The organism is Paenirhodobacter huangdaonensis (assembly GCF_004022465.1).
In the GTDB taxonomy this organism is placed as follows: Bacteria; Pseudomonadota; Alphaproteobacteria; order Rhodobacterales; family Rhodobacteraceae; genus Rhodobacter; species Rhodobacter huangdaonensis.
This window is the reverse complement of record NZ_SAVA01000008.1, coordinates 1-56,233: the sequence shown is the minus strand read 5'-3', so window position 1 is coordinate 56,233 and position 56,233 is coordinate 1. Positions and strand designations below refer to the sequence as shown.

48 protein-coding genes and 1 tRNA gene (1 of these 49 cut by a window edge) are annotated in these 56,233 nt (G+C 68.9%); 19 read left to right on the top strand and 30 right to left on the bottom strand.

Going from position 1 to position 56,233, the window contains the following annotated elements; translation table 11 throughout:
* Positions 1–229, bottom strand: partial view of a 3,4-dihydroxy-2-butanone-4-phosphate synthase gene (gene ribB, locus EOW66_RS13800; protein WP_128156903.1) — the start only. Its footprint begins 905 nt before the window's first position; 229 of the gene's 1,134 nt are visible here — the first part of the coding sequence; the start codon lies at positions 227–229; its stop codon lies off the left edge, out of view.
* Complete coding sequence (locus EOW66_RS13795) at positions 226–822, bottom strand: riboflavin synthase (protein WP_113898917.1); 597 nt, start codon at positions 820–822, stop codon at positions 226–228. Before EOW66_RS13795 ends, ribB begins: the two co-directional genes overlap by 4 nt.
* 291 nt (positions 823–1,113) lie before the next feature.
* Between EOW66_RS13795 and EOW66_RS13790 the strand changes: the two genes are divergently transcribed.
* From EOW66_RS13790 to EOW66_RS13780, 3 genes are all read left to right on the top strand, one after another.
* Positions 1,114–2,325 carry a capsule biosynthesis protein gene (locus tag EOW66_RS13790; RefSeq protein WP_380710329.1) on the top strand — a complete coding sequence of 404 codons (1,212 nt, stop codon included), beginning with the start codon at positions 1,114–1,116 and terminating at the stop codon, positions 2,323–2,325.
* Between the two features lie 80 nt (positions 2,326–2,405).
* Positions 2,406–3,536, top strand: a complete 1,131-nt coding sequence (locus EOW66_RS13785; protein ID WP_128156901.1) for a polysaccharide biosynthesis/export family protein — start codon at positions 2,406–2,408, stop codon at positions 3,534–3,536.
* Positions 3,536–5,563, top strand: a complete 2,028-nt coding sequence (locus tag EOW66_RS13780; RefSeq protein WP_128156900.1) for a capsular polysaccharide biosynthesis protein — start codon at positions 3,536–3,538, stop codon at positions 5,561–5,563. Before EOW66_RS13785 ends, EOW66_RS13780 begins: the two co-directional genes overlap by 1 nt.
* Here EOW66_RS13780 and ribD read toward each other — a convergent pair.
* From ribD to EOW66_RS13755, 5 genes are all read right to left on the bottom strand, one after another.
* Complete coding sequence (ribD, locus tag EOW66_RS13775; protein ID WP_128156899.1) at positions 5,560–6,648, bottom strand: bifunctional diaminohydroxyphosphoribosylaminopyrimidine deaminase/5-amino-6-(5-phosphoribosylamino)uracil reductase RibD; 1,089 nt, start codon at positions 6,646–6,648, stop codon at positions 5,560–5,562. The two genes, EOW66_RS13780 and ribD, sit on opposite strands and share 4 nt — an antisense overlap.
* Positions 6,645–7,112 carry a transcriptional regulator NrdR gene (nrdR, locus tag EOW66_RS13770; RefSeq protein ID WP_113898914.1) on the bottom strand — a complete coding sequence of 156 codons (468 nt, stop codon included), beginning with the start codon at positions 7,110–7,112 and terminating at the stop codon, positions 6,645–6,647. Before nrdR ends, ribD begins: the two co-directional genes overlap by 4 nt.
* 140 nt (positions 7,113–7,252) lie before the next feature.
* A complete protein-coding gene (locus EOW66_RS13765) occupies positions 7,253–7,669 on the bottom strand; it encodes a secondary thiamine-phosphate synthase enzyme YjbQ (RefSeq protein ID WP_128157052.1) in 417 nt (138 codons plus the stop codon).
* Complete coding sequence (locus EOW66_RS13760) at positions 7,669–7,989, bottom strand: hypothetical protein (protein ID WP_128151101.1); 321 nt, start codon at positions 7,987–7,989, stop codon at positions 7,669–7,671. The genes EOW66_RS13765 and EOW66_RS13760 overlap by 1 nt, the downstream gene beginning before the upstream one ends.
* 57 nt (positions 7,990–8,046) lie before the next feature.
* Positions 8,047–8,412, bottom strand: coding sequence for a winged helix-turn-helix transcriptional regulator (locus EOW66_RS13755; RefSeq protein ID WP_121532633.1), 366 nt, complete (start codon positions 8,410–8,412; stop codon positions 8,047–8,049).
* 105 nt (positions 8,413–8,517) lie between these two features.
* On the opposite strand from EOW66_RS13755, the gene EOW66_RS13750 reads away from it, so the two are divergent.
* Positions 8,518–9,381: an SDR family oxidoreductase gene (locus tag EOW66_RS13750; RefSeq protein WP_128156898.1), complete on the top strand. Its 864-nt coding sequence runs from the start codon at positions 8,518–8,520 to the stop codon at positions 9,379–9,381.
* Position 9,382: 1 nt separating this feature from the next.
* Here the strand turns inward: EOW66_RS13750 and EOW66_RS13745 are convergent, their stop codons facing one another.
* The 4 genes from EOW66_RS13745 to dnaG all read right to left on the bottom strand — a co-directional run bounded on the left by EOW66_RS13745 (position 9,383) and on the right by dnaG (position 14,565).
* Positions 9,383–9,775 carry a hypothetical protein gene (locus tag EOW66_RS13745; protein ID WP_128156897.1) on the bottom strand — a complete coding sequence of 131 codons (393 nt, stop codon included), beginning with the start codon at positions 9,773–9,775 and terminating at the stop codon, positions 9,383–9,385.
* A gap of 114 nt (positions 9,776–9,889) precedes the next feature.
* Positions 9,890–10,402: a mismatch-specific DNA-glycosylase gene (locus EOW66_RS13740; RefSeq protein ID WP_128156896.1), complete on the bottom strand. Its 513-nt coding sequence runs from the start codon at positions 10,400–10,402 to the stop codon at positions 9,890–9,892.
* Between the two features lie 32 nt (positions 10,403–10,434).
* Positions 10,435–12,444 (bottom strand): RNA polymerase sigma factor RpoD, encoded by a 2,010-nt coding sequence (gene rpoD, locus EOW66_RS13735; RefSeq protein ID WP_128156895.1) that lies wholly within the window; start codon positions 12,442–12,444, stop codon positions 10,435–10,437.
* A gap of 135 nt (positions 12,445–12,579) precedes the next feature.
* Positions 12,580–14,565: a DNA primase gene (dnaG, locus tag EOW66_RS13730; protein ID WP_128156894.1), complete on the bottom strand. Its 1,986-nt coding sequence runs from the start codon at positions 14,563–14,565 to the stop codon at positions 12,580–12,582.
* Positions 14,566–14,898: 333 nt separating this feature from the next.
* Between dnaG and EOW66_RS13725 the strand changes: the two genes are divergently transcribed.
* From EOW66_RS13725 to EOW66_RS13715, 3 genes are read left to right on the top strand one after another with little or no spacing between them, the layout of a single operon-like run.
* Positions 14,899–16,620: a TadE/TadG family type IV pilus assembly protein gene (locus tag EOW66_RS13725; protein ID WP_128156893.1), complete on the top strand. Its 1,722-nt coding sequence runs from the start codon at positions 14,899–14,901 to the stop codon at positions 16,618–16,620.
* A gap of 45 nt (positions 16,621–16,665) precedes the next feature.
* Positions 16,666–17,181 carry a TadE/TadG family type IV pilus assembly protein gene (locus EOW66_RS13720; protein ID WP_128156892.1) on the top strand — a complete coding sequence of 172 codons (516 nt, stop codon included), beginning with the start codon at positions 16,666–16,668 and terminating at the stop codon, positions 17,179–17,181.
* A gap of 2 nt (positions 17,182–17,183) precedes the next feature.
* A complete protein-coding gene (locus EOW66_RS13715; protein ID WP_128156891.1) occupies positions 17,184–17,837 on the top strand; it encodes a TadE/TadG family type IV pilus assembly protein in 654 nt (217 codons plus the stop codon).
* 67 nt (positions 17,838–17,904) lie between these two features.
* Here EOW66_RS13715 and glpX read toward each other — a convergent pair whose 3' ends face one another.
* The 3 genes from glpX to EOW66_RS13700 all read right to left on the bottom strand — a co-directional run bounded on the left by glpX (position 17,905) and on the right by EOW66_RS13700 (position 20,574).
* On the bottom strand, positions 17,905–18,870 hold the full coding sequence (gene glpX / locus EOW66_RS13710; RefSeq protein ID WP_128156890.1) for a class II fructose-bisphosphatase: 966 nt from the start codon (positions 18,868–18,870) through the stop codon (positions 17,905–17,907).
* A gap of 131 nt (positions 18,871–19,001) precedes the next feature.
* On the bottom strand, positions 19,002–20,300 hold the full coding sequence (locus tag EOW66_RS13705) for a homoserine dehydrogenase (protein ID WP_128156889.1): 1,299 nt from the start codon (positions 20,298–20,300) through the stop codon (positions 19,002–19,004).
* A 76-nt stretch (positions 20,301–20,376) separates the two neighbouring features.
* Positions 20,377–20,574: a hypothetical protein gene (locus tag EOW66_RS13700; protein WP_113898900.1), complete on the bottom strand. Its 198-nt coding sequence runs from the start codon at positions 20,572–20,574 to the stop codon at positions 20,377–20,379.
* Between the two features lie 117 nt (positions 20,575–20,691).
* On the opposite strand from EOW66_RS13700, the gene EOW66_RS13695 reads away from it, so the two are divergent.
* From EOW66_RS13695 to EOW66_RS13685, 3 genes are all read left to right on the top strand, one after another.
* Positions 20,692–21,279: a TetR family transcriptional regulator gene (locus EOW66_RS13695; protein ID WP_128156888.1), complete on the top strand. Its 588-nt coding sequence runs from the start codon at positions 20,692–20,694 to the stop codon at positions 21,277–21,279.
* Between the two features lie 43 nt (positions 21,280–21,322).
* The gene (gene recJ / locus EOW66_RS13690; RefSeq protein WP_128156887.1) at positions 21,323–23,065 is read left to right on the top strand and encodes a single-stranded-DNA-specific exonuclease RecJ; all 1,743 of its coding nucleotides are present in this window, start codon (positions 21,323–21,325) and stop codon (positions 23,063–23,065) included.
* A 155-nt stretch (positions 23,066–23,220) separates the two neighbouring features.
* A tRNA-Glu gene (locus EOW66_RS13685) sits at positions 23,221–23,295 on the top strand.
* Positions 23,296–23,454: 159 nt separating this feature from the next.
* Here EOW66_RS13685 and hisG read toward each other — a convergent pair.
* From hisG to hisS, 3 genes are read right to left on the bottom strand one after another with little or no spacing between them, the layout of a single operon-like run.
* Entirely contained in the window at positions 23,455–24,156 is a 702-nt protein-coding gene (gene hisG / locus EOW66_RS13680) for an ATP phosphoribosyltransferase (protein ID WP_128156886.1), read from the bottom strand.
* A complete protein-coding gene (locus tag EOW66_RS13675) occupies positions 24,153–25,226 on the bottom strand; it encodes an ATP phosphoribosyltransferase regulatory subunit (RefSeq protein WP_128156885.1) in 1,074 nt (357 codons plus the stop codon). Before EOW66_RS13675 ends, hisG begins: the two co-directional genes overlap by 4 nt.
* Positions 25,226–26,719, bottom strand: coding sequence for a histidine--tRNA ligase (gene hisS, locus EOW66_RS13670; protein ID WP_128156884.1), 1,494 nt, complete (start codon positions 26,717–26,719; stop codon positions 25,226–25,228). The genes EOW66_RS13675 and hisS overlap by 1 nt, the downstream gene beginning before the upstream one ends.
* 73 nt (positions 26,720–26,792) lie before the next feature.
* Between hisS and EOW66_RS13665 the strand changes: the two genes are divergently transcribed.
* Entirely contained in the window at positions 26,793–26,999 is a 207-nt protein-coding gene (locus tag EOW66_RS13665; protein WP_128156883.1) for a SlyX family protein, read from the top strand.
* A gap of 15 nt (positions 27,000–27,014) precedes the next feature.
* On the opposite strand, the gene dnaE is transcribed toward EOW66_RS13665, so the two are convergent.
* On the bottom strand, positions 27,015–30,515 hold the full coding sequence (gene dnaE, locus EOW66_RS13660; RefSeq protein ID WP_128156882.1) for a DNA polymerase III subunit alpha: 3,501 nt from the start codon (positions 30,513–30,515) through the stop codon (positions 27,015–27,017).
* Positions 30,516–30,735: 220 nt separating this feature from the next.
* On the opposite strand from dnaE, the gene xdhA reads away from it, so the two are divergent.
* The 8 genes from xdhA to EOW66_RS13620 all read left to right on the top strand — a co-directional run bounded on the left by xdhA (position 30,736) and on the right by EOW66_RS13620 (position 41,525).
* Entirely contained in the window at positions 30,736–32,136 is a 1,401-nt protein-coding gene (gene xdhA, locus EOW66_RS13655; protein WP_128156881.1) for a xanthine dehydrogenase small subunit, read from the top strand.
* Positions 32,133–34,481 (top strand): xanthine dehydrogenase molybdopterin binding subunit, encoded by a 2,349-nt coding sequence (xdhB, locus tag EOW66_RS13650; RefSeq protein WP_128156880.1) that lies wholly within the window; start codon positions 32,133–32,135, stop codon positions 34,479–34,481. Before xdhA ends, xdhB begins: the two co-directional genes overlap by 4 nt.
* Positions 34,478–35,422 carry a xanthine dehydrogenase accessory protein XdhC gene (gene xdhC, locus EOW66_RS13645; protein WP_128156879.1) on the top strand — a complete coding sequence of 315 codons (945 nt, stop codon included), beginning with the start codon at positions 34,478–34,480 and terminating at the stop codon, positions 35,420–35,422. The genes xdhB and xdhC overlap by 4 nt, the downstream gene beginning before the upstream one ends.
* Positions 35,422–36,939: an ABC transporter ATP-binding protein gene (locus tag EOW66_RS13640; protein WP_128156878.1), complete on the top strand. Its 1,518-nt coding sequence runs from the start codon at positions 35,422–35,424 to the stop codon at positions 36,937–36,939. Before xdhC ends, EOW66_RS13640 begins: the two co-directional genes overlap by 1 nt.
* Positions 36,936–38,015: an ABC transporter permease gene (locus EOW66_RS13635; protein WP_128156877.1), complete on the top strand. Its 1,080-nt coding sequence runs from the start codon at positions 36,936–36,938 to the stop codon at positions 38,013–38,015. Before EOW66_RS13640 ends, EOW66_RS13635 begins: the two co-directional genes overlap by 4 nt.
* Complete coding sequence (locus EOW66_RS13630; RefSeq protein ID WP_128156876.1) at positions 38,012–38,944, top strand: ABC transporter permease; 933 nt, start codon at positions 38,012–38,014, stop codon at positions 38,942–38,944. Before EOW66_RS13635 ends, EOW66_RS13630 begins: the two co-directional genes overlap by 4 nt.
* Before the next feature lie 43 nt (positions 38,945–38,987).
* Entirely contained in the window at positions 38,988–40,070 is a 1,083-nt protein-coding gene (locus EOW66_RS13625; RefSeq protein ID WP_128156875.1) for a BMP family ABC transporter substrate-binding protein, read from the top strand.
* Between the two features lie 171 nt (positions 40,071–40,241).
* On the top strand, positions 40,242–41,525 hold the full coding sequence (locus EOW66_RS13620; protein WP_128156874.1) for an NAD(P)/FAD-dependent oxidoreductase: 1,284 nt from the start codon (positions 40,242–40,244) through the stop codon (positions 41,523–41,525).
* Positions 41,526–41,621: 96 nt separating this feature from the next.
* Here the strand turns inward: EOW66_RS13620 and EOW66_RS13615 are convergent, their stop codons facing one another.
* The 12 genes from EOW66_RS13615 to EOW66_RS13560 form a co-directional block, all read right to left on the bottom strand.
* Positions 41,622–43,616, bottom strand: coding sequence for an OmpA family protein (locus tag EOW66_RS13615; protein WP_128156873.1), 1,995 nt, complete (start codon positions 43,614–43,616; stop codon positions 41,622–41,624).
* 127 nt (positions 43,617–43,743) lie between these two features.
* On the bottom strand, positions 43,744–44,307 hold the full coding sequence (locus tag EOW66_RS13610; protein ID WP_239017592.1) for a CHAP domain-containing protein: 564 nt from the start codon (positions 44,305–44,307) through the stop codon (positions 43,744–43,746).
* A 318-nt stretch (positions 44,308–44,625) separates the two neighbouring features.
* Positions 44,626–46,122 carry a sulfatase-like hydrolase/transferase gene (locus EOW66_RS13605; RefSeq protein WP_128156872.1) on the bottom strand — a complete coding sequence of 499 codons (1,497 nt, stop codon included), beginning with the start codon at positions 46,120–46,122 and terminating at the stop codon, positions 44,626–44,628.
* Positions 46,109–46,894 (bottom strand): phosphonoacetaldehyde hydrolase, encoded by a 786-nt coding sequence (phnX, locus tag EOW66_RS13600; RefSeq protein WP_128156871.1) that lies wholly within the window; start codon positions 46,892–46,894, stop codon positions 46,109–46,111. The genes EOW66_RS13605 and phnX overlap by 14 nt, the downstream gene beginning before the upstream one ends.
* Positions 46,891–48,084 (bottom strand): 2-aminoethylphosphonate--pyruvate transaminase, encoded by a 1,194-nt coding sequence (locus EOW66_RS13595; RefSeq protein ID WP_128156870.1) that lies wholly within the window; start codon positions 48,082–48,084, stop codon positions 46,891–46,893. Before EOW66_RS13595 ends, phnX begins: the two co-directional genes overlap by 4 nt.
* Positions 48,085–48,151: 67 nt before the next feature.
* Positions 48,152–49,165 carry an ABC transporter ATP-binding protein gene (locus EOW66_RS13590; protein ID WP_128156869.1) on the bottom strand — a complete coding sequence of 338 codons (1,014 nt, stop codon included), beginning with the start codon at positions 49,163–49,165 and terminating at the stop codon, positions 48,152–48,154.
* Positions 49,162–50,160, bottom strand: a complete 999-nt coding sequence (locus EOW66_RS13585; protein ID WP_128156868.1) for an ABC transporter ATP-binding protein — start codon at positions 50,158–50,160, stop codon at positions 49,162–49,164. Before EOW66_RS13585 ends, EOW66_RS13590 begins: the two co-directional genes overlap by 4 nt.
* Before the next feature lie 3 nt (positions 50,161–50,163).
* Positions 50,164–51,378, bottom strand: a complete 1,215-nt coding sequence (locus tag EOW66_RS13580) for an ABC transporter permease (protein WP_239017591.1) — start codon at positions 51,376–51,378, stop codon at positions 50,164–50,166.
* Position 51,379: 1 nt separating this feature from the next.
* The gene (locus EOW66_RS13575) at positions 51,380–52,372 is read right to left on the bottom strand and encodes an ABC transporter permease (RefSeq protein WP_239017590.1); all 993 of its coding nucleotides are present in this window, start codon (positions 52,370–52,372) and stop codon (positions 51,380–51,382) included.
* A gap of 79 nt (positions 52,373–52,451) precedes the next feature.
* Positions 52,452–54,506, bottom strand: coding sequence for an ABC transporter substrate-binding protein (locus EOW66_RS13570; protein ID WP_128156867.1), 2,055 nt, complete (start codon positions 54,504–54,506; stop codon positions 52,452–52,454).
* A 111-nt stretch (positions 54,507–54,617) separates the two neighbouring features.
* Positions 54,618–55,502, bottom strand: coding sequence for a LysR family transcriptional regulator (locus EOW66_RS13565; RefSeq protein ID WP_128156866.1), 885 nt, complete (start codon positions 55,500–55,502; stop codon positions 54,618–54,620).
* A 295-nt stretch (positions 55,503–55,797) separates the two neighbouring features.
* Positions 55,798–56,233: CoA-transferase (locus tag EOW66_RS13560; protein ID WP_128156865.1), on the bottom strand; the 436-nt coding region annotated here is incomplete at its 5' end.

Genomic DNA, 56,233 nt, shown 5'->3' with positions numbered 1-56,233 from the left:
GCCCGCGGCCGTGCATCGCCATGAAGTTGATCGCATTCGGCGTCGCCATCTGCGCCGGGATCACGAGGTCGCCCTCGTTCTCGCGGTCCTCGTGGTCGACAAGGATGAACATCTTGCCGTTCCGCGCATCCTCGATGATTTCCTCGATCGAGGAAATCACGTCGGAATAGCGCTTTTCCACCGGACCGGGCGTATCGTGAATGCCGGACTTGTCCACCGGTTGGGTCATGCGTTCCACTCCTGCAGCCGCGCGACATAGCGTGCGAGCGTGTCGATTTCGAGATTGACCGGGTCGCCGGGCTGCGCCGCGCCCCAGGTTGTCGCCGCCTTGGTGTGCGGGATGATGTTGACGCCGAAGGTGGTGCCCTCGACCTCGTTCACGGTCAGCGAGGTGCCGTTGAGCGCCACCGAGCCCTTCGGCGCGATGTATTTCGCCAGCGCCTCGGGGGCGCGGAAGGTGAAGCGGGTGCTGTCGCCCTCGTCGTGCATCGCGACGATCTCGGCCACGCCGTCGACATGGCCCGAGACGATGTGCCCGCCAAGCTCGTCGCCGACCTTCAGCGCCCGCTCGAGGTTGAGCCGCCGGCCAATGTGCCACGAGTTCCGCCCGATGCTGGTCTTCGACACGGTTTCGGCCGAGATCTCGACGTCGAACCAGTCCGCGCCCTTGGCGATCACCGTCAGGCAGACGCCGTCGCAGGCGATCGAGGCGCCGATGTCGACGCTCTCCATGTCGTAGTGGCAGCCGATCCGCGCGCGCAGATCGCCCGCCTGATCGAGCGCCCGGACCTCTCCCATATCGGTCACGATTCCGGTGAACATCCCATCCCCCTTGTATGGCTGCCCCTGCCTAGCCCGCACCGCCCCGGCACGCAAGACCTGCGCCCCGGGCCCGCCCCGCACAGCCCCTCTGCAAAAACGCCGGCATTGCCCCGGTCTTGCCGCATTGGCGCCGCGAACCGGCGCGAGACTGCCAAGAATTCCCCGTGACAGCTACGGCTTTTCGGCCCAGAAGAAGAAGAGTTCCGGAACCAGTTCATGCATCGTCACTCCAGTCGCACCTTCCTCTTGCTGCAGGGTCCGCACGGCCCCTTTTTTCATCAGCTGGGGCGGATGCTCGGGGCCGCCGGCGCCGGCGTCTGGCGCGTCGCCTTCAACCGCGGCGACGAGGCGTTCTGGTTCAACAAGGCAACGCTGATCCGCTACACCGGCTCGCCCGGGGACTGGCCCGCCCGCATCCGTGCGCTGCTGACCGAAAAGGGCGTCACCGATCTCGTGCTTTACGGCGATACCCGCCCGATCCACGCCGAGGCGGTGGCGGCAGCCCGCGCCGCCGGGGTGACGGTGCATGTCTTCGAGGAAGGCTATCTGCGCCCCTACTGGGTGACCTACGAGCGCGACGGCGCGAACGGCAATTCGCGGCTGATGACGCTCGGCGTCGCCGAGATGCGCGCCGCGCTTGCGCAAAGCGAAATCGAGTTTCCCGAGGCCCCGCCCCGCTGGGGCGACATGCGCCACCACATCTTCTACGGCGCGCTCTACCATTTCTTCGTCCTGGCGCTGAACCGGCGCTATCGCGACTTCCGCCCGCATCGCGACATCACCGTGATCGAGGAGTTCCACCTGTATCTGCACCGGCTGCTGCTGATGCCCGTCTACCGCATCGAACGGGCGCTCGCTACGCTGCGGGTGCGCCGGGGCGGCTTTCCGGTGCATCTGGTGCTGATGCAGCTCGAACATGATTCCAGCTTCCGCATGCACTCCTCCTTCGCCTCGCAGACCGAGTTCGTCGAACTGGTGATGGAGGGCTTCGCCGCCGGCGCCCCCGCCCATCACCACCTCGTCTTCAAGGCCCACCCGCTCGAGGACGGGCGCGCCCCCATCACCCGCGCGATCCGCGAGGCGACGGCGCGGCTCGGGCTCGGCGGCCGGGTGCATTTCATCCGCGGCGGCAAGCTCGCCGGGCTGCTTGCGCAGGCGCGCAGCGCCGTCACCGTGAACTCGACCGCCGCCCAGCAGGTGCTGTGGCGCGGCCTGCCGCTCAAGGCCTTTGGCCGCGCCGTCTTCGACAAGCCCGAATTCGTCTCGGCCCAGCCGATCGCCGAGTTCTTCGCCAGCCCCCGCCGCCCCGACACCCGCGCCTATCGCGACTATCGCCACTATCTGCTGGAAACCAGCCAGGTGCCGGGCGGGTTCTATTCCACCCGCGGCCGTCGGATCCTGCTGCGCCAGGTCGTCGACATGATGCTGTCACCCGAGGACCCCTATGACGCCCTCACCGCAGGAAACGCGGCGCCCCGGCAACAGTTGCGGGTGGTGCGCTGAACAGACTGGTTTTTTCTTGCGGTTTTCGTTAACTTCAGCCGCAAAAGCATAAAAGCGCCCCCGCGAGAGGAGCACGAGCAGTGAACGTCAATCCGTCCCGCAGGACCCTTCTTCTGGGCCTGTCTGCGGCTCTTCTGGGCACCGCGTCTTGCGGCCTGCCCCGGTCCGGCCCGAACAAGCGCGAGATCTTCGCCGGCTCGGTGATGAAGCAGGGCGACGCCTTCGTCGTCACCGTCAACGACCACGTGGTGCGCGCAACCGCGGTGCAGCCGGCGCTCGGCTTCACCTCCTCCTTCATCAAGGCGGGCGTGCTCGGCTCCGACACGATCAACCCCGGCGACACGCTGACCCTGACGATCTGGGAAAACGTCGACGACGGCGTGATGAGCAAGAAGGGCGTGCCGACCCAGCTGACCGAGGTGCAGGTCGACGGCGCGGGCTACATCTTCATCCCCTACGCCGGGCGCATCAAGGCCGCGGGCAATTCGCCCGACGCGCTGCGCAAGGTCATCACCGAGAAGCTCGATGCGCAAACCCCCGACCCGCAGGTCGCGGTGGCCCGCACCCCGGGCGACGGCTCGACCGTTTCGGTGATGGGGGCGATCGCCGGCCAGGGCGTCTATGCGATCGAACGGCCGACCCGTACCCTCTCGGCGATGATCGCGCGGGCGGGCGGCGTGACCGTGAAGCCCGAGGTCGCGAAGATCACCGTCACCCGCGGCACCAAGACCGGCACGGTCTGGCTCAAGGATCTCTACGAGAACCCGAAGATGGACATCGCCCTGCGCGGCGGCGACGTCATCCTCGTCGAACAGGACACCCGCTCCTTCACCTCGCTCGGCGCGACCGGCTCGCAGGCGCGCGTGCCCTTCGAGACGCAGACGCTCAGCGCGCTCGAGGCGATCGCCACCGTCGGCGGGCTGCAGACCGGTCTGGCCGACCCGACCGGCGTCTTCGTGTTCCGCAACGAGCCGGCCGAGATCGCCTCGGTCGTGCTTGGTCGCAACGACCTCGTGGGCGACCAGCGCATGGTCTACCTGCTCGATCTGACCGGCCCGAACGGCATGTTCCTCGCGCGCGACTTCGTCATCCGCGACGGCGACACCGTCTATGTGACCGAAGCGCCCTACGTGCAGTGGCAGAAATCGCTCTCGGCGATCACCGGCTCGCTCGGCCCGGTCAACTCGGTCAGCAACCTCGCCGGGAACTGATGCCCGGCGTCACGCCCGATCCGGCCGCCGGGGAGCTTTCCCGGCGGCTTTTCTTCTACAACGGCGGCTTCCTGCGCGCACGCCGGCTGCGGCAGATCCTGCGGGCGGCAGGCTGGTCGCTGCATCTGGGCCTGCCCGGCCCCGCCGACCGCGTGGTGGTCTGGGGCCGCTCGCCCTATGCCCGCCGCGGCGAGGCGGTGGCGGCGCGGCGCGGCGTCGGGCTGGTGCGGCTCGAGGACGCCTTCCTGCGCAGCGTGCATCCCGGGCGGGCGGGTGGCGACGGACCGCTCGGCCTGCTGATCGACCCCGAGGGGGTGCATTTCGACAGCGCCCGACCGTCGGCGCTGGAGCGTCTCCTGGCCCGCCACCCGCTCGACGACACAGCCCTTTTGCAACGTGCGCGCGACGGCATCGACCGGCTGAAGGCGCTCGATCTTTCAAAATACAACAATTTCGACGAACGCCTCGAACCGCCGCCACCGGGCTATGTGCTGGTGATCGACCAGACCGCGGGCGATGCCTCGATCGCCCATGGCGGCGCCAGCGCCCGCACCTTCCGCGAGATGCTCGCCGTCGCGCAGATCGAGCATCCGGGCGCGCGGATCCTGATCAAGACCCACCCCGAGACCCGCGCCGGGCTGCGCCCCGGCCATTACGGCCCCGAGCATTGCGATGCCCGCACGCAGCTGTTCACCGATCCGGTCTCGCCCTGGCAGCTGCTCGACGGTGCGATCGCGGTCTATACCGTCTCCTCGCTGATGGGGTTCGAGGCAATCCTCGCCGGCCACCGGCCCCGCGTCTTCGGCCAGCCCTTCTATGCCGGCTGGGGCCTGACGCAGGACGAAACCCCTGTCGCCCGGCGCGAACGCCGCCTGACCCGCGCCCAGCTTTTCGCCGCAAGCCACATCCTCGCCCCGACCTGGTTCGACCCGTGCCGGCAGCGGATCTGCAGCTTCGAGGAGGCGGTCGATCAGCTCGAGGCCGAGGTCCGCGCCCATCGTCAGGACCGCGCCGGCCATGTCGCCGCCGGCATGCGACTGTGGAAGCGCCGCCCGCTGCAACAGGTCTTCGGCCGGGAAACGCCGCTGCGCTTCGTCGATCCGCCCGGCCGCGCCGCGCAGGTGGCACGCGACAGCGGCCGCAGCCTGCTGATCTGGGCCGGCAAGGCGCCGCGCGGGCTGCCCGCGCTGCGCGTCGAGGACGGCTTCCTGCGCTCGCGCGGCCTCGGTGCGGATCTGATCCCGCCGCTCTCGCTCGTCACCGATGCGCAGGGCATCTATTACGACCCGACCCGCCCCTCGGATCTCGAAACACTGATTTCGCACGAACCGCCCCCCGGCGGCCGGCTGCGGGCAGAACGCCTGCTGACCGCGATCCGCAAGGCCGGGGTGTCGAAATACAATCTCGGCGGCGCCCTGCCCCCACTCCCCGAGGGCCACCGCATCCTCGTGCCCGGGCAGGTGGAAGACGATGCCTCGATCCGCCTGGGCGCAGGAGAGGTTTGCACTAATCTGGCATTACTGGCGCGGGTTCGGGCCGAAAACCCCACCGCAATTGTCCTTTTCAAACCTCACCCCGATGTCGAGGCGGGTCTGCGTCCGGGCCGCGTGGACCCGGCCGAGGCGCTGCGCTTTGCCGACCAGATCGTCGAGCAGGCCGATCCCGTCGCGCTGATCGGCGCGGTGCACGAGGTCTGGACGATGACCTCGCTGCTTGGGTTCGAGGCACTGATCCGCGGCGTGCCCGTCACCGTGACCGGCGCGCCCTTCTATGCCGGCTGGGGCCTGACCCGCGACCTTGGCACCATCCCGACGCGCCGCAGCGCGCGGCCTGACCTGCTCGCCCTCGTCCATGCCGTGCTGATCGCCTATCCGCGCTATTACGACCCGGTCTCGCGCCGCCCCTGCCCACCCGAGGTGGTGCTCGACCGGCTGACGAATGGCCCGCTGCCCACGCCCGGACCGCTGAACCGCAGCATCGCGAAACTGCAAGGTGCCTTCGCCGCCTGGGCGTTTCTCTGGCGCTAGCGCCGCCAGCGGTGCAGCACGTCGCCGCCGAGCGTCTCGACCGAGGCAAGGGTGAAGCGCGGCGCCTCGGGCAGATGCGCCAGCCCCAGCGGGCCAAGCGCCGGGCGGGCATCGGCGCCAAGCGCCACGCCCGCAGTAAAGCCGATCAGCTCGTCGACGAGCCCCGCCCGCATCAGCGCCGCGGCGAACTGGCCGCCGCCCTCGCAAAACACCCGCGTCAGGCCGCGCGCGCCAAGCGCCGTGCTCAGCGCCGCGACATCAAGCCCTTGACCAAAAAGCGGAACCTCGATCAGTTCGGCGCCAATCCCGGCCCAGAAGGCGCGCGCCTCGGGGGCCGCATCGGGGCCATGCACCAGCCACAGCGGCGCCTCGGAAACCGACCCCGCCAGCCGGCCGCGCGGCAGGTCGAGCCCGGTTGAGGCCACCACCCGCACCGGCTGCCGCAGCGGGGTGAAGCTGCGCACGGTGAGCAGCGGATCGTCCGCCCGCGCCGTGCCGCCGCCGACCAGCACCGCGTCGAAGCGCGCGCGCAGGGCGTGCACCCGCGCCCGCGCCGGGGCCGAGGTGATCCACTGGCTCTCGCCATTCGCAAGGGCAATGCGGCCGTCGAAACTGGTGGCAAGCTTCAGCGCGAGCCAGGGCCGGCCGCGGGTGATGCGGCTCAGAAACCCCGCCTGCAGCGCCCGCGCCTCGGCCTCCATCAGCCCGACCTCGACCGCGAGCCCCGCCGCGCGCAGCATCGCATGGCCACGGCCGGAAACCCGCGGGTCGGGGTCCTCCTGCGCGCTGACCACCCGGGCCACGCCGGCGGCGATCAGCCCCTCGGAGCAGGGCGGGGTCTTGCCGTGATGGGAGCAGGGTTCGAGCGTGACATAGGCCGTCGCCCCCCGCGCCGCCGCCCCGGCCATGTCGAGGGCGCGGCGTTCGGCATGGGGCCGCCCGCCGGGCTGGGTCCAGCCGCGGCCGACGATGCGCCCCTCGTTCACGATCACGCAGCCCACCGCCGGGTTCGGCCAGACATTGCCCAGCCCCCGCGCGGCAAGGCCAAGCGCAAGCGCCATGAAGCGCCGGTCGGCGTCGGTCACTCGCTCTCGCCCGTCTGCGGCCGCAGCTCGGAGACGAATTTGTCGAAATCGTCAGCGGCCTGGAAGTTCTTGTAGACGCTCGCGAAACGGACATAGGCGACGGTGTCGATCCGGGCCAGCGTCTCCATCACGATCTCGCCGATGGTGCGCGACGGGATGTCGGTATCGCCCAGGCTTTCCAGCCGCCGCACGATGCCCGAGATCATCTGGTCGATGCGATCGGGCTCGATCGGGCGCTTCTGCATGGCGATGCGGATCGAGCGTTCCAGCTTGTCGCGGTCGAAATCCTCGCGCTTGCCCGAGGACTTGATCACCACGAGGTCGCGCAGCTGCACGCGTTCATAGGTGGTGAAGCGCCCGCCACAGGCCGGGCAAAAGCGCCGGCGCCGGATCGCCACATGGTCCTCGGCCGGGCGGCTGTCCTTCACCTGTGTGTCGACATTTCCGCAAAACGGGCAGCGCATGGCTTCTCCCTTTTCCTGTTCCCGCCGCATGTGGGGTCTGGTGCCCCGGTTATCCACAGGACTATAGGGGGGAGGCGAGCTTTTGGGTAGCATAAATGTGAGACTACCAGATCCGGTGGGCCGGGTGTGGCGGCCGGGACTCAGCGCAGCAGCGCCACCACCTCGCGCCGCTGGGGCGCGCACCGATGTTCGAAAAGGTATATTCCCTGCCAGGTCCCAAGCGCCATTCGCCCGGAAATGACGGGAATCTGCAAGCTGGTCGGCAACAGCGCCGCCTTCACATGGGCTGGCATGTCGTCCGGCCCCTCGTAGGTGTGGGTCATCCAGGCGCTTTCCGGCCGGTCCGAGGGCGGCACCAGCCGGTGCAACGCCTCGGTCAGATCGCGGCGCACCTCTGGGTCGGCATTCTCCTGGATCACCAGGCTGGCCGAGGTGTGGCGCACGAAGAGGGTCAGCAACGCCTCCTCGGGCGCCGCCGCCTCGACCCAGGCGCGCAGCGCGCCGGTGAATTCGTAAAGCCCGGGGCCGCGTGTCGCGATCTCGACGCGGCGGTGCATCACGCGCCGGGCTGGGCGGCCTCGCGCCCCTTGGCATAGATCGCCAGACACTCGGGGTTGATGTCCATGATCGCGCGTTCCCTGGCGAAGGCCTTGTCGACCGCCGCGGCATCGAGCCCGGTCTTCGGCACGCCCACCGGCGCTTTCGAGCCATCGGCGATACCGGTCATCAGGGTATAGCTGCCATCCTTCTCGGCCGTGACCAGGGCAAAGCAGGTGCCCGCCTTGTCGAGGCTCGGCGCGGTCGGGTCGGTCGACATCCCCTCGAGCGTGCAGGCACCAAGCAGCATCGGGAAAAGCAGGAACAGGCGCGCGGTCATCGGATCCTCCGGAAGTCTTTTCCCAGAGGTAGCAGGCCCGCGCGCGCGGCGAAAGCCCTAGGCTTGCGCCGCGAAGGCCGCGCGCGCGGTGGCGATCTCGGGGGCGGAGGCCTTGGCCCAGTCGATCAGCGCGCAAAGCGGGCCGAGCAGCGAGCGGCCCAGATCGGTCAGCGCATATTCGACGCTCGGCGGTTTCGTCGGGAAGACCTGCCGCGCGATCAGCCCGTCGCGTTCGAGATCGCGCAGCGATTGCGTCAGCATCCGGCGCGAGATGTCGGGCAGGCTGCGGGCGAGCGCATTGAAGCGGCACGGGCCCGGCTCGAGTTCGAGCAGGATCAGTGTCGTCCATTTCGCCGCGATATGGTCGAGCACGTGGCGCACCGGGCAATTGGCGAGGTCCATCTGGTCCAGCATGTCGCGCATCGGTTCCCTCCAGGTAACCTTGGCAGGAAAACCTGCCTCCTTTCCGCATGATGATGTGGTCTCTAAAAGAGACTTATACACGATTCGCAACCGGAGGAAACGGAGATGAGCGAACAGACCTTCCTGGTGACCGGCGCCAACGGGCAGCTGGGCCAACTGGTGATTGCGGCGCTGCGGGCGCGGGTGGCGCCCGGCCAGATCATCGGCCTGGTGCGGCGCCCCGAGGATGCGGCGGCGCTCGAGGCGCAGGGCCTCGGCGCGCGGCTTGGCGATTACGACGACGTCGACAGCCTGACCGCCGCCTTTGCGGGGGTTGATCGGCTGCTGCTGATCTCGGGCTCGGCCGTGGGCCAGCGCGCGCGTCAGCACGGCAATGTCGTCGCGGCGGCGAAGACGGCGGGCGTGGGCTTCATCGCCTACACCTCGATCCTGAACGCGCAGGGCTCGGCGATGGCGCTGGCGGCCGAGCACAAGGCGACCGAGACGATGATCCTCGAGAGCGGCATCGCGCATACCTTCCTGCGCAACGGCTGGTATTCCGAGAACCTGCTGGCCTCGCTCGAAACCGACCTGGGCCTTGGCAAGCATTTCGGCGCGGCCGGCGAAGGCCGGTTCTCGACCGCACCGCGGCACGACTATGCCGAGGCGGCGGCCGTGGTGCTGGCGGGCGCGGGCCACGCGGGCAAGACCTATGAGCTTGCCGGCGACGCCAGCGTGACGCTCGCCGAATTCGCGGCGCTGCTGTCGCAGGCCGCGGGCAAGACGGTCGCCTATGTCGACATGCCGGAAGCGGATTATGCCGCGGCGCTGATCGGCGCAGGCCTGCCCGAGGGCTTTGCGAAGATCCTTGCCGACAGCGATGCGCAGGCGGCGAAAGGCGCGCTTTACGACGCGAGCCATACCCTCTCGGCGCTGATCGGCCATCCGACCGAGCCGATGGCCGAAACCATCGCCCGCGCGCTGGCCTGACCTAGTTGAAGGGCAACAGCGGCACGAGCGGGCAATAATGCTGCGCGGCGGCCGCGCTCAGCCCCTTGTCCCTGGCGCCGAAGCGGGTGAAGCCGCTGTCGGTCGCCTTGGCATCGCTGAGCGAGAAATCCACCCCCTCGCCCGCATGGCGCGGCGGGGGGGAGGTGCGGTAGATCCGCGTCGAGGACGGCAGGCCGAGCCCGCGCAGGACGAAATCGCCCGCAGCACACCAGAAGTCGTCATTGCCGGTGAGGCCGCCGAAGGCGACGTGGAACTCCTGCCCGCCGGCGGGCGCGACGCGCAACCCGTTCAGCGCGAGGAAATCGCCCGCCGAGGCGGAGCCGGCAGCAAGGGCGAGACCGGCGGCGGCGAGGGTTGAGACAAGGACACGCATGGGAAACTCCCTGAAGCCACCCGGCGCGACCGGGCAGGGGAAGGGTAGACCCGCGGGGGCGGAAGGCCAAGGGGAAGCGAAGGGGGCGCCGCCCCCTCTTCGGCTGCGCCGAATTCACCCCCGAGGTATTTCCGGCAAGGAGAAAGGGATTGCGCGCAGGAAGGTGCCGAAGGCGCGCCAGATCCCCTCGTCCCAGACCCCGTTCGCGGCGCCCGAGGTCGAGGGCAGGACCCAGACCGGAAGGCCGTCGAGCTCGATCGGGCCGAAACCGACGCGGGGCACACCAAGGAAGCGGCGCGCCGCATTCTTGCCGTTGAAGGCGAAGCTGTGCGGGCGGTAGCGCGCGAGAAAGGCCCGCAGCCGCGCGGGGTCATAGGCCTGCACCGGGATCTCGGCGTCGCCGCCCGAGACGCCTTTCGCAAGATCGGTCAGGCCGATGCCGAAGCGCAGAAGCCGCGCCTCGTCGCCGACGGCGAGCGCTTCGGGCACGAGGCCCGCGCGGTGCAGCACCGGCCAGAACTTGTTGCCCGGTCCCGCATAATAGCGCCCGAGCTCGGCCGAGCGGCGACCGGCGGCGGTGCCACAGATGATCGTGCGCAGACCGGGGGCAGCAACGTCGGGCAGCATGGCAAAACGCCCCCTTGCGGGGGCGCCTTTCATCACTGATCGAGGAAGGAGCGCAGCTTGCGCGAGCGCGAGGGGTGCTTCAGTTTCCGGAGCGCCTTCGCCTCGATCTGGCGGATGCGTTCGCGGGTGACCGAGAACTGCTGGCCCACCTCTTCGAGGGTATGGTCGGTGTTCATGCCGATGCCGAAGCGCATGCGCAGCACGCGTTCCTCGCGCGGCGTGAGCGAGGCCAGAACCCGGGTCGTCGTCTCCTTCAGGTTTTCCTGAATGGCGCTGTCGAGCGGCAGGACGGCGTTCTTGTCCTCGATGAAATCGCCAAGCTGGCTGTCTTCCTCGTCGCCGATCGGCGTTTCGAGCGAGATCGGTTCCTTGGCGATCTTCATCACCTTGCGAACCTTCTCGAGCGGCATCTGCAGCTTCTCGGCCAGCTCCTCGGGCGTCGGCTCGCGGCCGATCTCGTGCAGCATCTGCCGGCCGGTGCGCACCAGCTTGTTGATCGTCTCGATCATGTGCACCGGGATGCGGATGGTGCGCGCCTGATCGGCGATCGAGCGGGTGATCGCCTGCCGGATCCACCAGGTCGCATAGGTCGAGAACTTGTAGCCGCGGCGGTATTCGAACTTGTCCACCGCCTTCATCAGGCCGATGTTGCCTTCCTGAATGAGGTCGAGGAACTGCAGGCCGCGGTTGGTGTATTTCTTCGCGATCGAGATCACCAGGCGCAGGTTTGCCTCGACCATTTCCTTCTTGGCCTGACGGGCTTCCTTCTCGCCCTTCTGCACCTGGTTCACGATGCGGCGGAATTCCGAGATGTCGACGCCGACATACTGGCCGACCTGCGCCATCTCGGCGCGCAGCTCGTCGACCTTGTCGCCCGACTTCTCGAACAGCGTGGCCCAGGCCCGGCCGCCCTTCCCCTGCATCCGGTCGACCCAGGTCGGATCAAGCTCGTAGCCGCGGTATTCCTCGATGAACTCGCGCCGGTTGACGCGGGCAGCATCGGCAAGCTTCACCATGCCGCTGTCGATCGACATGATCTTGCGGTTGATGCCGTAGAGCTGATCGATCAGCGCCTCGATGCGGTTGTTGTGCAGATGCAGCTCGTTGACGAGACCGACGATCTCCGAACGCAGCTTCTGATAGGCCGCTTCTTCCGCCACCGAGAAGGTGCCGTCCTCGTTCAGCGTCGCCGACATCCGCAGATCCTGCATCTCGGCCAGCGTCGTGTAGTCGCGCGCGATCACCTCGAGGGTTTCGAGCACCTTCGGTTTCAGCGCCGCTTCCATCGCGGCGAGCGACATGTTCGAGTTTTCGTCGTCTTCCTCGTCCTCGTCCGAGCGCAGGATCGGGTTGCCGTCGGCATCAAGCTCGGGCTCGTTGGCGGCACGACGCGGTGCGGTGCCGGTGCCGGCAGCGGCCTCGCCGACCTCGAGCCCCTCGACCGGCGCCGCCATCTCGTCCTCGTCGCCGTCGAGCGAGCGCCCGAAGGTCGCCTCGAGGTCGATCACGTCGCGCAGCAGGATCTCTTCGTTCAGCAGCTCGTCGCGCCAGATGGTGATCGCCTGGAACGTCAGCGGGCTTTCGCACAGGCCCGCGATCATCGTGTTGCGGCCGGCCTCGATGCGCTTGGCGATGGCGATCTCGCCCTCGCGCGACAAGAGCTCGACCGAGCCCATCTCGCGCAGGTACATCCGCACCGGGTCATCGGTCCGGTCGAGCGTCTCGCTCGTCGAGGTCGCGACGGTGATCTCGCGCGAGCCGGAGCCGGTCTCGGCCACCGCGCCGCCGGCTTCGGGCTCCTCGCTCTCCTCCGCCTCGACGACGTTGATGCCCATCTCCGAGAGCATCGACATCACATCCTCGATCTGGTCGCCCGACACCTGCTCGGGTGGCATCACGGCGTTCAGCTGGTCGTAGGTGATGTAGCCACGTTCCTTCGCCTCGGCGATCATCCGCTTGACCGCGGCTTTGCTCATGTCGAAGGAGGTGTCCTCGTCCGCGGCGGTGTCGGGCTTGTTCTCGTCGATGTCCTTGGCGGCCATGTGCGCTCCTGCTCGGGCTTTCTCGGGCGTCGTCACGCCGGTGGACCGGGGCGCGACGGGATCGAATCGGTTGATCTGTCTTATCGAATCACGGGGTCGAATCACAGGGCCGAATCGGCCCTTTTGCGCAGCGTCTCAGAGACTGCCGCTTCCCCCGCCATGTTTTTCCAGAAGAGACTGCAAAAAGGCAGACATCGCTTCACGGTCCTCGCCCAGATCACTGGTGTCCTCCAGTCTCGATTTGCCGGCCTGATGCAACGCCTGGGTCGCCTGGGTGATTCGCCAGGTGAGCCCCTCGTCGGCCAGACCGGCCAGTTCTTCCATCGCCTCCTCGGTCTCGCTGCGCACGGCACGCGCCGCCTGCAGCTTGGCCAGCTCCTCGGCAAGGCACATGCGCGCGAAGTCGGTGTCATCGCGGCGCAGGACCGGGGGGGCGGTGCGCACATGGGGCTGGGCGAGCAGCTTTTCAAGGTCATCTCCCGCACGCCCAAGCGCCGCGGCGATCGCCTCGGGCGGCTCGGCGCAATGGGCAAGGATCAGCCCGCGCAGCCGCTCATGCGCCGGATCGACAAAGAGGATCCGGTCGAGCCGGGCCTCGAACTCGGCCACCAGCACCGGATGCGCGACGAGAATGGCAAGGATCATCGTCTCGCGCAGCGCCTCGGTCACGCGCTCGTCGGGGGCGGCGGCAAGCAGCGTCGAGCGGGTCGCGGGCAGCGGCAGCGCCGGGGCGGCAGGCCGGCCGAAGCCGGTCCCGCGTGGCCGCCAGGCACCGCCCTCGCGCGGCGCCTCGCGCCCGCCGCCGCCGCCGCTCTCGCGCATCGCGCGGGGCCGGTTCATGCCGAAGAGGTCCTCGCGCAACCGCTTGATTTCATCGCCGTAATGGGCGCGGATCGAGGGGTCCTGGATGCGGCGGATGGCGGCGCGCAGGCTCTTGTCAAGGGCGGCGCGGCGCTCGGGGCTGTCGAAGACCTTGCCCTCGATCTCGCGCGCCCAGAGCAGGTCGACCATCGGCCGTGCCCCTGCAATCACCTGCTCCATCGCCGCGCGCCCGCCCGCCTGGATCAGCTCGTCGGGGTCCTGCCCGCCCGGCAGCATCGCAAAGCGCAGCGCCTTGCCCGCCTCGAGAAGCGGCAGCGCGAGGTCGATCACCCGCAGCGCCGCGCGCATCCCCGCCGTGTCGCCATCAAGCGCGATCACCGGCTCGTCGTGGATGCGCCACATCAGGTGCAGCTGCTCCTCGGTCACCGCGGTGCCAAGCGGCGCGACGGCACCGCCGAAGCCCGCCTCGACCAGCGCGATCACGTCCATGTAGCCTTCGCAGACGATGAGCGGCGCGCCCTTGCCGCAGGCCTCGCGCGCGGGGCCGTGGTTGTAGAGATTGCGGCCCTTGTCGAACAGCACGGTCTCGGGCCCGTTCAGGTATTTCGCCCGCGCGTTCGGGTCCATCGCCCGCCCGCCCAGGCTGATCGCCCGCCCGCGCGCGTCGCGGATCGGATAGATGATGCGGCCGCGGAAGCGGTCATAGGGCGCGCCGCCGTCTTCGGGGCGGGCACAAAGCCCGGCCTCGACGATCAGATCGGGGGCGATGCCCTTCGCCTTCAGCGCGTTGAACAGGCCCTGACGCTGATCCGGGGCGAAACCGATCTCGAAGCGCGCCTGCGCCTCGGCGCCAAGCCGGCGTCGGGCAAGGTAGTCGCGCGCAGCGGCGCCGCCCTGCATCGACAGCTGCAGTCGGTAATGCTTCACCGCCTCTTCCATCACCTGCGCAAGCTCGCTGCGCCGGTCGGCCTTCTGCGCCGCGACCGGGTCGCGCGCCGGCATCTGCATCCCCGCCTCGCGCGCAAGGATCTCGACCGCCTCCATGAAGCTGACGTTCTCGGTCTCGCGCAGGAAGGTCAGCGCGTCGCCCTTCGCCTGACAGCCGAAGCAGTAGTAATAGCCCTTGCGGTCGTCGACGTGGAAGGAGGCGCTCTTTTCCTGGTGGAACGGGCACGGCGCCCAGAAGTCGCCCTTCGCCTGGTTCGACTTGCGCATGTCCCACACGACCTTGCGCCCGACCACCTGCGAGATCGAGACGCGATTGCGCAATTCGTCGAGGAAACCGGGTGGGAGACTCATGCCCCCTAATATGGCCCCTGCATGGCCGCTGTCGAGAGGGCGGCGCCGCGAATCGCGGTCAAGGGCCCGTGTGCGCTCCCCGCGCCGGCACAGTCGCGAAAACGTTAAGAAATCCCGCACCCCGGCGGCGCCCTGCGAAAGAAACATGGCGGATTGGCGCGAGATCGGAAACCGCCTCCCGTGATCGGGCGCATTCCCCGGCGGCCTCCGGACAATCGGGCAGCTTTGCCCGCCGAGCGCCCCAATTCCGCCCCGAAGCGCGCGCATACCCTGCCCTCGGAGCAGAGTCGTCGCCCCCGGCCGCCGCGCCGGGAGAAGCGTGGAGAGAGCAGCATGGTGAGTATCCGGCACAAGAGCAGAACCGCCCGTCGGCTTGCCCGTTTCCTGCGCGACGAGGACGGCGCCCTGATCCCGCTGGCGCTGCAGATCTTTCTGGTGATGATGATCTGCACCGGCATCTCGATCGACTTCGTGCGCCAGGAGGAACGCCGCACGAAGATCCAGAACACGCTCGACCGCGCCGCGCTTGCCGCCGCCTCGCTGTCGCAGGAGCTCGACCCGACCCTGGTCGTCGAGGATTACTTGCAGAAGGCCGGGCTCGACTATCTCGACGCGACCCCCCACGTCGAGGAAGGCAGCCTTGGCGAATGGCGCCGGGTGACGGTGACCGCCACCGACAACATGCACACCATCTTCGGCTCGCTCATCAACATCAACTCGTTGCAGGCGACCGGCGCCAGCACCGCGCAGGAAGAGATCGGCAATGTCGAGATCTCGCTGGTGCTCGATATCTCGGGCTCGATGAACGAGAACATCTATTACCCGACGAACAGCAGCTATGACGGCCGCTACCCGACCCGGATGGACAAGCTGCGCCCGGCCGCCCTCGCCTTCGTGGACAAGATGTTCAAAACGGTGCAACCGGCAAGCGCGCCGGCCGGGCGGCTCTCGATCTCGATCGTGCCCTACAACCAGCAGGTCACCCTCGGCCCGCGGACTTCGGTCGGGTTCAACCTCTCGACCGATCACACGCAAAACACCTGTGCCGACATCGAGACCCTGTCCGACGGCGATTTTGCCATTTCGTCGACCCGAGCATTGCAGCGCACGATGTTCGGCGACAGCTTCGACTATTGGGGGCAGCCCGCGCTTGGCCAGGGCAACTGGTCGCTGGCAACCCGGACCAATATCGCGAACTGCCCGAATGCGAGCGCGGCGGCGGTTCTGGCCTTCGCCAACAACCAGACGACGATCAACACCGCGATCAACGCCCTCACCCCGGGCGGCGACACCGCGATCGACGTCGGCGCCCGCTGGGGGCTTGCGCTGCTCGACCCGGCTGCGCGCGACGCGCTCAATGCGATGAAATCCGCAGGCTACGTGAGCAGCGACCTCGCAGGGCGCCCCTTCGACTACAACGACGGCACGCAGACGACCAACAACAGTTCGATGAAGGTGCTGGTGCTGATGACCGACGGGCAGAACACCCGTTCCTATTCGACCAAGGCCGCCTATCGCACCGGCGCTTCCGGCTTCGTGTCGACCTACAGCGCCACGGCCTTTGCGGATTCGAGCACGAACAGCACCTGGTGGAACAACCTCTATTACTACGTCCCGGGCCGCAGCCAGCCTTACTACAAGCTGTCGACCGGCTCTTGGTACAGCTCGCCCGGCACGAACCGCTATCCGATCAGCTGGGAGACGGTGTGGAGCAAGGGCTACACCCTGCAATATGTGATCAACACCTTCCTCTACAATTCGCTGCGGGCCGCCAACGGCTCTGCCAACAAGACCAGCATCTACAACGACATGGCGGTGCAGTCGGAATTCAGCCAGAAGGACACGGCGCTGCTGAAGCTGTGCGACGTCGCCAAGGACCGCACGCACGGCATCTATGTCTTCACCGTCGCGGTGAACGCCCCGACCGAAGGCAAGGCGATCCTGTCGCAATGCGCGACCTCGGCGGGCTATGCCTATGACGTCAACGCCGAGGATCTGACCGACGCCTTCACCTCGATCGCCTCGGCGATCAACGCGCTGCGGCTGACGAACTGAGGGGGGCGACAGATGCGCAGGACCCACCGCCCCGGACCCCACCTGATGCACCGGCTTCGGCACGAGGACGGCGCCGTCACCATCCCGACGCTCTTCTGGCTGCCGCTGTTCTTCATGATCATGCTGGCCGGGGTCGAGATGATGGTGACGAACCTGCGCCAGATCCTGCTCGAACGCGCCGTCGACGTGGCAACCCGCGAGCTGCGGCTTGGCAACCTGGTCAACCTGACACATGACCAGCTGAAGCAGAAGATCTGCGCGGCCATCCGCTATGTGCCCGACTGCACCGAGAACCTCGCGGTCGAGATCTTCCCGGTCGACACCACGACTTGGCAGCTCTCCAACACCAACGGCACCATGTGCACCGACTCGAGCAGCACCACGGAGCTGAACCCGACACTCGATTACGGCGCCTCGAACCAGCTGATGGTGGTGCGCGCCTGTCTGAAGCTGAAGGCGATGTCCGATATGGACCCGCTTGGCGCCGCGCTGGTGAAGGACGCAAGCGGCCGTTTCGCCCTTGTCGCGATGACCGCCTATGTCAACGAGCCGAGGAATTGATGATGCCGCTGCGTTTCCTGCACCGTTTCCTCAGGCAAAACCGCGGCTCGGTGGCGATCGAGGGGCTGTTCGGCGCCGTGCTGCTGCTCGGCTGGTTCATGGTCGCCTATCAGTTCTACGACGCCTTCCGCATGCGCGCCGTGGTGTCCCGCACCACCTATACCGTGGCCGACCTGATCTCGCGCGTGCGCGACCCGATCGGGCCGGCCTATGTCGACGGGGTCAAGAAGATCTTCGATGCCGCCACCCGTTCGAGCGGCGACGGGCAAAGCTGGATCCGGGTCACGCTGATCTCCTGCGAGGCGACCGAAACGGACACGCGCGTTTGCGACGGCACCAGCAAGCGGGTCAAGCTGCGTGCGTCGGACAGCACGCCCAGCTCGCCCGCCTCCCATGCCACCGGCGGCCACGAGGCCTATACCCAGTCGATGCTCGACGCCATGGCCGGGGCGATCCCGATGATGGCGGCGGGGGATTCCGCGGCGATCGTCGAGGCCTCGTATCTGTACTGGCCGATCTTCGACATCGGCGAAAAGGGCCTGACCCTCGACGGGCGGAACTCCACCACGATCGGGCTGAACGCGCGGCTGCGCTTCAGCGAGTTCGTCGTCACCCGTCCGCGCGGGCCGCGCACGAAATGGTCCGACAACAACTGACCCTGCACGCAAAACGCCGGCCCCGCGGACCCGGCGTTTCGCGTCTTTGGCAGGGCGCAGGGCGCGCTCAGCGAACCGGGTTGCGATAGATCATGCGCCGCACCGAGCCGGTCTTCGAGCGCATCAGGATCGTCTCGGTCTCGATGTAGGTCGGTTCGCGTTTCACGCCGCGCACGATCGAGCCATTGGTGACGCCGGTCGCGGCAAAGATCACGTCCGACTTCACCAGCTCGTCGCGGGTGTAGATCTTGTCGAGATCGGTGATCCCGGCCTTGGCCGCGCGGCCGCGCTCGTCATCGTTGCGGAACAGGAGTTTGCCCCACATCTGCCCGCCCATGCATTTCAGCGCCGAGGCCGCCAGCACGCCTTCCGGCGCGCCGCCCGAGCCCATGTAGATGTCGATGCCGGTGGAATCGGGCTCGGCGCAATGGATCACCCCGGCAACGTCCCCGTCGGTGATCAGACGGATCGCGGCGCCGGTCTCGCGCACTTCGCGGATCAGTTCGACGTGGCGGTCGCGTTCGAGGATGCAACAGGTGATGTCCTCGGGCCGCCTGCCCTGTGCCTTGGCCAGCGCCAGCACCCGCTCGGTCGGCGTCATCTCGAGCGAGACGATGTCGGTCGGATAGCCCGGGCCGATCGCCAGCTTCTCCATATAGACGTCGGGGGCATGCAAGAGCGTGCCGCGCGGTGCCATCGCCACGACGGTCAGCGCGTTCGGCATGTCCTTCGCGGTGAGCGTGGTGCCTTCGAGCGGGTCAAGCGCGATATCGACCGCCGGGCCGGTGCCGGAGCCCACTTTCTCGCCGATATAGAGCATCGGCGCCTCGTCGCGCTCGCCCTCGCCGATCACCACGACGCCCCGGATGTCGAGGCTGTTGAGCTGCTCGCGCATGGCATTCACCGCGGCCTGATCGGCGGCCTTCTCGTCCCCGCGGCCGATCAGCCGGGCCGAGGCATGCGCCGCCGCCTCGGAGACACGGGCAAGGCCCAGCGAAAGCATGCGGTCGTTGAAATCGATGAGGGGGGTCATGGTCTGTCCTGTCTCGAACGCGAAGGGCCAGCAACAGCTAAGCCCGGGCGCACGAGGCTGACAACCCTGAGAACGCTAACGGCCGGCACCTGGGCGGCACCGCGCCGCCCCCTGCCCAGCCGCGGCCGCGCTCAGACCTCTTCGATCCGCATCGCCACCGCGTCGCCCGCGACGACGCCGGTCGCCGGGAAGCCGCCGATGGCGCGGTCGATCGCGTCGCGCGTGGTCTTGTGGGTGACGATCAGCACCGGCGCCGTGGTATCGGCATGGCCGTACTGGCGCATCCGCGAGATCGAGATCCCGGCCTCGCCCAGCACCATCGCCACCTTGGCCAGCGCACCGGGCTTGTCCATCAGCTCGAGCCGCAGATAGTAGGCGGCCGGCGCCGAGGCCACCGCCGGCACCGGGTCTGCGAGCGTCGCCGCAGGCTGGCCGAAGGTCGGCATCCGCAGCCCGCGCGCAAGGTCGACCACATCGCCCATCACCGCCGAGGCGGTCGGCCCCTCGCCCGCACCGGCACCGCGCAGCACGATCTGGCCGACCGAATCGCCCTCGAGCAGCACCATGTTGGTGCCGCCCTGCAGCTGGCCGAAGGGCGAGGACGAGGGCACGAGGCAGGGCATCATCCGCTGCTCGAGCCCGCGCCCGGTGATCTGCGCCACGCCGAGCAGCTTGATCTTGTAGCCCATGTCGTCGGCCCGGCGGATGTCGTCGATCGAGATCTTGCCGATGCCCTCGAGCTGCACCGCGTCGAAGCTGACCTTGGTGCCGAAGGCGATGGCGGCGAGGATCGCCAGCTTGTGGCCCGCGTCGATGCCACCAACGTCGAGGGTCGGATCGGCCTCGAGATAGCCAAGCGCGCGCGCCTCCTCGAACACCGTCTCGTAGGGCAGGCCCGCGCTTTCCATCCGGGTCAGGATGTAGTTGCAGGTGCCGTTCATCACCCCCATCACGCGGCGGATCGCATTGCCGGAAAGCCCCTCGGTCAGCGCCTTGATGACCGGGATGCCACCCGCCACCGCCGCCTCGAAACGGATCACCCGGCCAAGCGCCTCGGCACTCTCGGCAAGCTGCTGACCGTGATGAGCGAGCAGCGCCTTGTTCGCCGTCACCACATCCTTGCCGGAGTTCAGCGCCGCTTCCATCGCATCCTTCGCCGCGCCCTCGTGCCCGCCCATCAGCTCGACGAAGACGTCGATATCGTCGCGCTGCGCCAGCGCCACCGGGTCGCTTTCCCAGGCATAGCCCGACAGATCCGCATCGCGGTTCTTGGTGCGGTCGCGCGCCGAGACGGCAGTGATCACCACCGGCCGGCCCGAGCGCACGGACAGCAGATCGGCATGGCGCTGCACGATCTTGACCACACCGATGCCGACGGTGCCGAGCCCGGCGATGCCGAGGCGGAGCGGGGAAACGTCGGGGGCGGACATGGGAACCTCTTGCGCTGGATTGGTCTTGAGCCCTGTTAGCCTGTCGGGCGCAACCTTGCAACGCGTCGAAGCCGGCTCAGGGTTGCTCGGCGCGGATCGCCGCGGCACGCGCGCGCAACGCATCCGCCCGCGCCTCGAGCGCCGGCGCCGGGTCGGGCGTCAGCGGCGCGTCGGAGAGCAGCGTCTCCATCGGCACCAGCGCGGGATAGTCCGCACCGGGCGCACCGCAACCGGCAAGCGCAAGAAGACCGAGGGCAAGGGCAAGGCGGGTCATGGCGGCTCCTGTCAACGGCCCGACCATAAGCCCGCCCGCCGGCGCTGACCAGAGCCGCCGCGCCGCCCGCAACAGCCGGGGTTTGATACTGAACAAATGTTCAGATAACCTGTGCCGATGGCACGCAAGACAGGCTCCCATTCCGAGATCACCGGCCCGCGCATCCGCGCCGAGGCGCAGCGCCTGTTCGCGCGCCACGGCTTTGCCGCGGTCTCGATGCGGCAGATCGCGGCGGCCGTGGGCGTGCAGGCGGGGGCGCTCTACCTCTATACCCCCGACAAGGAGGCGCTGCTTTTCGATCTGTTGAAAAGCCACATGGAAGAGCTGCTTTCCGCCTGGGCCGAGGTCGCGCCGACGGCCGAGCCGCTTGCCGCGCTGGAAACCTTCGTGCGCTTTCACATCCGCTTCAACCTGACCCGGGCCGAGGCGGTGTTCCTGAGCTACATGGAGCTGCGCAACCTCGGCCCCGAAAACTTCGCGGTGATCGAGGGGCTGCGCCGCGCCTACGAGACCGAACTGGAAAAGATCCTGATCGCCGGCCGCGCGGCGGGGGTCTTTGCACTGCCCGACACCAAGCTTGCAACGCTCGCGATCATCGCCATGCTGACCGGGGTGAACACCTGGTATCGCGAGGGCGGGCGGCTCAGCCTCGACACCGTCGGGACGATCTACTGGGACATGGTGCGCAAGGCCGTCGGCGCCTGAGCCAGCGCTGGCAGGCCGCGCGCCGATCGGTTATGGCAAGGGCATGAGTGCATTCCTCGATGTCGAAGCGTCGCTGACCGGGCGGCGCTGGATCGGCCCCACGGACGAGGCCGACCGCCTTGCCGAGGCGATGGCGCGCGAGACGCGCCTGCCGCTGCCGCTTGCCCGCGTGCTCGTCGCCCGTGGCGTCGCGCCAGAGGAGGCCGCGGGCTTCCTCGAACCCACCCTGCGCGAGCTGCTGCCCGACCCGCGCAGCCTGCGCGACATGGAAAAGGCCGCGGCCCGCTTCCTGCGCGCGCTCGACGGGCGCGAACGCATCGCCGTTTTCGCCGATTACGACGTCGATGGCGGGTCCTCGGCGGCGCTTCTGCTGACCTGGCTGCGCGCGCTCGGCCGCGAGGCGACGCTCTATATCCCCGACCGCATCGACGAGGGCTATGGCCCGAACGTGCCGGCGATGCAGGCGCTTGCCAAGGACCACCCGCTGATCGTCTGCGTCGACTGTGGCACGCTCAGCCACGAGCCGGTCGCCGCGGCGAGGCCCGCCGATGTGGTGATCCTCGACCACCACCTCGGCGCCGAGACCCTGCCCGAGGCGCTCGCCGTGGTGAACCCGAACCGGCTCGACGAGGATGGATCGCTCGGCCATCTCTGCGCCGCCTCGGTGGTCTTCCTGATGCTGGTAGAGGCGAACCGGCAGCTGCGCGAGAAGGGCGTGAAGGGCCCCGACCTGATGGGGCTTCTCGACCTCGTGGCGCTGGCGACCGTCGCCGATGTCGCGCCGCTGATCGGGGTGAACCGGGCGCTGGTGCGGCAGGGGCTGAAGGTGATGGCGCGGCGCGAGCGGCCGGGGCTCGTCGCACTCTCCGACGTCGCGCGGCTCGACCAGGCGCCCTCGGCCTACCATCTCGGCTTCGTCCTTGGCCCGCGGGTGAATGCGGGCGGGCGGATCGGCGCCTCGGACCTTGGCGCGCGGCTTCTGGCCACCGCCGACCGGGCCGAGGCCGAGGCGCTCGCCGCCCGGCTCGACCAGCTGAACGCCGAACGGCGCGAGATCGAGAACCGGGTCCGCGACGCGGCCCTTGCGCAGGCCGAGGAACGCGGTCTCGACGCGCCGCTCGTCTGGGCGGCGGGCGAAGGCTGGCACCCGGGCGTGGTGGGCATCGTCGCGGCCCGGCTGAAGGAGGCGACGAACCGTCCCGCGGTGGTGATCGGGCTGGAGAACGGCATCGGCAAGGGCTCGGCGCGCTCGGTGGCGGGCGTCGATCTCGGCGCCTCGGTGCAGCGCGTCGCGGCCGAGGGGCTGCTGCTGAAGGGCGGCGGGCACCGGATGGCGGCAGGGCTCACCGTCGCGGCCGAGGCGCTGGAACCCGCCATGGCGCGGCTGAGCGAGCTGCTCGCGCGGCAGGGTGCGGGTGCGGGCGGGCCGCGCGATCTGCGCCTCGACGGGTTGTTGATGCCCGGCGCCGCCACCGTGCAGCTGATCGAGGACCTCGAGCGCGCCGGCCCCTTCGGCCAGGGCGCCCCTGCCCCGCGCTTCGCCTTTCCCGACATGGAGGTGACCGGCCCGCGCCGGATCGGCGAAAGCCATCTGCGCTTCTCGCTCGGCGACGGGCTGGGCTCGCGGATCGAGGCCGTGGCCTTTGGCGCCTTCGACGGCCCGCTTGGCCCGGCGCTGAGCGCAGGCGGCGCGGGGCGCTTTCACCTGGCGGGCAAGCTCGAGATCAACACCTGGGGCGGCCGGCGCAAGGTGCAGCTGCGCCTCGACGATGCCGCACGCGCCTGAGCTTGGGCCAACCTCTTGAGGAAAGGCGTTTTTCGGCCCGATCGCGCGGGCGTGAAGAAAGTTGCGAGAAACTGAAAAAACCCTCTTGCGAGTCACGCGAAGCTCGCCTAAACACCGCTCCACGCCGCGCAGCAACGCGCTGAAGCGGAAACGGTGGCCCGTTCGTCTATCGGTTAGGACGTCAGGTTTTCAACCTGAAAAGAGGGGTTCGACTCCCCTACGGGCTGCCACCACATCCCCCCAAAAACAAATTTGGAACCTCCCGCCGGTTGTGCCGCTGTCGCGCCTGCCCCGTCGCCTGCGCCCCGGGGCCAACGCATCCGGTGCACTGCCCGGACGAAAACGGCCGAGACGATGCCCGGCCGCGTCGGCATTCCAGTCTGCATCGCTTAACGCGAGACAAGCCCGAGCTGTGCCATCAGCGCCGCGCGCGAGGCCTCGAGCCCCGCCCAATCGGCCATGCGCGAGGCGAAAAGCGTCGCCTGCGAGCTGTGGATGAGCCCGTCCGAGAGAATCTTCAGGTGGTTCGCCCGCAGCGTCTCGCCCGAAGAGGTGATGTCGGCGATCGCCTCGGCGGTCAGGTTCTTCACCGTGCCCTCGGTCGCGCCCTGGCTGTCGACCAGCTGCCAGTCGGCAATCCCCTCGCGGGTCAGGAACTCGCGCACCAGACGGTGATATTTCGTCGCGATCCGCAGCCGGTGGCCATGCGCTGCGCGGAAGGCATGCGCGGCGGCGTCGAGGTCCTCGAGCGTGTCGACATCGGCCCAGCACGCCGGCACCGCGATGATCAGATCGGCATGGCCAAAGCCCATCGGCGCCAGCTCCTCGACCAGCGTCTGCCAGTCGGCGAGCTTGTCGCGCACGAGGTCCGAGCCGGTGACACCCAGATGGATGCGCCCGGCTGCCAGCTCGCGCGGAATCTCGCCCGCCGAGAGCAGCACCAGTTCGACCTTCTCGGCGCCCTCGACCGCGCCCGCATATTCGCGCTCCGACCCGGTGCGGCGCAGCCGGATGCCGCGCGCAGCGAACCAGTCGAAGGTCTTCTCCATCAGCCGCCCCTTCGAGGGCACGCCCAGCTTGATCGCGCTCATGCCTGCGCCTCCAGATCGGCCACCAGCCCCGGGCGGATCACCCCGCCCACGGCCGGAATCTCGCGCCCCTGCCCGAGGAACCGGGTCAGCGCGTCATAGCGCCCGCCCGAGGCCACCGGCGGCAGCGCCGGGTCTGCGGCGGTGAAGGTGAAGACGAAGCCGTCGTAATATTCCATCGTGGCGCGGCCATGGCTTGCCTCGAAGCGCAGCGCCGAGGTGTCGATGCCGCGCGCGGCCATTGCGGCAAGGCGCCGCTCGAGCCGGGCAATTGCCGGCGGCAGCGAGGCGAGGCCAAGGGCCGACAGACGCGCCGGCGCCTCCTCGGCCGGACAGCTCAGCGCGAAAAGCGCGTCGAGCTGCGCGACGATCTCGGCGGGGATCGGCGCGGCGGCGGCATCGGCGCGCAGCACGGCGATGCGGGCTGCCATCTCCTCGGGGCTGCGCAGCCCGATCCAGGGCGCCCCCTCGGGCGCCCCGGCGGCAAGCAGCGACGCCCGCCCGCCCGGCACCGGGGTGAGCCCGGCATAGCGCTGCAACAGGCTGTGGAAGCGGCGCGGCCGCCAGATGTGGCGGGCAAGCGCCGCCTTGCGCGGCGCGATGGTCTCGATGCCCTCGACCGCGGCGCGCAGGATGCCGATGTCGCCGATCGTGCTGGTCAGCCGCAGATGTGCCAGCAGCCGGGCGAAGAGCGCGAAGACCTCGGCATCGGCGGCCTCGGGGTCCTCGCGGTCGAAGACCTCGTAGCCCGCCTGCAGATATTCGTTCGCCCGCGCCGCGCCGCGGTGATCCTGCCGGCGGAAGACCTCGCCCATGTAGCAATAGCGCGCCGGCTCGGCGCCGCCCGCCATATGCGCCTCGACCACCGGCACGGTGAAGTCGGGACGCAGCATCATCTCGCCGCGCAGCGGGTCCGAGGTGACATAGGCCCGGGCGCGGATATCCTCGCCGTAAAGATCAAGCAGGGTCTCGGCCGGCTGCAGGATGTCGGGCGTGACCTCGGCGGCGCCGGCCCGCAGGAAGGCGCCCAGAAGGCGCTCGCCGATCTCGCGGGAACGGGGTTTCGACGCCATCACAGGCCCAACCCCAGCATGCGTTTCACCGTGGCCACCATCTCCTCGCGCGGCACCTCGACCTGCGCGGGCTGGTTCTTCCACTCCTCAAGGCTGGCCGAGGCGGCGATCTTCGCGCCCAGCACCAGGTCCTTGATCTGCACGACGCCTCGGGCGGCCTCGTCGGTGCCCTGGATGATCGCGACCGGGCTTTCGCGCTTGTCGGCATATTTGAGCTGATTGCCGAAGTTCTTCGGATTGCCCAGATAGACCTCGGCGCGCAGCCCGGCACGGCGCAGCTCCGACGCCATGGCGAGATAGTCGCCCATCCGGTCGCGGTCCATCACCGTCACGACGACGGGGCCCTGTGCCGTGCCACCGATCCGCCCCTTGGCGCGCAGCGCGGCCAGCAGCCGGTCGACGCCGATCGAGACGCCGGTCGCCGGCACGGTCTGGCCGGTGAAGCGCTTGACGAGGTCGTCATAGCGCCCGCCGCCCGCGACCGAGCCGAAGGAGCGCTTGCGCCCCTTCTCGTCGAGGATCTCGAAGGTCAGTTCGGCCTCGAAGACCGGGCCGGTATAATAGCCAAGCCCGCGCACCACCGAGGGGTCGATGACGATGCGGTCCGGGCCATAGCCCTGCCCGTCGAGGAGCGCGGCGATGAGTTCAAGCTCGTCCACCCCCTCGGCACCAAGGGCCGAGCCCGCGACCAGCTCGCGTAGCCGCGCGACGGTGGCGGCGCCGGTGTCGCGCTTCGCCTCCATGAAGCCCATCACCACATCGGCCTGTGCGTCGGTCAGCCCGGCGCCCTTGGTGAAGTCGCCCGACTCGTCAAGCCGCCCCTTGCCGATCAGCGCGCGCACGCCCGTCTCGCCGAACTTGTCGAACTTGTCGATCGCGCGCAGCACGATGCCGCGCTCGGCCGCGAATTTCTCGGGGTCGGTCGGGTCGAGCACGCCCGCGACCTCCATCACCCCGTTCAGCACCTTGCGGTTGTTCACCCGCACCACATAGTCGCCGCGCGGAATGCCGACGGCTTCCAGCGCATCGGCCAGCATGCCGCAGATCTCGGCATCGGCCGCGACCGAGGGTGCGCCCACGGTGTCGGCGTCGCATTGATAGAACTGGCGGAAGCGGCCGGGGCCGGGCTTCTCGTTGCGCCAGACCGGGCCCATCGTATAGCGCCGGTAAGGGCTGGGCAGGTCATTGCGGAACTGCGCCGCGACGCGCGCAAGCGGCGCGGTCATGTCATAGCGCAGCGCCAGCCAGTCGCCGCCCTCGTCCTGCCAGGCGAAAACGCCTTCGTTCGGCCGGTCGACATCGGGCAGGAACTTGCCCAGGGCCTCGACCGTCTCCACCGCCGAGGTTTCGAGCGGATCGAAGCCATGGGCGCGATAGACGTCCGCGATGGTGGCGAGCATTTCGGTCCGCTCGGTCACTTCCGAGCCGAAATAGTCGCGAAACCCCTTCGGCGTTTCCGCGCGCGGACGGCGCGGTTTCTTCTCGCTGGACATGGCCTTGCACCCGATCGTTTCTCGGGCGAGGGTGTAGCGGATGGGCTGCCGCGCGGCAAGCGCCGGAGGGAAAATGACGGACCGGATCGAGCGGCTCGAGGAACAGATGGCGTTCCTCGTGAAGACGGTGGAAGAGCTGAGCGACGTCGTCGCCCGGCAGGAGCGCGAGATTGCGCGTCTGGCGCGCGGCGTCGGGCTGCTGATGGAGCGCGAGGCCGAGCGCGAATTTTCGGACGGCGGGCAGATCCCGCTCGCCGACCAGAAGCCGCCGCATTACTGAGCCGCGAGACGCGGCTCAGACCTCCTCGACGAGGGCAACACCCCGCAACGAGCGGATCGCGCCCTTCACCTTCGGGTTCACCGGAAATTCCTTGCCGGCGCAGAGCTGATAGCGACAATTGCGCTCGCTGTCATAGACGGTGAAATGCACCGGCCCGCGCGAGCGCACCTTGCCCTCGCCGCCGATCCGCTCGAGCAGCGCGGCAATCGAGCCCACCGCCTCGGGTGTCTCGACATGGATCATCAGCCCCAGACTGCCGGCATCGGCAGTGACCTGGTCGATCGGCTGCGCGCCCTGCGCGAGCATCTTCACCGTCTCGCCCTCGACATCGACCTTGACCGTCAGCACCACCGCCTGCCCGGGTTCGAGGTATTGCCGCGTGGCCTCGAGCGTATCGGAAAACACCGTCACCTCGAAGGGCCCGGTCGGGTCCGACATCGAGACGAAGGCGAAGCGGTTGCCCTTCGCGGACTTGCGCTCCTGCCGCACGGCGACCTGACCGGCGATCTTGCCGATGAACGGCCCGCCTTGCGCCTTGGCCGCGATCTCGGCCAGGGTCATCACGTTTTTGCGTTTCAACGCAGGCAGATAGTCGTCAAGCGGGTGACCCGAGAGGTAAAAGCCGATGGCCTTGTGTTCCTCTGCCAGCCGCTCGGACGGCAGCCAGTCGTCGACATCGGCGATCCGCGGCGGCGGCAGGTCGTCGCCCGCATCGCCAAAGAGCGACACCTGCGCCGAGGCCTTGGCCTCGGCCACCGCGGCGGACCAGGCCATCAGCCCCTCGAGGCTTTCGAACACCCGCCGCCGGTTCGGGTCGAGCTGGTCGAAGGCACCCGCGCGCGCCAGCATTTCCAAGGGCCGCTTGCCGATGCGCTTCATGTCGCAGCGCCGGGCGAAGTCGAACAGGTCGCGGAACGGCATATCGTCGCGCGCCTCGACGATCAGCTTCATCGCCTCGACCCCGACGTTCTTCAGCGCGCCGAGCGCATAGACGAGCTGCTGGTTCACCACGTCGAAGGTGGCGAGCGAGCGGTTCACGCAGGGCGGCACCACGGTGATGCCAAGGGCGCGCCGCACCTCGCCCATATAGGTCGAGAGCTTGTCGGTCAGATGGATATCGCAGTTCATCACGCCGGCCATGAACTCGACCGGGTGGTTCGCCTTCAGCCAGGCGGTCTGGTAGGACACCAGCGCATAGGCCGCGGCGTGCGACTTGTTGAAGCCGTAGTTCGCGAATTTCTCGAGCAGGTCGAAGACCTCGCCGGCCTTCTTCGCGTCGATGTTGTGGGTCTTCTTCGCGCCCTCGATGAACTTCGGGCGTTCCTTCGCCATCTCCTCGGCGATCTTCTTGCCCATGGCGCGGCGCAGCAGGTCGGCGCCGCCGAGGCTGTAGCCCCCCATCACCTGGGCGATCTGCATCACCTGTTCCTGATAGACGATGATGCCCTGCGTTTCCTTCAGGATCGGGTCGATCGTCGGATGCAGCGATTCGAGCGGCCGCAGCCCGTGCTTCACCTCGCAATAGACCGGGATGTTCTCCATCGGGCCCGGGCGATAGAGCGCCACGAGCGCGACGATATCCTCGATGCAGGTGGGCTTCATGCGCCTGAGCGCGTCCATCATCCCCGTCGATTCCACCTGGAACACGGCGACGGTATGGGCGCGGGCGTAAAGCTCGTAGGTCTTCGCGTCGTCGATCGGGATCGCGTTGATCTGGTTCTCGGCGCCCTCGGCGGGCTCGTAAAGCGTGTTGCCCGCGGCATCGACATGCAGCGGCCGGCCCGACTTGCGGATCAGGTTCACCGCGTTCTGGATCACCGTCAGCGTCTTCAGCCCGAGGAAGTCGAACTTCACCAGACCGGCCTTTTCCACCCATTTCATGTTGAACTGGCTGGCCGGCATGTCCGAGCGCGGATCCTGGTAAAGCGGCACCAGCTCGTCGAGCGGCCGGTCGCCGATCACCACGCCCGCGGCATGGGTCGAGGCGTTGCGCAACAGCCCCTCGATCTGCTGGGCATAGTTCAGAAGGCGGCCGACGACCTCCTCCTTCGCGGCCTCGCGCAAACGCGGCTCGTCGGCGAGGGCCTTCTCGATCGAAACCGGCTTCACCCCCTCGACCGGGATCATCTTCGACAGCTTGTCGACCTGACCATAGGACATCTGCAGCACGCGGCCGACGTCGCGCACCGCGGCCTTCGACAGCAGCGCCCCGAAGGCGGCGATCTGGCCCACCTTGTTGCGCCCGTATTTCTGCTGCACGTATTTGATCACCTCTTCGCGCCGGTCCATGCAGAAGTCGACGTCGAAGTCGGGCATCGAGACGCGTTCCGGGTTCAGGAAGCGTTCGAACAGCAGCGCATAGCGCATCGGGTCGAGGTCGGTGATGGTGAGCGCATAGGCGACGAGCGAGCCCGCGCCCGAGCCGCGCCCCGGCCCCACCGGGATGTCATGCGCCTTGCCCCATTTGATGAAGTCGGCCACGATCAGGAAGTAGCCCGGGAAGCCCATCTGCTCGATGATGCCCAGCTCGAATTTCAGCCGTGCCTCGTATTCCTCGACCGGGCAGGCATGCGGGATCACCGCAAGCCGGTTCTTCAGCCCTTCCCAGGCCTGGCGGCGCAGCTCCTCGACCTCGTTGTCGGCAAATTTCGGCAGGAGCGGCGGGCGCTTGTAGACGGCGAAGGCACAGCGCTTGGCGATCTCGACGGTGTTCTCCACCGCCTCCGGCAGGTCGGCAAACAGCGCGACCATCTCCGCCTCGGACTTGAAGTAATGCTGCGGCGTCAGGCGCCGGCGCGGCTCGATCTGGTCGACATAGCTGCCCTCGGCGATGCACAGCATCGCGTCATGCGCCTCGAACATCGCGGTCTTCGGAAAGAACACCTCGTTCGTCGCGACGATCGGCAGCCCCATCTCATAGGCCAGCTCGAGGAAGGGCCGCTCGGTCGCGCGCTCGCCCTCCATCAGCCGCCCGCCCTCGCCCGGATGGCGCTGCAGCTCGACATAGAGCCGGTCGGGATAGATCGCGGCGAGCTGCTCGAGAAAATCGCGCGCCTTCGGCAGCTGGCCCGACTGAATGAGCCGGCCCACCGGCCCCTCGGCGCCGCCGGTGAGGCAGATGAGCCCCTCGGAATGGGCCTGCAGATCCTCGAGCGAGACCTGCGGCAGCATCCCGTTCTTGTCGATGTATAGACAGGTCGAGAGCTTCATCAGGTTCATGTAGCCGGCCTCGGTCTGCGCCAGCAGCACGACCGGGGCGGGCATCTTCGGCTTCTCGCCCGGCCGGCTCTCCTCGAAGGTGACCGCGGTCTGACAGCCCATGATCGGCTGCAGCCCGTATTCCTTCGCGGTGGTGCAGAACTCGAGCGCCGAGAACATGACATTGGTGTCGGTGACGGCGACGGCGGGGATATTCGCCGCGTCGCACATCTTGATCAGCTTCTTCACCGGCATCGCGCCCTCGAGCAGCGAATATTCGGTGTGCACACGCAGGTGGATGAATCGGGGATCGGCCATGGCGGCAGGATAAGCGGCGGCGGCGGCGGGCGGAAGGGGGCGCGCGGCCTCCCCGGGCAGCTTAAAATTTAATCAACAGGTCAAAATTCTCGCAGCCCTCCGCTCCCCCACCCTTGCCAAGACCCGGCGCTTGGGCTTTTCTGGGGGGATGGGAGAGCCCTCCGCTCTATGCCGCATCGGGCGCGGGGTCGAAAACATCGGTATCGCGGCGGACATGACCATGGAAATCTCGTTTCTTCTGAACGGAGAAACCCGGGTGGCGCGGTTCGACGACCCCACCCTCAGCGTGCTCGACTGGCTGCGCGCCGAGGGGCTGACCGGCACCAAGGAAGGCTGCAACGAGGGCGATTGCGGCGCCTGCACGGTGATGGTGAGCGACGCCTCGGGCGCACGCGCGGTGAATGCCTGCCTGATGATGATGCCGCAGATCGCCGGCAAGGCGCTGCGCACGGTCGAGGGCATCGCCGCCCCCGACGGCACCCTGCACCCGGTGCAGAAGGCGATGGTCGAGTGCCACGGCAGCCAGTGCGGCTTCTGCACCCCGGGCTTCGTCGTCTCGATGGCGACGGCGCACCTGAACCACCGCACCGATCACGACGACATCCTCGCCGGCAACCTGTGCCGCTGCACCGGCTATGCGCCGATCATCCGCGCCGCCGAAGCGGCAAAGGACGCGCCCGCCGCCGACTGGCTCGCGGCTGACCGCGCCTTCACCTTGCCTGAAACACCCCAAGACATGCGGGCGGGGGTGCCGGGGCAGACAGCCCCCGCCTTCCTGCCCCGCTCCGCCGACGAACTCGCCGCCTGGTATCCGGCCCATCCCGAGGCGGTGCTGATCGCCGGCGCGACCGATGTCGGGCTGTGGGTGACGAAGCAGCTGCGCACCCTGCCCGCGGTTGCCTTCCTCGGCGGCTGCACCGAACTTGCCGAGATCACCGAGACCGGGACCGGTTTCACCATCGGCGCCGGCGTCACCATCGCCGCGCTGCGGGCCTGGGCCGAGGGGCCGCATCCGGCGCTCGCGGGGCTCCTGCGCCGCTTCGCCTCCGAACAGGTGCGCCAGGCCGCGACGATCGGCGGCAATATCGCCAATGGCTCGCCGATCGGCGACGGACCGCCGGCGCTGATCGCGCTTGGCGCCACCCTGACGCTGCGCCTTGGCGACACCCGCCGGAGCCTGCCGCTCGAGGAGTTCTTCCTCGACTACCGCAAGCAGGACCGCCACCCGGGCGAATTCGTCGAAAGCGTGAGCGTGCCGAAATCGGCACCGGGGCTTGCCTGCTACAAACTGTCGAAAAGGTTCGATCAGGACATTTCTGCTGTCTGCGGCTGCCTCAATCTGACCGTAGAAGGTTCGAAAATTGCAAGCGCGCGGATCGCCTTCGGCGGCATGGCCGGGGTGCCGAAACGCGCCTTGGTGCTCGAGGCGGCGCTGACCGGCGCGCCCTTCACCGAAGAGGCCGTCACCGCCGCGCTGCCCAGCTTGGCCGAGGATTTCGCGCCGATGAGCGACATGCGCGCCTCGGCCGCCTACCGGATGCAGGCCGCGCAGGCGATGGCGCTGCGCTACCTGCGCGAGCGGTCGGGCGAGCCCGTCTCGGTGCTGGAGGTGCAGGCATGAGCGTCGGCGCCCCCCTGCCCCATGACTCGGCCGAGCTGCACGTCACCGGCCGCGCGCGCTATGTCGACGATATCCCCTGCCCGGCGGGCACGCTGCATCTGGCCTTCGGTCTTTCGACCGAGGCGAGCGCCATGATCGAGGAGATCGACCTGAGTGCGGTGCGGCAAAGCCCCGGCGTCGTCGCGGTGCTGACCGCGGCGGACATGCCTTTCGCCAATGACGCCTCCCCCGCGCCACTGCCCGAGCCCGTGCTGGCCGAGGGCGAGGTGCATTACATCGGCCAGCCGATGTTCCTTGTCGTCGCCGAAAGCCACCGTGCCGCCCGTGTCGCGGCGCGCAAGGGCCGCATCCGCTATGCCCCCCGCAGGCCGATCCTGACGCTCGACGCGGCGCTGGCCGCCAACAGCCGGTTCGAGGGCGGCCCGGTCGTGTGGTCGCGCGGCGAGGTCGAGCCGGCGCTGGCCAATGCTACCCATCTCGCCGAGGGCACGGTCGAGATCGGCGGGCAGGAGCATTTCTATCTGGAAGGCCAGGCGGCGCTGGCGCTGCCCGAGGATATCGGCGTCACCATCCGCTGCTCGTCACAGCACCCGACCGAGGTGCAGCACAAGGTCGCCGAGGCGCTTGGCCTGCACATGCATGACGTGCGGGTCGAGATGCGGCGGATGGGCGGCGGCTTTGGCGGCAAGGAGAGCCAGGGCAATCACCTCGCCATCGCCTGCGCGGTGGCGGCGCGGCTGACCGGGCGGGCGTGCAAGATGCGCTACGACCGCGACGACGACATGGTGATCACCGGCAAGCGTCACGATTTCCGCATCCACTACCGCATCGGCGCCGATGCCGCGGGCAGGCTTCTCGGCGCCGAGTTCATCCAGCTCGCCCGCTGCGGCTGGTCGCCCGACCTCAGCCTGCCGGTCTGCGACCGCGCGATGCTGCACGCCGACAACGCCTATTTCATCCCGGCGCTGCGGGTCGAAAGCCACCGGCTGCGCACCAATACCCAGTCGAACACCGCCTATCGCGGCTTCGGCGGGCCGCAGGGGATGCTGGGCATCGAGCGCGCGATCGAGCATCTGGCGCATGTGATCGGCATCGAGCCCGCCGAGCTGCGCCGGCGCAACTTCTATGACGAGGCCGTGCCCCTGCCCCCGACGGGGGGGCCGTCTGCCCCCCCGAGCCCCCCCGAGAGTATTTCGGCCAAGAAAAAGCAGACGACCCATTACGGTCAGGAGGTGGAGGATTTCATCCTGCACGGGCTGCTGGCGGACTTGGAGAAATCAAGCGATTACACCGCCCGCAAGGCCGAGATCGCCGTCTGGAACAGCAAAAATCGAACCCTGAAGCGTGGCATCGCGCTGAGCCCGGTGAAATTCGGCATCTCCTTCACGCTGACCCATCTGAACCAGGCCGGCGCGCTGGTGCATGTCTATTCCGACGGCTCGGTCCTGCTCAATCACGGTGGCACCGAGATGGGACAGGGGCTGCACCGCAAGGTCTGTCAGGTCGCGGCGCGGGTCTTCGGCATCGACACCGAGGCGGTGCGGATCACCGCGAGCGATACCGCGAAAGTGCCCAACACCTCGGCCACGGCGGCCTCCTCGGGCGCCGACATGAACGGCATGGCGGTGCAGGCCGCCTGCGAGACCCTGCGCGAGCGGCTGGCCGGGTTCCTGGCGGCACGCGAGGGTTGTGCCCCGGGCGAGGTGGTCTTTGCCGGCGGCCGCGTCGCGGTGCCGGGCAGGGACTGGTCCTTTGCCGAGGTGGCGCTGGCCGCCTATGGCGCGCGGGTGTCGCTGTCCTCGACCGGCTTCTATGCCACGCCGAAGATCAGCTGGGACCGCGTCGCCGGGCGCGGTCGGCCGTTCTATTACTTCGCCTATGGCGCGGCGGTGACCGAGGTGGTGATCGACACGCTGACCGGCGAGAACCGGATCCTGCGCACCGACATCGTGCATGACGCGGGATCCTCGCTGAACCCCGCGCTCGACATCGGGCAGGTCGAGGGCGCCTATGTGCAGGGCGCGGGCTGGCTGACCACCGAGGAGCTGGTGTGGAACGCGAAGGGGCAGCTGACGACCCACGCCCCCTCGACCTACAAGATCCCGGCCTGTTCCGACCGGCCGCGGGTGTTCAACGTGCGGCTCTGGGATGCGCCGAACCGCGAGGAGACGGTGTTCCGCTCGAAGGCCGTGGGCGAGCCGCCCTTCATGCTGGGGATCTCGGCCTTCCTCGCGCTGAATGCGGCCTGTGCGGCCTGTGGCCCGGCCTGGCCCGATCTGCAGGCGCCGGCGACGGCCGAGGCGGTGCTGGCCGCCGTCGCCCGGGCTCGGGGCGCGGCAGCATGAGCCTCGATCCAGACGCGCTGATCCGGGCCGCCGCGCGTGGCCCCTTCGTGCGCATCACCGTCGCCGAGGTGCGCGGTTCCGCCCCGCGCGAGCCGGGCGCGGCGATGCTGGTCTGGCCCGACCGGACCGAGGGCACGATCGGCGGCGGGCGGCTGGAATTCGAGGCGATCGCCCGCGCCCGCGCGACGCTTGCGCCGCATCTCGACCGCATCGCACTTGGCCCGGCGATGGGGCAGTGCTGCGGCGGCGCCGTGGTGCTGGCCTATGAGCCGATGACGGCCGCGACGGTCGCGGCCCTTGCCCCGGGCTGGCACGCCCGTCCGGTGGGCGGGCCGGCCGAGATGCCGCTCGCGCTGCGCCGGGCCCTTGCCCGCGCCCGCGACCGCGGCGAGGCCCCTGCCCTGCTGATCGAGGGCTGGCTGATCGAGGAAGTCGCGCCGCGGGCGACCGAGCTCTGGATCTGGGGCGCGGGCCATGTCGGGCGCGCGCTTGCCGGCGTGCTTGCCCCCCTGCCCGGGCTGCGGCTTCGCTGGGCCGACACCGGGCCCGAGCGCTTTCCCGAGGGCATCCCCGAGGGCGTCGAGACGCTGATCGCCGAGAGCCCGGCCGATCTTGTTTCCCTTGCCCCCACCACCGCGCGCCACCTGATCCTGACCTATTCTCACGCCCTCGACCTCGAGCTGTGCCACCGGCTGCTTGACCACGGCTTTGCCGCCTGCGGGCTGATCGGCTCGGCGACGAAATGGGCAAGGTTCCGGTCGCGGCTGGCAGATCTGGGCCATTCCGAAGCCCAAATTTCCCGCATTGCCTGTCCGATAGGCGATCCGACCTTCGGGAAGGCGCCGCAGGCCATTGCGATTTCGGTCGCCGCCGCGCTACTGAAAGAACTGAGCGCCACAAGAGCCGGAACGGCCAGCACATTGGAAGGACGCGCCGGGTGATGGGGACAGCACTTTTGAAGATCGAGGGCCTGACCAAGGCCTATCCCGGGGTCGTGGCCAATGACGGCGTCGGATTCGAGGTCGGCCGCGGCGAGGTGCACGCGCTTCTGGGCGAGAACGGCGCCGGCAAGTCGACGCTGGTGAAGATGATCTACGGCCTGGTGAAGCCCGATTCGGGCACGATGACCTTCAACGGCGCCCCCTACACCCCGGCCGAGCCGCGCGCGGCGCGGCTGTCGGGCGTGGCGATGGTGTTTCAGCACTTCTCGCTCTTCGAGGCGCTGAACGTCGCCGAGAACGTCGCCCTCGGCATGGAGAACCCGCCCGCGATGCGCGACCTTGCGCGCCGCATCCGCGAGATCTCGGCCGCCTACGGGCTGCCGCTCGACCCCGATCGGCTGGTCGGCGACCTGTCGGCGGGCGAGCGCCAGCGCGTCGAGATCATCCGCTGCCTGCTGCAGGACCCGAAGCTGCTGATCATGGACGAACCGACCTCGGTCTTGACGCCGCAGGAGGTCGACATCCTGTTTCACACCCTGCGCAAACTGTCGTCCGAGGGCACGGCGATCCTCTACATCAGCCACAAGCTCGAGGAGATCCGCTCGCTCTGCGATGGTGCGACGATCCTGCGCGGCGGCAAGGTGGTGGGGTCTTGCGTGCCGCGCGAGAAGACCGCGCGCGAGCTGGCCGAGATGATGGTGGGCGGCGAGTTCACCACCACCGACCGCAGCGGCCGCGCGCTTGGCGCGACGATCTTCGAGGTGAAGGCGCTCTCCCTGCCTGCGATGTCGCAATTCGGCCCGTCGCTGCGCGAGGTGTCGCTGTCGCTGCGCGCGGGCGAGGTGCTGGGCATCGGCGGCGTCGCCGGCAACGGTCAGGAAGAGCTGCTCGCCACGCTCTCGGGCGAGGTGCCCTCGGCCCCCGGCACGGTGAAGCTGCACGGGCAGGACATTTCCGACCTCGGGCCGAACGACCGGCGCCGGCTGGGCCTGCAGGGCGCGCCGGAAGAGCGGCTCGGCCATGCCGCCGTGCCGAACATGAGCCTGACCGACAATGCGCTGCTGACCGGCACCGTGCGCCGGCCGCTGACCCGCAAGGGCTTCCTCGACATGACCGCGGCGCGGCTCTTCGCCGAGGAGATCATCCAGGCCTTCGACGTGCGCACCCCCGGCCCGCAGGTGGCGGCGCGCGCGCTCTCGGGCGGCAACCTGCAGAAATTCGTGATCGGCCGCGAGGTGTTGCAGGCGCCCGAGGTTCTGGTCGTGAACCAGCCCACCTGGGGCGTCGATGCGGCCGCGGCGGCGGCGATCCGGCAGGCGCTGCTTGACCTTGCCGCGAAGGGCGCGGCGGTGATCGTGATCTCGCAAGACCTTGACGAGCTGATGGAAATCGCCGACCGCTTCTGCGCGTTGAACGAGGGACGGCTCAGCGATCCGCGCCCGACCGAGGGGCTGACGATCGACGAGATCGGGCTGATGCTGGGCGGGGCCCACGGAATGGCGGAGGCGGCGCAATGATCCGGCTGGTGAAACGGCCCGTGCCCTCGAAGGCATGGTCCTGGGCGACGCCCCTGATTGCCGTTCTGGCGACGATGATCGCTGGCGGCATCCTGTTCGCGGCGCTTGGCAAGAACCCGGTCGAGGCGATCCGGGTGATCTTCTGGGATCCGCTCTTCGGCCCGAACGCGGGCTATTTCCGCGGCCAGTTGCTGGTGAAGGCGGCGCCCTTGATCCTGATCGCCTCGGGCCTTGCGGTGGGGTTCAAGGCCGGGATCTGGAACATCGGCGCCGAGGGGCAATACATCATCGGCGCGATCTGCGGCGCGGCGCTGGCGCTTGCCGTCTATCCCACCGAAAGTGCGTGGCTGTTTCCGGCGATGGTGATCCTCGGCGCGCTTGGCGGGTTCCTCTGGGGGCTGATCCCGGCACTTCTGAAGGTGATCTTCGGCACGAACGAGATCCTCGTCTCGCTGATGCTCGTCTACGTGGCGCAGAACCTGCTTGCCTACATGGCCTTCGGGCCGCTGAAGAACCCCGAGGGCTATGGCTTTCCGGGCTCGCGCAACCTGCAGCAATACGCCTCGGCGCATAACCCCGAGCTGATCGTGGGCACCGGCGCGCATTGGGGCGTGCTGGCGGCGCTGGTTGCGGTGATCTTCACCTATATCCTGATGCACCGCCACATCGCCGGCTTCCGCATCCGCGTCGCGGGCGAGGCGCCGCGGGCGGCGCGCTTTGCCGGCGTGGTGCCGGCGCGGCTGGTGGTGTTCTGCCTCGGCCTCTCGGGCGCGCTCGCCGGTCTTGCGGGGCTGTTCGAGGTCTCGGGCCCCTCGGGGCAGATCACCGACAGCTTCAATGCGGGCTATGGCTTCACCGCGATCATCGTCGCCTTCCTCGGCCGGCTGCATCCGATCGGCATCTTCCTCGCCGGCCTGCTGATGGCGCTGACCTATATCGGCGGCGACATGGCGCAGCTGATGCTGTCGCTGCCCTCGGCGGCGATCCAGGTGTTCCAGGGGATGCTGCTGTTCTTCCTGCTGGGATTCGACCTGCTCACCAATTACCGTGTCCGCATCGGGAGGGCCCGCGCATGATCCTCGGCGGCATCGACATCGTCACGCTGATCGCCACGCTGATGGCGGCCTCGACCCCGGTGCTGCTGGCGGCGACGGGCGAGCTCGTCGCCGAGAAGTCGGGCGTGCTGAACCTCGGCGTCGAGGGGATGATGATCATCGGCGCCGTCGCGGGCTTTGCCGCGGCCGTCGGCACCGGCAGCCCGGTGCTGGGCTTTCTGGGCGGCGCCCTTGCCGGCGCGCTGCTCGCCACGCTCTTTGCCGTGCTGACCCAGGTGTTCCTGTCGAACCAGACCGCGACCGGGCTTGCCCTCACGCTCTTCGGGCTCGGCCTGTCGGCGCTCTTCGGCAAGGGCTTCGAGGGGGTGCGGCCGCCCGCCACCGGCAAGGTGCCCTTCGGCCCGCTGAGCGAGATCCCGGGACTTGGCCGCATCCTCTTTTCGCATGACTGGGTGGTCTATCTGTCGCTTGCCCTCGTCGTCGCGGTCTGGGCCTTTCTCAGGTTCACCCGTGCCGGGCTGGTCCTGCGCGCCGTGGGCGAGAATGCCGAGGCGGCGCATGCGCTTGGCTACCGGGTCGTCGCGGTGCGTATGGCCGCGCTTGCCTTCGGCGGCGCGCTGGCCGGGCTGGGCGGCGCCTATCTCAGCCTCGTGCGCGTGCCGCAATGGACCGAGGGGATGACCGCCGGCGCCGGCTGGATCGCGCTCGCCATCGTCGTCTTCGCCTCCTGGCGTGCCGGGCGGGTGCTGATCGGCGCCTATCTCTTCGGCGGCATCACCGCGCTGCAGCTGCAGCTGCAGGCCGCGGGCTATGCGATTCCGGTGCACCTGCTGTCGATGGCGCCCTATGTGCTGACCATCGTCGTGCTGGTCGTCCTCTCCGCCATCCACCGCCGCGGGGTGCAGGCCGCGCCTGCTGCCCTCGGCCGGTCGTTCCATGCCTCGACCTGAGGCAGCCATCCGGGCCTTCGGGCCTCAACCACGGGGAGTTCCCATGAACCGCAGAACCTTCCTTCAGACCACCGCCGCGACCGCCGTCGCCGCTGCCGCGGGCCTGCCCGCCCGCGCCGCCGATCCGCTGAAAGTGGGCTTCATCTATGTCGGCCCGATCGGCGACATGGGCTGGTCCTATCAGCACGATCAGGCCCGTCAGGCGATCGCGAAGGAATTCGGCGACAAGATCGTCACCACCTATGTCGAGAACGTGCCCGAGGGCCCGGACGCCGAGCGCGCCCTGACCCAGCTCGCCCTCGAGGGCAACCAGCTGATCTTCGCGACCTCCTTCGGCTTCATGGATGCCACCGTGAACGTGGCGAAGAAGTTCCCGAACGTGAAGTTCGAGCACGCCACCGGCTACAAGCGCGCCGACAACCTTTCGACCTATGACGCGCGCTTCTACGAGGGCCGCGCGATCCAGGGCACCATCGCCGGCCGGATGACGAAGAGCAACAAGATCGGCTACATCGGCTCGTTCCCGATCCCGGAAGTGGTGCAGGGCATCAACTCGGCCTACATCCACGCCAAGAAGGTGAACCCGGATGTCGAGATCAAGGTGGTCTGGGCCTATACCTGGTTCGACCCCGCGAAGGAGGCCGATGCCGCCGCCGCGCTGATCGCCGAGGGCTGCGACGTGATCATGCAGCACACCGACTCGACCGCGCCGCAGGCGAAGGCCCAGGAAGCCGGCAACGTCATCACCTTCGGTCAGGCCTCGGACATGGCGGCCTTCGCGCCGATGCCGCGCGTCACCTCGACGATCGACAACTGGGAGCCCTATTACAAGAAGCGCGTCACGGCGATGCTCGACGGCAGCTGGACCTCGGAATCGACCTGGGGCGGGATCGGCACCGGCATGGTGAAGATCGGCGAGATCAGCTCGGCGGTGCCGGCCGAGGTGAAGACCGAGGTCGAGGCGCTCGAAGCCAAGATCGCCTCGGGCGAGTACCACCCCTTCACCGGCCCGCTGAACAAGCAGGACGGTTCGGCCTGGCTCGCCGCGGGCGAGACCCCGGACGACGGCACCCTCGCCGGGATGAACTTCTTCGTCGAAGGCATCAAGGCCGAACTGCCGAAGTGATCTGCAGCCCCGGTTGCACGGAAGGCGGGCCCCCGGGCCCGCCTTTTTTCATTGGTCCGCGCGGGAATTGACCTGCATCATTGCGCTTGACAGAAGATTTCGTCACATTCAGGTATGCGAATGCATACTGCCGCGCACCGTCGCGGCACTTCAGGGAGAGAGGGAAGAGGAATGGCACATATCGTGGTTCTCGGAGCCGGGCTTGGCGGCGCCATCATGGCCTACGAGCTGCGCGACAACGTCCGCAAGGAAGACAAGATCACGGTCATCACCAAGGACCCGCAATACCATTTCGTGCCCTCGAACCCCTGGGTCGCCGTCGGCTGGCGCGACCGCAAGGACATCTCGATCGACCTGGCGCCGACGATGGCACGCAAGGATATCGACTTCGTCCCCGTCGCCGCGGCCCGCCTGCACCCCGAGGAGAACCGCGTCGAGCTGGTCGACGGCCGTTCGATCTCCTACGACTACATCGTCATCGCCACCGGCCCCGAACTGGCCTTCGACGAGATCGAGGGGCTCGGCCCCGACGGCTTCACCCAGTCGATCTGCCACGTCGATCATGCCGAGAGTGCCCGCACCGCCTTCGAGCGGTTCTGCGAAAAGCCCGGCCCGATCATCATCGGCGCGGTGCAGGGCGCAAGCTGCTATGGCCCGGCCTATGAGTTCTGCTTCATCCTCGACACCGCGCTGCGCAAGATGAAGATCCGCGATCAGGTGCCGATGACCTTCATCACCTCGGAACCCTATGTCGGCCATCTCGGCCTTGACGGGGTGGGCGACACCAAGGGGCTGATGGAATCGAACCTGCGCGACAAGCACATCAAGTGGATGACCTCGTGCAAGGTGCAGAAGGTCGAGGACGGCAAGATGACCGTCGAGGAGATCGCCGACGACGGCACCTCGAAGGGGGTGAAGGAGATGCCCTTCGGCTATGCGATGATGCTGCCCGCCTTCCGCGGCATCCCGGCGCTGATCGGGCTCGAGGGGCTGGTGAACCCGCGCGGCTTCGTGATCGTCGACAAGTATCAGCGCAACCCGAAATACCGCAATGTCTTCGGCGTCGGCGTCTGCGTCGCGATCCCGCCGGTCGGCCCGACCCCGGTGCCGGTCGGCGTGCCGAAGACCGGCTTCATGATCGAGTCGATGGTCAGCGCCACCGCGCATAACATCGGCAACCTCGTGCGCGGCAGCGAGCCCGACGAGGTCGGCACCTGGAACGCCGTCTGCCTGGCCGATTTCGGCGATCAGGGCATCGCCTTCGTGGCGCAGCCGCAGATCCCGCCGCGCAACGTGAACTGGTCGGCGCAGGGCAAATGGGTGCATTGGGCGAAGGAGGGCTTCGAGCGCTATTTCATGCACAAGCTGCGCAAGGGCACCTCGGAAACCTTCTACGAGAAGGCCGCGATGAAGATGCTCGGCATCGACAAGCTGAAGGCGACGAAAAAGGGATAAGCTCCGGAGGAGACGGGCCGGCCACTCGGGCCCGGTTCGGAGCAGGCCCGCCGAGGCGGGCAAGGAAGGCGGGCCGCAAGGCCCGCCTTTTCCGTCTCACTCCTGGGCGACGTCGAGCAGCCCGGTGATCCGGCGCACCACGGTGCGGCGGTTCGCAGCCTCTGCGCCCGAGGTCGGCACCAGCAGCTCTTCCTCGCCATAGCCCTGCACGACCATGTTTTCCGACGGCACGCCGTAATAGTCGCTCAACGCAAGGGCGAGCGATTCCGCCCGCCGGTCGCTCAGCGCGAGGTTATAGGCCGGATCGCCCACCGCATCGGTGTGGCCCTCGACGAGGAAGACCTCTTCGGGGTTCGCGGCGATCATGTCCTGCATCGTGCGGCCCAGCTCGGACAGGGCCGGCGCCTGGTCCGGCCCGATCGCCGCCGAACCCGAGGGGAAGATGACGTTCTGCACCGTCACCGCGGGGGCAAGCGCCCGCACCTGCTCGATCTGGCGGATCTGCGCCAGGCTGAAGGCCCGGTTCGCCGGGTTCTGCGCCGCGAGCGCCTCGCGCAGCGCCGCCTCGTTGTTGCTCGAGGAGTAATAGCCCGTCGGCGCGGGCAGCGTCGCGTAATCGACCGGCGCGAGGTCGCGCGAATCGTCGATCAGCACATAGCGGCGCCCGTCGGGGTCGATCCGCACCCGTTTCACGATCCGCCGCATCGGGTCGTAGAGGGTGACGATCTGCGTGCCGTCGGGCTTCGTCGCCACCGTGCGCAGCGAGCCGTCAGGATAGCTCTCCGAGCTCATCGTCGTGCCGGGCTGGCGCATCAGCACGTCATCGTCCTTGAGCACCGAATAGCTGCCGTCGGGGTTGCGCACCACGACCCGGTCGCCCGAGTTCGCCGCGACCCGGCTGCCGTTGTTCAGCAGCGCCCCCACCGCGAGCGCGCCGAGGCCGAGGATGGCGAGCTTCTCGAGGTCGGACAGACCGCTGTCCTTCTTATGCGCACGCGGCTGGCCATACGGGTTGGTGTGGAAGTCCTGCCCCGGGCGACGGGTGTTTTCGCGGGTGAAGACCTGGCGCTGGATCCGCACGCCGGGCGGCGGCGGCGCCTTCGGGTCGATCCCGGCCGAAAGCGCCTCGTTGCGCGGCGGCTTCACCGGCAGCACCGGCACCGGCCTGGGCGGCAGGCGGTTTTGCGAATCGAGCGCGTCACGCAGGTTCGGCGGCAGGCGCTGCGGCTGCGGCGGCTGCAGCCCGGGCCGGGCCTGCTGCTGCCCGGGGAGCAGCGGAACGATCTGCGGCGGGGGCGGATTGCCCGGCTGCTGTCCCGGCACAGGCCGGACCCCCGGCTGCGGTTTGGCGGGTTTCGGCTGCATCTGCGCCGGAAGCTGTCCGCCCGGCTGCGGCTTTGCCGGCTTCGGCTGCCGTGGCACCGGCGGATTGTCCGACGGCTGAGCGACGACAGGCGGCAGCCCCCCCGCTTGCGGCTTCGCCGGCTTCGGAGTGCCCGGCTGCGGCGTGCGGGGCGACGGCGCCTCTCCCGGAGGCTTTTGCCAGAACGGCGTGGTCGGAACCGGAGTGCGTTCGGGGCGGGCCTGCTGGCCCGGCAACTGCACGCGGTTCTGGTTTTGATTCTGGTTCCGGTTCTGGTTCCGGTTCGGCCACACCGCATCCGCACCTTGCGAGGGCTGCGGCTTCGCAGGTTTCGGCTGCAACGGCTGCGGCGTTGCGGGCTGCGGCTTTGCCGGCTTCGGCTGCAACGGCGTGGGCTGCGCCGTCTTCGGCGGCCTGGCCGGTTGCGCCGGGCGCAGCCCGGGCATCGCCGGGGGCGTCGCCGGTGTGGCCGGAACCGCGCGGCGCTGCTGCTGCAGCGGCGTGTCAAAGGGCTCGTGCGTCTTCTTCTGCGGTTTCGGCGGTTTCACCGCATTGCCACCGCCACCGCCCTGCCCCGCGCAGATCCTGCGCGCCTCGTTCGCGGACTTGCCATCGGCGATCTGCGCCGCAACACAGCTCGACCCCGCGTTACCCTGCGCCTCGATCACCGTCGGCTGCAGGATCGAAAGACCGGCGACCAACGCCGTGGTCATCCTGAGGATCTTCATGTCTCAACTCCCGTCACGACGGACACAGCCGTCGATCCCGGTCATATAAGCATGCTTGCGGAAGAAAGTTCCGGCGCGGCCCGATCTGCGGCAAAAATACCCGTGATCGGCTCGAGATCGGCTGAACTCAGCCGTTCGCCGCGACCTTGTAGATGAAACCGTAGGTCGGATAGACGCTGCCCGGGGTGTTCGGCAGCGTTTCCACCCGCACCCGCGACCAGTCGTTCGCCGGCGAGACATCCACCACCGCCATGTCGAGCGACACCTTGTTGCGGTGCCAGTTCGCGTGATCGACGAGGATCCGGCGTTCAGAGACGATGCGCGAGACGACCGCGACATGGCCCATCGGCATGCCGCGGGTGGCGCGGAAGTTCAGCACCGCGCCGACGATCGGGCGCTGCCCCTTCGGGTAAAGGTTCGTCGCCTTCTGCCACCAGGTCTTGGCATTGCCCTGGATGTTGATGCCGCTCACCTCGCGGGCGAAGGGCACGCACCAGATCCGGCCGCGCCGGGTCTGCATCGCCGAGGATTGCGCAACGGCCTGCTTCAGCTCTTCGGGCGCCACCGAGGCGACGCGCACCACCTGTTCCTCCTGCCGCTGGTGTCGGGATTCCGCCTGCACCGGCATCCCGCCGGAGAGGAACATCGCACAGCCCAGAACGGCGGTCGCAACAAGCGTCTTCAAAGCCATCAGTTCGCCTTCGCAGATCGGTCGACAGGAACGGTCTGCTGCATCGCGGCGAAACCGTGCGCACAGCAATTCCAGATCGGGGTCCGCAAGCAAAGCCAAGAAGCCCTGCCGGCCGGAAAGCGGGCGGGAAACGGCCGAAACCGTTTTCAACGATGCGCGGTTTCCCGCTCACGCCGGCCTCGGATAACGGATTGTTGACCTCCCGCGCCCGGTTTGCCCCGCCAGCGCCAGAATCTCCCGCCCCCAGCCCCGGCGGGCCGGGGGAAAAGAGATTCGGACCGGCGCCCGGCAGAGAATCGGGGCAATCGCCGCAGCCGCTCAGCCGGCTGCACCGAGTCCGGTCAGGCGCCGGTCGGCGCGCTCCATCCGCAGATCGAGCATTGCGGTGCGCAGCCGCGCGACATGGGCGCGGCCCTCGACCGTCTGCGCAAGGTCTCGGGTCTCGGCCGGGTCGGCCTGGCGGTCGAACAGCAGCGGCGGCAGCCCGCCGTTGAAATGCACGAGCGTATGCGTCGCATCGCGCAGGATCGCGGCGTTGCAGCGGGTCTCGGGCAGGCCGAAGGCACGCTGGAACCGGGTCGGAACGCCGGGCTCGGCGAGGTCGATCTCGGTCAGTGCAACCCCGCGCCAAGCGTCCGGCCGTTCGCCGCGCAGGAAGGGCGTCAGCGGCGCCCCGTCCATCGCCGCGGGCGGCACGCCCCCCAGCAGGTCGAGCAGCGTCGGCGTGACATCGACGGTCGAGACCACATCCGCGACCACCCGCCCGGCCTGCGCCCCGGGCGCGCGGATCACGAGCGGCACCTGATGCGCCGCGGCCAGAATGTTGTCCTTGCCCCAATAGCCCTGATCGCCCAGCATCTCGCCGTGATCGGCCATCAGCACGAGCACGGTGCGCCCGGCCTGCCCGGTCGTGTCGAGCCAGTCGAGAATGCGGCCAAGATGCGCGTCGAGCTCGGCCACGAGGCCAAGATAGATGGCGCGCAGATCGGCCACCGCCGCGGGGCCAAGCGCCTCGCAGCGGCCGTCAAAGCCCCAGTAGAGCCCGACTTGCGACGGCGCCGAGAACCAGGCATCGCGGAACGGATGCGCGGCGCCCCCCGGCACCGGCGCCGGGATGCGCGCGGTCTCGGCGAGCCGGTTCCAGGGCGCCGGCGCGACCAGCGGCGGGTGCGGGCGGATATAGGTCAGATGCGCGCTCCACACCCCGTCGCGCCGTGCCTCGAGCGCCTCGAGCGTGCGGTCGGTCAGAAAGGCGGTGTCGCTGTCCTCGGCGCGGTAGAGCGCGGGGGCGCGCAGCCCCGCGCCCGCCGGGCGATAAAGGTCGAACCAGCGCGCCGGCAGCGGCTCGGGCAGAGCATAGCCGCGCCGGCGCAGATGCCCGATCCAGGCCAGCGGCGCCTCGAAGCGCATCTCGACGATTTCGCGAAAGCCGCGGGCGGGCAGCTCGTAGGTGGCAAGGTCCGGGTCGCGCGGATCGCGCTCGGCCGGGTCGGCCGCCATGTCGCAATAGCCAAACAGCAGCGGTTCGCGGCCAAGGCGGCGCAGCTCGGTCGCCAGCGTGGCGTGATGGCGCGCGACCGGCGCGCCGTTGCGGATGCCGCGGTGGTTGAAGGCGTAAAGCCCGGTCAGCAGCGAGGCGCGCGACGGCCCGCAGGGCACCGCGGCGGTGAAGCAATTGGCAAAGCTCACCCCCTCGGCCCGCAGCCGGTCGAGCGCCGGCGTCGGCACGATCCCCGCCAGCGCGCCCGACAGAACATCGGCGCGCAGCTGATCGAGGGTGACAAGCAGCAGGTTCAGGGCCTCAGGCTTCGGCATCGAGACGCTCCAGAAGGGCGGGCAGATCCGCCACCGTGTCGATCACGTGATCGGCGCCCGCCGCCGTCAGCAGCGCCGTGGCCCCGGCGCGCAGCCGCGCGCGCTCGGCCGCAGACGTGGCGGCAAGCGCCTCGGGCGTCAGCCCGACGGCATTGCCCGAAAGCGCTACCCCCACCGTCAGGCAGCCCGCCGCCACCCCCTCGGCAATGCCGGGCGCGGTGTCGTCGACCTTGACCACCGCGGCCGGCGGATAGACCTGCAGGTCGATGAAGCAGCGATACATGCCAAGCGGGCCGGGCCGGCCCTCGGGCAGATCGTCGGCGCAGACGAGGCAGTCGGGGGCATAGCCCTGCGCCGCCGCCACCGGCAGCACCCGCTCCATGATCGAGCGCACATAGCCGGTGGTGGAGCCGATCTTCAGCCCCGCCGCGCGCAGCTGCGCCACCGCCTCGCGGCAGCCCGGCACTAATGTCGCATAGCGCGCGACCACTTCCTCGTTCATCGGCACGAAGACCTCGTAAACCCTGTCGACATCGGCATCTTCGGGCAGCCGGCGGTGAATGTCACGCCATTGCGCCGCGATCTCCGGCAGGTCCATCATCGCCCGGATATGATCCCATTTCGGCTTGCCCATCGGGCCGCGCGCCTGCGCCACGCTCACCGTGATGCCGAAGCGCGCGAAGGCCTCGACGAAAACCCCCATCGGCGCGAAGGAGCCGAAGTCGATCGTCGTGCCGGCCCAGTCGAAGACCACCGCCTTGAACCGGTTCATGCCGCCACCTCCGCCAGGAACCGCGCCCGTTCCCCGAGCGCCGCGCCGCAGGGTGCGGCGTCGCGCACCCCGGCCTCGGCCAGGGTGTCGTGCACGGCGGCAAGGACCGCGTCGATCACCCCGGTGTCGAGCCGTCCGATCGTGCCGATGCGGAAACTGTCGACCTCGGTCAGCTTGCCCGGATAGAGGATGAACCCCTTCGCCTTCATCCGGTCGTAGAAATCGGCAAAGACGAAGGCCGGATCGGCGGGGCAGAAGAAGGTGGTGATGACCGGGCTGAGCCAGGCATCGCTCAGCAGCGTCTCGAAGCCCATCTGCCGCATCCCCGCCACCAGCCGGTCGCGGTTGGCCGCATAGCGCGCGCCGCGCGCGGCAACACCGCCCTCTGCCTCGTGCTCGCGCAGCGCCTGCAGGAAGGCCGCGACGGCATGGGTGGGCGGGGTGAAGCGCCATTGCCCCGAGCGCTCGAACTCGGCCGATTGCGCGGCGATGTCGAGGCAAAGCGCATGGGCGTTGCCCGCGGCCCCGGCGAGCGCAGCGCGCCGCACCAGCACGAAGCCGAAGCCCGGCACCCCCTCGATGCATTTGTTGGCCGAGCTGACCAGCGCGTCGAAGGCGATCTCGGCGGGCAGCACCGGCACCGCGCCGAAGGCGGACATGCTGTCGATCAGCAGCCGGCGCCCGGCCGCGGCCACCGCCGCGGCGATCTCGGCAAGCGGGTTGAGGATGCCCGAGGAGGTCTCGCAATGGATCGCCACGACATGGCTGATCGCCGGGTCCTGCGCCAGGATCGCCGCCACCTCGGCACCGCGCGGCGGCAGGTAGTCGCCCTTGTCGAGCACCACCACCGCGCGCCCCATCACCCGCAGCATCTGCGCCGCGCGCGCGCCATAGGCGCCGTTCGCCAGCACCAGCGCCCGCCCGGCGCGCGGCACCAGCGTGCCGAGCATCGCCTCGACGCAATAGCTGCCCGAGCCCTGCATCGGCACGCAGGTATAGGCCTCTCCCCCCGGACCGAGCAGCGCGACGAGGCGGGCGCGGACCTCGGCGGTCATGGCGCGGAAGTCGCTGTCCCAGCTGCCGAGATCGGTCAGCATCGCGGCCTTGACCGCAAAGGAGGTGGACAGCGGTCCGGGGGTCAGAAGCCAGGGCTCGCCCCTGCGCGGCGGTTCGATGAGGAGGTCGGTCACGTCTGTCTCCGAAAGAGGGAAGAAAAGGCGGCCACAGAGCGCGGCCGCCGGGGAAAGGGGGTGCGGCTCAGGGTCTGGCGCGCGCCAGGTCGAGCTCTTCGGCGAAATGGCAGGCGACGAAATGCTCGGGGGCGATCTCGCGCCAGGCCGGCACCGCGTCGCGGCAGGCGGCGCGCGCGAAGCGGCAGCGCGAGTGGAAGCGGCAGCCCGTGGATGGCTCGGACGGGTCCGGGATCTCGCCCTCGAGCCGGTCCGGGTGGAAGCCCAGATCGGGGTCGGGCTGCGGCACGGCCGACAGCAGCGCATGGGTGTAGGGATGGCGCGGCGCGAAGAACAGCGCCTCGGTCGGCGCATATTCGACGAAACGGCCGACATACATCACCGCAACCCGCCGGCTGATCTGCGCCACCACCGAAAGGTCATGCGCGATGAACAGGAAGCTGACCCCGGTCTCCTGTTGCAGCGTGTGCAGCAGGTTGACGATCTCGGCCTGGATCGAGACGTCGAGCGCCGAGACGCTCTCGTCGCAGACGACGAAATCGGGGCGCGCGACGAGGGCGCGGGCGATGCAGATGCGCTGCCGCTGGCCGCCGGAGAAGGCATGGGGAAAGCGGCGCAGATGCTCGAGGTCGAGCTTGCAGCGCGCCGCGATCTCGCGCACCCGCGCGTCGATTTCGGCGCGCTCCCGCAGCAGCCCGGTCGCGACCAGCGGCTCGGCGATGATGTCGCGCACCGTCATCCGCGGATTCAGACTGGAATAAGGGTCCTGAAAGACCAGGCTCATCCGCGGCCGGACCGCGCGCAACGCCGCCCCCGCAAGCGCGGAAAGCTCGATCGCGCCCTCGGGCCCGTGCAGCAGCACCTGCCCCGCCGTCGGGTCGAGCGCGCGCAGGATCGCGCGGCCGACCGTGGTCTTGCCCGAGCCGCTTTCGCCGACAAGCCCGACGGTCTCGCCGCGGCGGATGTCGAAGCTGACCCCGTCGACCGCACGCAGCGGCGCGCGACGGCGGCCGAAAAGCCCCCGGCCTCCGGTCTCGAAAGTGACCTCGAGATCCCTCACCTCGATCAGCGGGCCGTTCATGCGACACTCCTTTCGCCGGCGTGCAGATGGCAGCGCACCACGCGCCCGCCGCCAAGATCGACCGGCTCCGGCGCCCGCGTGGCGCAGATCCCGGCAAGCGCCTCGGCGCAGCGCGGATGGAACGGGCAGCCCGCGGGCCGCGCCGAGGGGCTCGGGATCTCGCCCGGCACCGGATGCAGGCGCCCCTCGAGCCGGTCGAGCCGCGGGATCGCCGCGATCAGCCCGCGGGTGTAGGGATGCGCGGGCGCCTGCAACAGCGCGCGCACCGGGCCGCGCTCGACGATCGTGCCGAGATACATCACCGCCACCTCCTGCGCGACCCGGGCGATCACCCCGAGGTCATGGCTGATGAAGATCATCGCCATGCCGAGATCACGCTGCAGGCCCCGCATCAGATCGAGCACCTGCGCCTGGATCGTCACGTCAAGTGCGGTCGTCGGCTCGTCGGCGATCAGCAGCCGCGGCCCGGCCGAAAGCGCGAGCGCGATCATCGCACGCTGCCGCATCCCCCCGGACAGCGTATGCGGATACTGGTCGATGCGCCGCTCCGGGCTGGCGATGCCGACCTTCGCCAGCATCTCGATCGCCAGCGCCCGCGCCGCGCGCCCCTTCAGCCCGCGGTGCAGCCCGATCGCCTCGGTGATCTGGTTGCCGATCGTGTAGACCGGGCTGAACGAGGCCATCGGCTCCTGAAAGATCATCCCGATCTCGCCGCCGCGCAGCCGGCGCAGCGCCCGCGCGCGCGGCGACAGCCGCTCGATCGCGATCGCCTGCCCGGCCGTGTCGACATAGCGCATCCGGCTTTGCGCGCCGAGCGTGGCGGTGCCCGGCAGCAGCCGCATCAGCGCCTTCGCGGTGACCGACTTGCCCGAGCCGCTCTCGCCGACAAGGCCGAGAGTGCGGCCCTCGGCCAGAGCGAAGGAGACGTCCGCGACCGGGGTCACGATGCCCTCGTCGGTGCGGAAGGTGACGGAAAGATTCTCGACGGAAAGCATGGATCACCCGTTCTGGCCATAAGGGTCGGCAGCGTCGCGCAGCCCGTCGCCCAACAGCGTGAAGGCAAGCACGGCAAGCACCACGAAACCGGCAGGAATGAAAAGCCACGGCGCCTGTTCGATCACCTGCACCGACTGCGCCTGTTGCAGCATCACCCCCCAGGACACCGCGGGCGGCCGCAGCCCGAGGCCGACGAAGCTCAGCGCCGTTTCCGACAGGATCATGTAGGGGAAGGAGATCACCAGATCGACGATGATGAAGCTGGTGAAGGAGGGCAGCATGTGGCCGGCGATGATCCGCGCCGGGCGCGCGCCCGCCAGCCGGGCCGCAAGCACATAATCCTCGCCCCTGATCGACAGCAGCTGCGAGCGGATGCGCCGCGCAAGCGTCGGCCAGCCGAACAGGCCGAGGATCAGCGTCATCGCGAAATAGACCTGCGTCGAGGACCATTCCTTCGGCATCGCCGCGGCAAGCCCCATGTAGAGCGGGATCACCGGGATCACCCGCACCACCTCGGTCACGCGCTGGATCGCAGCGTCGACAAGCCCGCCCGCATAGCCCGCGATGCCGCCGATCGCCAGCGCCAGACTGAACGAGATCAGCACCCCGAGCACGCCGATCGACAGCGAGGTGCGGGTGGCGTGAAGGGTGCGCGAGAACACGTCGCGGCCAAGCGGATCGGTGCCCCACAGGTGCAGCGGCGCGCCGCTTGCGCGCCCGAAAAGCCGCACCGACAACGGGATCACGCCCAGCAGCCGCACCGCCGGACCCGGCACGAAGAAGGCGACCGGGTCGCGTTGGTCCGGATCGGGCACCGCCCGCAGGCGCAGCGTCACCGGATCGCGCTCGGTGCGGGCGCCGTGCACGAAGGGGCGCAGCGAACAGCCCTTCGCATCGCAGAAGGCGGGGAGTTGCGGCGGCCCGGCCAGATAGGCGCGGTCGCGCTCGGTCGGCGCGCAGGGGGCGATGACATCGGCGAGCAGGCCGGCAAGCACCATCGCCCCGAGCAGCAGCGCCGCCAGCAGCGCGCCGCGGTGGCACCGGAAGCGCCACCAGACAAGCCGCCACTGGCCGGCGGAATAATACCGCTCGCGGCGTGCGCGTGCGCGGCGTTCGGCCGGGGTCTCGGTCCGGGGCGCGGTCCGGGTCTCGGGCGGGGTGGCCGGCGGGGTCGCGGGCAGCGCCCGGGCCTCGGACAGGTGGCGCATGTCGTTCATCTCAGCCCCCCAGCCGGATCCGCGGATCGAGCCAGGCAAGCAGCAGATCCGAGACGAAGTTCAGCGCGACGATGACCACGGTCAGCAGCAGCAGGATTGCGCCGGCGACGTTCATGTCGAGATCGAGGAAGGATTTCAGCAGCAGGTCGCCCAGCTCGGTCAGCCCCAGCACCGCGGCGACGATCGGCAGCTCGGAAAAGATCCGGTTCACGTCGAAGCCGATGGTCGAGACCACGGGATTGAGCGCCAGCCGCGCCGGGTATTTCAGCAACAGCCGCATCTCGGGCAGGCCGCGCGCCCGCGCCGCGATGACCGAGAGCTTGCCAAGCTCGTCCGACATCGTCGCCCGCACCGTCTGGATCTGGTAGGCCATCGCCGACCAGGCCAGCACCAGCGCCGGCAGCCACAGGTGCTTGACCAGATCCCACAGCTTGGCCGCCGACCAGGGCGCCTTCTCATAGGCCTGGCCGAACAGCCCGCCCACCGAGGCGCCGAACCAGCGGTTGGCGAAATAGAGCAGCACCAGCGCCAGCAGGAAGTTCGGCAGCGCAAGGCCGAGATAGGACAGAACCGTCAGCCCGTAATCGGTGGCGGTGCCGCGCCGCACGGCGGCATAGATCCCGATCGGGATCGAGACCGCATAGGTGAGCGCCAGCGTAACGAACAGCAACCCGAGCGTCAGCCAGACCTTCTGCCCGATGATCGCATTGACCGAGGTCTCGAAGGCATAGGCCTTGCCGAAGTCGCCGCGCAGCACGATCCCGCCGACCCAGTCGAGGTAGCGCAGCGGTGCCGGCCGGTCGAGACCGAGCGTGTGCCGGATCGCCGCCACATCCGCCTCGGTGATGGTAACGCCGGTGCCGGAGTATTTCCGGAACGCATAGCGATCGGCATAATCGCCCGGCGGCAGCTCCATGATCGCGAAGACCATGACCGACACCAGGACCAGCGTCACCGCCATGCCGACGGCCCGCCCGGCCAAGAACCGCAGCATCGCGGCCTCCCCTTTTTCGTGACAAGTTCAGGATCGCCGCCCCGGAAGCATCCCCGGGGGCGCACGGTCTTTGCGCGCCTCAGTCGCGGAAGAACCACTGCTGCGGACGATAGGAATAGGTCCAGTAGAAGTCGTAGGTCTTCGCCGTCTGCGGCCGGAAGTTGGCCAGACGCGCATCATAGACATAGGGCGAGGGGATATCGGCCACGACGCCGATCTTCAGCAGGTTGTCGAGATGGATCCGGATGATCTCGGCGCCGATCTCGTTGCTGCGCGCGCTGCCAAGCGGCTCGGTGACGAACTCTGCCCCGAGCGGCCACAGCCGGGCGATGTCGGCGGGCGGCGCGCTGCCCTCGGCACCGTTCTTCTCGTGCCACTTCACCCAGTCGAACCCGCCGCCCGGGTTGAAGAAATCGCCGAAGGGCGGCATCAGCATCGTCGCGTCCTGGCTGATGAACGGGCCGGTGATGCCGTCGTTCTTCCAGATGAAGACATCGACGTCGTTGTTGTTGGCGCTGGCGCGGTATTCGTCGGTGGTGACCTCGCGGATATCGACCTGCAGCCCGAGCTTCGCCCATTGGCCGCGCACCAGCTCGTGCAGCTGCACCGGCGAGCCCTGCGAGGCGAAGACGAGGCGCAGCGTCAGCGGCGCTCCGTCCGGGCGCAGGCGCAGCCCGTCGGGCCCCGCCTTCAGGCCGATCTCGTCAAGCAGCCGGTTCGCCGTCTCGGGATCGAAGGCGGTGAAGGCGGTCTTGTCGGCCTCGGTGATGAAATCGACGGTGCGCGGCTCGGCCGGCAGGGCCTGTTGCGTGCGGCCCTGGCCGAGATAGACGATCTCGCGGATCTCCTCGCGGTCCATGCCAAGCGACAGCGCCCGGCTGAAGCGGGGGTCGCTGAAGATCGCGCGCAGCACCGGGTCCTTGTCGTTGCGGTTGAAGCTGTAGAAGACGTTCTCGCCGAAGGTCGGCGCCAGCACCGCCCTGTAATGGCCCTTCGCCTCGTTCTCCTTGAGCAGCGGGAAGTCGTTCAGCTCGAGCGCCTGCTCCTTCCAGGTGACATCGCCGTTCAGGATGCGCAGGTTGACCACCTCGCGCTCGGGCACGAAGGCCTCGTGGATCTCGGGGATGTAGGGCAGCTGGTTGCCGGCGGTGTCGACCATGTGGAAATAGGGGTTGGCGACCAGCCTGCGGCCCTCGGCACTCTCCTCGACGACGATGTGCGACTCGAGCGTCGGCACCGCATTCTTGCCGATCCGGGCGGCAAGGGCCGGGTCCTTCATCATCGCCGAGGGCACATCCTTCCAGTCGGAATTGCCATAGTAGAAGTTCACCGCATCGCCCTCGGTCGCAAAGCCATACTCGGCGCGCAGCGCGGCGGCATCGGGATTGAACTTGTCCATGAACCGCGCCAGCCAGTGCCGCGGCTGGAAGGTCTGGCCATAGTCGACCGCCCAGCGGTTGAGCAGGTTCGGCTGCGGCGTCGGGAAGGTGAAGCGGACATGCTCGGCGTCGAGCGCCTCGACCGTCGCCGGCTTGCCGTCGAACAGCCAGCGGTCGGGCACCTTCGCCGTCACCGCCGGGTTCAGCAGCAGGTCGTTATACCAGAAGACGATGTCATCGGCGGTGAAGGGCACGCCATCCGACCACTTGTGCCCCTTGCGCAGGGTGAAGGTCAGCTGGGTGAAATCGGCGTTCCAGTCCCAGGATTTCGCGACATTGGGCACGATCGTCTTCAGGTCGTCGGCATAGCGCACCAGGTTCACATGCCGCACCGACAGCATGTCCGAGGTGCCCGACTCGGTCGCGCGCGAGACGCCGTTGATGACCCCGCCATAGCTGCCGATCGCCTCGTAGGGCGCAACCACCAGCGGCTCGGCCGGCAGCCGCGCGGCGAGCGGCGGCAGCGCCGGATTGCCGAGGATGCGCGCGTTCAGCGCCGCGCTCGCGGGGTTCGCGGCAAAGCCCAGCGTGCACCCTGCCGCCGCCTGGAAGGCGTCGAGCTCGAACTGCTCGGGATAGGCCGGCTCGAGGCCCTGCATGTCGGCGACGGTCACGGCGGGACAGCCCGCGGCAAGCGCAGCGGTGCCGGACAGGCCGAGGACGGTGCTGCAGGCCAGAACGGCAAGACGGTTCATTCGCATCGGTTTCCCTCCAGGATGAGCGATGCGCCGTGCCTAGGCCGTCCATGTGACATTCAAATGACTGATAAAAAAGTATAGTTTAAGCAAATGATCCTTTCGGAAGCCCTATGCCGCGGGCTCTGCCGCAAGGGCGTACAGCGCCGAGACCTGCGCGGTCTGGCGCAGCTCCGGCAGCGCCACCAGATAATGGCCAAGCTCGAGCTGCGGCGGGCCGATCCGCACCGCCGCGACGCGGGTGTCATCGGGCTCGATCTCGCCACGCATCGCGATGCCGAGGCCAAGCCCCTGCGCCACCGCCTCGCGCATCGATTCCCATGAGCCGAGATCGAGCCCGCGCGCCGGCGCCACGCCGAGCCGCGTCACCATCGCGTCGAAGGCCCGGCGCGTGCCCGATCCCTCCTCGCGCCGGATCAGCGTCAGCGCGCCGATCTCCTCCCAGCCGATGCTGCCGCGCCGGGCCAGATCCGAACCGCGCCGGGCCATCAGCACCACTTCCTCGCGCCGCATCTCGAGCGCGTCGAGCCCCGGCTCGGGCGTGCCGAGGGTGATGAAGGCGGCCTCGATGTCGCCCCGGCGCAGCGAGGCGAGCAGTTCGTAGGACCCCGCCGAGCGGGCCTCGATCCGCACCGCAGGGTGGCGGGCGATGAACCGGCCGAGCACCCCCATCACGAACTGATGGGTGGAATAGCCGATCCGCAGGAAGCCCCCGGTCAGCTCCTCGTGGCCGCGCAGATGGGCGTCGACCTCGTCCGAGAGCGCCAGGAGCGCCTGGATCTTCGGCAGCAGCACCGCAAGCCGCGCATTCGCGACGAAGCGGTTGCCCTGGCGGTCGAACAGACGGGTGCGCAGCCGCCCCTCGATCTGCGAGACATGGTTCGACACCGACGGCTGCGACAGGCCGATCGCCTGCGCCGCCGTGCCGATGCCGCCGTGCCGGGCCACCGCCTCGAGCACGGCGAGCTGAACAAGGGAGAGTTCCGGTTTGCGCATCGCATCCTCGGTTGTCGCGGGTCCTGCCCCCGTTCAAGCATCGCGGGGCCCGCGGCGCAATCCCGCACAGCGGGCGCGGACCGCCAGCGCATTGCGCCCCCGGGGAGGCCCTCTGTCCGACCGGCGCGGGGGGCGCTGCCCCCTCGGCCTTCGGCCTCACCCCCGGGATATTTCGGGCGATTGGAAGCCGGGGAGGGACAGGAGGGGGCGGGGGCCGGAACGGGGCCGGGGGCCGGAACGGGCGAAGGCCCCGCGGGGGCGCGGGGCCTTGCGGGTGTGGGTGCGGCGGGGCGCGTCAGTCGACGATCGTCGCCTCGGTCGCGGCGCGCAGCTGCGCCTCGCTCACGCCGTCGGCGAGCTCGACGATGTGCAGCCCCTTGTGCGTCACGTCGAGCACGCCGAGATTGGTGATGATCCGGTCGACCACGCCCTGGCCGGTCAGCGGCAGCGTGCAGGCCTTCAGCACCTTCGACTCGCCGTGCTTGTTGGTGTGGTCCATCACCACGACGACGCGCTTGACGCCGGCGACGAGATCCATCGCGCCGCCCATGCCCTTGACCAGCTTGCCCGGGATCATCCAGTTCGCCAGATCGCCCTTTTCCGACACTTCCATCGCGCCGAGGATCGCCATCGCGATCTTGCCGCCGCGGATCATCCCGAAGGAGGTGGCGCTGTCGAAATAGGCGGTCTGCGGCAGCTCGGTGATCGTCTGCTTGCCGGCGTTGATCAGA

What these genes read in the sequence shown, in the direction of transcription:
- EOW66_RS13795 (WP_113898917.1), bottom strand. Translation starts at nt 822, where the DNA reads ATGTTCACCGGAATCGTGACCGATATGGGAGAGGTCCGGGCGCTCGAT.
- EOW66_RS13790 (WP_380710329.1), top strand. Translation starts at nt 1,114, where the DNA reads ATGCTCGGGGCCGCCGGCGCCGGCGTCTGGCGCGTCGCCTTCAACCGC.
- EOW66_RS13780 (WP_128156900.1), top strand. Translation starts at nt 3,536, where the DNA reads ATGCCCGGCGTCACGCCCGATCCGGCCGCCGGGGAGCTTTCCCGGCGG.
- nrdR (WP_113898914.1), bottom strand. Translation starts at nt 7,112, where the DNA reads ATGCGCTGCCCGTTTTGCGGAAATGTCGACACACAGGTGAAGGACAGC.
- EOW66_RS13765 (WP_128157052.1), bottom strand. Translation starts at nt 7,669, where the DNA reads ATGCACCGCCGCGTCGAGATCGCGACACGCGGCCCCGGGCTTTACGAA.
- EOW66_RS13760 (WP_128151101.1), bottom strand. Translation starts at nt 7,989, where the DNA reads ATGACCGCGCGCCTGTTCCTGCTTTTCCCGATGCTGCTTGGTGCCTGC.
- EOW66_RS13755 (WP_121532633.1), bottom strand. Translation starts at nt 8,412, where the DNA reads ATGCGCGACATGCTGGACCAGATGGACCTCGCCAATTGCCCGGTGCGC.
- EOW66_RS13750 (WP_128156898.1), top strand. Translation starts at nt 8,518, where the DNA reads ATGAGCGAACAGACCTTCCTGGTGACCGGCGCCAACGGGCAGCTGGGC.
- EOW66_RS13745 (WP_128156897.1), bottom strand. Translation starts at nt 9,775, where the DNA reads ATGCGTGTCCTTGTCTCAACCCTCGCCGCCGCCGGTCTCGCCCTTGCT.
- EOW66_RS13740 (WP_128156896.1), bottom strand. Translation starts at nt 10,402, where the DNA reads ATGCTGCCCGACGTTGCTGCCCCCGGTCTGCGCACGATCATCTGTGGC.
- rpoD (WP_128156895.1), bottom strand. Translation starts at nt 12,444, where the DNA reads ATGGCCGCCAAGGACATCGACGAGAACAAGCCCGACACCGCCGCGGAC.
- dnaG (WP_128156894.1), bottom strand. Translation starts at nt 14,565, where the DNA reads ATGAGTCTCCCACCCGGTTTCCTCGACGAATTGCGCAATCGCGTCTCG.
- EOW66_RS13725 (WP_128156893.1), top strand. Translation starts at nt 14,899, where the DNA reads ATGGTGAGTATCCGGCACAAGAGCAGAACCGCCCGTCGGCTTGCCCGT.
- EOW66_RS13720 (WP_128156892.1), top strand. Translation starts at nt 16,666, where the DNA reads ATGCACCGGCTTCGGCACGAGGACGGCGCCGTCACCATCCCGACGCTC.
- EOW66_RS13715 (WP_128156891.1), top strand. Translation starts at nt 17,184, where the DNA reads ATGCCGCTGCGTTTCCTGCACCGTTTCCTCAGGCAAAACCGCGGCTCG.
- glpX (WP_128156890.1), bottom strand. Translation starts at nt 18,870, where the DNA reads ATGACCCCCCTCATCGATTTCAACGACCGCATGCTTTCGCTGGGCCTT.
- EOW66_RS13705 (WP_128156889.1), bottom strand. Translation starts at nt 20,300, where the DNA reads ATGTCCGCCCCCGACGTTTCCCCGCTCCGCCTCGGCATCGCCGGGCTC.
- EOW66_RS13700 (WP_113898900.1), bottom strand. Translation starts at nt 20,574, where the DNA reads ATGACCCGCCTTGCCCTTGCCCTCGGTCTTCTTGCGCTTGCCGGTTGC.
- EOW66_RS13695 (WP_128156888.1), top strand. Translation starts at nt 20,692, where the DNA reads ATGGCACGCAAGACAGGCTCCCATTCCGAGATCACCGGCCCGCGCATC.
- recJ (WP_128156887.1), top strand. Translation starts at nt 21,323, where the DNA reads ATGAGTGCATTCCTCGATGTCGAAGCGTCGCTGACCGGGCGGCGCTGG.
- hisG (WP_128156886.1), bottom strand. Translation starts at nt 24,156, where the DNA reads ATGAGCGCGATCAAGCTGGGCGTGCCCTCGAAGGGGCGGCTGATGGAG.
- EOW66_RS13675 (WP_128156885.1), bottom strand. Translation starts at nt 25,226, where the DNA reads ATGGCGTCGAAACCCCGTTCCCGCGAGATCGGCGAGCGCCTTCTGGGC.
- hisS (WP_128156884.1), bottom strand. Translation starts at nt 26,719, where the DNA reads ATGTCCAGCGAGAAGAAACCGCGCCGTCCGCGCGCGGAAACGCCGAAG.
- EOW66_RS13665 (WP_128156883.1), top strand. Translation starts at nt 26,793, where the DNA reads ATGACGGACCGGATCGAGCGGCTCGAGGAACAGATGGCGTTCCTCGTG.
- dnaE (WP_128156882.1), bottom strand. Translation starts at nt 30,515, where the DNA reads ATGGCCGATCCCCGATTCATCCACCTGCGTGTGCACACCGAATATTCG.
- xdhA (WP_128156881.1), top strand. Translation starts at nt 30,736, where the DNA reads ATGGAAATCTCGTTTCTTCTGAACGGAGAAACCCGGGTGGCGCGGTTC.
- xdhB (WP_128156880.1), top strand. Translation starts at nt 32,133, where the DNA reads ATGAGCGTCGGCGCCCCCCTGCCCCATGACTCGGCCGAGCTGCACGTC.
- xdhC (WP_128156879.1), top strand. Translation starts at nt 34,478, where the DNA reads ATGAGCCTCGATCCAGACGCGCTGATCCGGGCCGCCGCGCGTGGCCCC.
- EOW66_RS13640 (WP_128156878.1), top strand. Translation starts at nt 35,422, where the DNA reads ATGGGGACAGCACTTTTGAAGATCGAGGGCCTGACCAAGGCCTATCCC.
- EOW66_RS13635 (WP_128156877.1), top strand. Translation starts at nt 36,936, where the DNA reads ATGATCCGGCTGGTGAAACGGCCCGTGCCCTCGAAGGCATGGTCCTGG.
- EOW66_RS13630 (WP_128156876.1), top strand. Translation starts at nt 38,012, where the DNA reads ATGATCCTCGGCGGCATCGACATCGTCACGCTGATCGCCACGCTGATG.
- EOW66_RS13625 (WP_128156875.1), top strand. Translation starts at nt 38,988, where the DNA reads ATGAACCGCAGAACCTTCCTTCAGACCACCGCCGCGACCGCCGTCGCC.
- EOW66_RS13620 (WP_128156874.1), top strand. Translation starts at nt 40,242, where the DNA reads ATGGCACATATCGTGGTTCTCGGAGCCGGGCTTGGCGGCGCCATCATG.
- EOW66_RS13615 (WP_128156873.1), bottom strand. Translation starts at nt 43,616, where the DNA reads ATGAAGATCCTCAGGATGACCACGGCGTTGGTCGCCGGTCTTTCGATC.
- EOW66_RS13610 (WP_239017592.1), bottom strand. Translation starts at nt 44,307, where the DNA reads ATGGCTTTGAAGACGCTTGTTGCGACCGCCGTTCTGGGCTGTGCGATG.
- EOW66_RS13605 (WP_128156872.1), bottom strand. Translation starts at nt 46,122, where the DNA reads ATGCCGAAGCCTGAGGCCCTGAACCTGCTGCTTGTCACCCTCGATCAG.
- phnX (WP_128156871.1), bottom strand. Translation starts at nt 46,894, where the DNA reads ATGAACCGGTTCAAGGCGGTGGTCTTCGACTGGGCCGGCACGACGATC.
- EOW66_RS13590 (WP_128156869.1), bottom strand. Translation starts at nt 49,165, where the DNA reads ATGAACGGCCCGCTGATCGAGGTGAGGGATCTCGAGGTCACTTTCGAG.
- EOW66_RS13585 (WP_128156868.1), bottom strand. Translation starts at nt 50,160, where the DNA reads ATGCTTTCCGTCGAGAATCTTTCCGTCACCTTCCGCACCGACGAGGGC.
- EOW66_RS13580 (WP_239017591.1), bottom strand. Translation starts at nt 51,378, where the DNA reads ATGAACGACATGCGCCACCTGTCCGAGGCCCGGGCGCTGCCCGCGACC.
- EOW66_RS13575 (WP_239017590.1), bottom strand. Translation starts at nt 52,372, where the DNA reads ATGCTGCGGTTCTTGGCCGGGCGGGCCGTCGGCATGGCGGTGACGCTG.
- EOW66_RS13570 (WP_128156867.1), bottom strand. Translation starts at nt 54,506, where the DNA reads ATGAACCGTCTTGCCGTTCTGGCCTGCAGCACCGTCCTCGGCCTGTCC.
- EOW66_RS13565 (WP_128156866.1), bottom strand. Translation starts at nt 55,502, where the DNA reads ATGCGCAAACCGGAACTCTCCCTTGTTCAGCTCGCCGTGCTCGAGGCG.